The organism is Coprococcus intestinalis, assembly GCF_023656595.1.
Taxonomy (GTDB): domain Bacteria; phylum Bacillota; class Clostridia; order Lachnospirales; family Lachnospiraceae; genus Coprococcus_A; species Coprococcus_A intestinihominis.
In genome coordinates this window covers 57,672-115,342 of the sequence record NZ_JAMOKJ010000012.1, presented here as the reverse complement: position 1 = coordinate 115,342, position 57,671 = coordinate 57,672, and the positions used below count along the sequence as shown (strand labels likewise).

Genomic DNA, 57,671 nt, shown 5'->3' with positions numbered 1-57,671 from the left:
TCATACCTGTTTCTTCAAATACTTCTCTCTTCACCGCTGCCTCAGCATCTTCCCCGCGTGAAATATAACCTGCTACAAGAATGTAATCCGGTCTTCCATACTGCTTGATCAATAAAATCTTCTGATTCTTCACATCTATGCAGATCATACTGACTGCCGTATTGAAAATCGGAAAATGAAACTGGTTACATTGACTGCAGAAAGGGATCTCCCCTTCATTCTCAAGGTGGCGCAATTCAAGCTTTGTACCACACTCCATACAATAATTCATCATTGGTTTATCCTCCAAATAATCTGGAAATTCTTACTGAATTTCTTGATACTAATTATACAAATACTCCGCCAGAAACACAAGAAAAACGTCATAGACATCTTCACTGTCCATATCTTCAAAATCTATTCTAATACCCTGCCTGTGCATATAAAATCATATAAATCCTTGACATTTCTAATGCCAATAACCCGAATACCGGTATTGCTCCTGATGTACTTCATATTACTCTGAGGAATGCAGCATACTTTAAATCCCAGTTTCTCTGCTTCCCGTACTCTTTGTTCTGCCTGACTGACAGCTCTTACCTCTCCTGTCAATCCCACTTCACCAAAAATCATCGTATCCGATTCAACGGCTGCATTGCGATAACTGGAGATAACAGCTGCTACAATCGCCAAATCAATGGCCGGTTCATTCAGACGCATACCGCCGGCCAGATTGATATAGGCATCACAGCCGGCCAGTTTGAGTCCCAAACGTTTCTCCAGCACTGCCAGCAAAAGATTCACTCTGTTATAGTCCGTACCAGCAGCTGTACGCCTCGGAATCTGAAAATTCGTCTGACAGACAAGGGCCTGCACCTCCAGCATCAGCGGTCTTGTACCTTCCATGGCACACGCCACAACAGACCCTGCTGTACCTTCCGGTCGACCGCTGAGCATAAATTCCGACGGATTCTTCACTTCTGTCAATCCCTCACTGCACATCTCAAATACACCAATCTCATTGGTAGAGCCAAATCGATTCTTCACAGCCCGAAGCAGTCGATATGAAGCATGTCGGTCACCTTCAAAATACAGAACCGTATCCACCATATGTTCAAGCACACGCGGTCCGGCAACCACCCCTTCCTTTGTCACATGTCCGACAATAAAAATCGCAATATTCTCCCGCTTAGCCAGCTGCATCAGTACACTGGTAGCTTCTCTGACCTGGCTGACACTTCCGGCTCCGGAACTGATAGCTTCACGATACATTGTCTGAATGGAGTCGATGATCACCACTTCCGGTTTATACTTCAGAATCGTCTCCTGTATCACATCCAGATTCGTCTCACACAGCATCGCCAGATCATTCTTAAACACCCCTAGACGATCTGCACGCAGCCTGATCTGCTGCAGTGATTCCTCTCCCGACACATAAACTGTCCGACAGCTCTGTTCTGACAGACATCTGCTCATCTGAAGCAATAATGTGGATTTGCCGATACCCGGATCACCGCCGACTAACACAAGGGATCCCGGCACAATACCACCACCAAGGACTCTGTCAAATTCCGAAATTCCCGTTGGTCTGCGCTTCTCATCACTTGAATGAACCGATGACAGCAGCACCGGTTCGGAAGCTTTTGCCTGATGTCTAATACCGCCGGAAGCCGTACTCCCCTTTCCAATGGTTGGTTCCTCAACAAAGGTATTCCATGCTTTGCAGGCGGGACACTGTCCCAGCCATTTAGCTGATTCGTATCCGCATTCCTGACAAAAAAATATATTCTTGCTCTTAGCCATTTAACTACTCCCGTTTCCTATAACCCTACTTCTTATCCAAAACTTTCTGTACTCACAACCCATTCTGAGCCTCTATCATCTCAAAAAACGAAAAGATACTGCAAATTCACGCATTGTGTCATCTGCAGTATCTTTTGTTCACTTAATGAATGGTCTATTGCGAAGAATCTTCCTTCTCTCCGCTATCTACACTCTGACAACCTTCACATGCTTCTGTGCAGATCCCAGTTCAACACTCAATACAAGCTTGCCACCAAGATTCGTTGTCATACGTCCGATATTCACATCATCCACAAAAACTTCATATTCCTGTTCAGCTTCCAGTTCCAGTGTAATCTGCGTATCTTCAAAGCCTTCGACTTCAAATTCCGTTCTGACATCCGTTTCTTCGAAATCGAATACAGATGTTCCCGGTACAGATTCATATACAAATAATTCGTTCTTCTCAAGCTTCGTAATGTCACGGTATGTCTTCACCTTGTACATATCACCATGAAACTCGAAATCAGAGACCTTCTTCTTGGCATTCAGTGTATAATCACCAAAGCTTAAGCCATTTTCGTTCTCAACACGAATTAATTCTTCAACAACTGCCATGTCCTTATCCTCCAGTCACATACATCTCTGTGTATGTTTATCACTTGTTCATAATTCAGGTAAAACTGCCTGCCATCCTATTATACATGAAAATAGGCCGCATGACCAGAGTCTTTATTATTTTCTAACAAATTTAATATGATTTTCATCCATTTCAAGTGCAACGGTATCTCCCTGGGCAAACTTTCCATCCAGATATTCTTCTGCCATGGCATCTTCAATCTCATTCTGGATCACTCTTCTGAGCGGACGTGCACCATAATTCTCATCAAACCCTTTTTCTGCCAGATGATCGCGGACAGCTTCAGAAACCACAGTTTCAACTCCCAGCTGCTCCTTAATTCTTTTGCTGATTGTCTTCAGCATAATATCCGCTATATCCTTGACATTCTCCTTCGTCAGCGGATGGAAAACAATCGTCTCATCGATACGATTTAAAAACTCCGGTTTAAAAAGGTGTTTCACTTCATCCATGACACCGGCTTTCATCTTCTGATAATCTGCTTCATGTGTATCACCCACTGAAAATCCCAGTTTCTTCGGTGTGACAATATTGGCTGCTCCGGCATTTGAAGTCATGATGATCACTGTATTCTTGAAATCAATTTTTCTTCCCTGAGAATCTGTAATATGACCGTCATCGAGAACTTGCAGAAGAATATTGAAAATATCCGGGTGTGCCTTCTCAATCTCATCAAACAGTAAAACCGAGTAAGGATTCCGTCTGATCTTCTCACTGAGCTGTCCTCCCTCATCATAGCCGACGTATCCCGGAGGTGATCCAATAAGTTTAGACACACTGTGTTTCTCCATATATTCTGACATATCAACCCGGATCATGGCATCCTCCTTGCCGAACATTGCCTCTGCCAGCGCCTTGGACAATTCCGTTTTGCCGACACCTGTAGGTCCCAGGAACAAGAATGAACCAATCGGGCGCTTCGGATCTTTCAGACCGACTCTGCCACGTCGGATGGCTTTGGCCACTGCACTTACGGCTTCCTCCTGACCGATCACACGTTCATGCAGAATCGATTCAAGTTTTCTCAGGCGTTCTGACTCTTCTTCTTCAAGCTTTCTGACCGGGATTTTGGTCCAACTGGCCACAATGTCTGCTACTTCGTTCTCTCCAACGATCAACTGCTCGCTGCTACGAACCTTTTCCCACTCGCTGTTAAGGCGGATCATCTCATCATTTAATTCCTTTTGCATCTTCTTGATCTCACTGGCCCGTTCATAGGCTTCATCCTTAATAGCCTGCTCTTTCTCTTCCTCAAGTTCCGCTACCTTTTTCTCTAATTCTTTTACTTTTGGGGATGATGTGTAAGAGCTCAGTCTTACCTTGGAGCACGCTTCATCGATCAGATCAATGGCCTTATCCGGAAGAAAACGATCATTGATATACCTTGCAGACAAATGAACAGCTGCCTCCAGAGCCTCATCTGTAATGGTCACGTGATGATGATTCTCATACGCCCCCTTCAGACCAATCAGAATCTCAACGGCTTCCTCCTCAGATGGTTCCTCCACCATTACCGGCTGAAAACGACGTTCAAGGGCCGCATCCTTCTCAATATGCTTCCTATATTCTTCAATGGTCGTGGCACCGATAATCTGCAGTTCACCTCTGGCCAGTGACGGTTTCAGGATATTGGCCGCATCAATGGCACCTTCCGCACCGCCGGCACCGATAATCGTGTGAATTTCATCGATGAAAAGCAAAATATTGCCATCTTCTTTGACTTCATTGATCACGCGTTTAATGCGCTCTTCAAATTCACCCCGGTACTTTGAACCGGCCACCATGCCGGAAATATCCAGTGTCAGAACCCGCTTGTCCTTGATTGTCTCAGGTACATTACCGCTGATAATCTTCTGTGCCAGTCCTTCCGCAACAGCGGTTTTGCCAACACCAGGCTCACCAATCAGGCAAGGATTGTTCTTCGTTCTTCTGGAAAGTATCTGAATCACCCGCTGAATCTCATCATGACGTCCAATCACCGGATCCAGTTTGCCCTCTCTGGCATAGGCCGTCAGATCTCTGCTGTACTGATCAACCATTAAAGGTTCATTCTTTCTCCGCGACTTGCCCTTGGCCGACGACATATCTGCCTTCGCTGCCCTGGCATCCATACCGATACCAAGTACAATATCCTGATAAACCTTCTGGGCCTGCACACCAAGGGAATATAACAACTGTGCCGCAACACAATCTGTTTCTCTTAATATGGCAATCAAAAGATGTTCCGTTCCTATGGCCGAAGCTCTGAACCGCATGGCTTCACGGTTAGCGATCTCCAGAATACGGCGGCTTCGCGGTGTGTATTCTTCCGGCTCTGCCACCATTGTCTGACTGCCCTGAATCAGCTGACTGACCATGTGCAATACCTTCTCCTCTGTCACATCATGATCTTCCAGCACCTGGCATGCCAGTCCCTCTTTTTCTCGCAGCAATCCAATCAGAATATGTTCTGTTCCGATATAACTGTGATTCAGTTCTGCTGCAACCTCCTTTGAATAATGCATCACATTGGCTGCCATTTGTGTAAATCTATATTGCATAAAAATAAAAGCCTCCTGTTGTACATTTTATCTCTCACTAAGAAGAAACTGCTTCTGATGCATCAAGCACCGGCAAATTTCTCCGAATATAATCTGCCCGGGCCCTCCCGCGCTCACTGCTGCTGATATTCTTCTCAGCACTTGCTGACAAAACAGCATCCGCCATATTCAGCATAACAGCAAAAGGGCATATCTCTGCCTGTTCCGGCCAAATATGATACAGATCACCGGCATGGAGCAGCGACAGACAGGCCATGGTCTCATCATATCCAAGCTTTCTGGCATACTTAATCAAACCATAGGCACGATACATGGGATCCACCTGACTCAGACGGTCCTCGTTGAAACACTGTCTGGCAAGTGCCTCCTCCTGCTCCGCCAACTGCCCCGCCAGATGTTCCAGTGCAGAAGTGATCTCGCTTTCAGAAAGGCCCAGAGTCTTTCTGTTGCGCATCCTGTAAACACTGCCCGGTGCCTCTGTCTGCCCGTCAAAATGCGGTCTCAGTGTAAATCCATACTGACTGATCTGTTTCTCTATCTGATGCATCACGGATTTCTTCTCCAGATACGGCAGATGCAGCAGATATGATGCAGACATTCCTGTTCCCATATAAAGTGGACTGGAAGTCAGATAGCCATACTTCTTACTGAAGGCATATTTCAAATACTGATTCAGACAATCATCCACCTGCCCCGCCAGTGCCATGGCTTCCTGTATATGATTGCCTGGACAGGATACCTGTATACAAAGATGTTCCTTGCCATTGACAAGTACCGAAATGGATTCATCCTCTGATATAAGGATTCCCGCTTCATGGCCCTTTTCAAACATCTGCGGCGGAATGGCCAATTTCCCGATCAATGCCTGCTGCTCGTAATCTCTGACCTCAGAAAAGTTAATAAACACAAACTTCTTCTGAAGAACCTCTTCTGATTGACGTACCGCATAACACACGGCTGCCATCAGGGCTTTCTGTTCTTCCTCGTTCATCTTCGCTTCAAAAGGATACCCCATAATATTGCGGACCAGGTATACCTGACCGCCTATAATCGGTCCCTGATTGCACGCTTCCATTTCATACCATTTACGCATGTTCATCCGCCTCTTTTCTGCCGGCTCTGATTATATCACGGATTCTGGCCGCCTCTTCATATTCTTCCTTCGCCACAGCCCGCTTCAATGCCGCCCGGAGTTCTTCCTCTGTTGAACCGGCATCTACTGTAAATGCGATGTCCTGTTCAACATCCTTCATCTCAGCGTGATCAGCATCTGCTGTGATCGACGGGATATGTACCGTCTCCCCGCCATAAAGCGGTTCCTTACCTGTATGTTCACAATTGCCCTGTATCTTCTTCAGATAACCATCCAATACAAAGTTGAATGTCTTATAACAATCCGGACACCCAAAGGTACCATATTTCAAAAATTCATTATATGTCATATGGCAGGACGGACAAACAAGATTCGTCTTCTTCAGATTCTCTTCATCATCTGTCTCCTGGCGCTTTCCAAGGACACTTGCCAGTAAATTCGCCAAAAATGATGTATCCGTCAAAGAAACAAATGAATGATCCATGCCGGTCTCCTTGGCCGCACAGGCCTCACACAAATGGAGTTCCTTCTTCTCGCCATTAATAATCTCTGTATAAAAAACGACCGCCTCGTTCTCATGACATCCATCACAAAGCATACGCTATCCCTCCTCCGGATAATTCGCCGGCTGTTCATAATAATCATAGATCATATCGATCATCTCATGCACTTCATCTCTTGTAATTCCCTTGCACATGGCACCTGCCAGCATCACCTGCAGATCTCTGAGCAATTTATTGCGCGCCGATGCCTTATTGCAGTCTATGGCTATAACAGCACCTTTCCTCCGGTCCAGCTTCACATAGCCTTCCTGTCTCAATACCGTATATGCCTTATTCACTGTATGCATGTTGATACCCACACGGTCAGCCAGTTGTCTCACCGACGGCAGTGAATCCCCCGCCGAAAGCTGAGACGTGGCGATACCGATGACGATCTGATTACGCAGCTGTATATACAAGGCTTCATCACTGTTAAAATCTATCTCCAGTATCATATGCTCACCTTCTCTTATGATTATATTATATTCTGTTCAGGCCTCATCTGTGAGTCCTGAAGGACGGACAGCATCTCCTGCACCTATTATCTGGCATCAAACATTGTCCATCTGTTATACATATTGTAACACAGATATCATAAAAATCAATCTCTTTTTGCACTACTTATTCTTCCCACAATCTGATACAGACGAACCGCGGCGATAACCGTTACTGCTGCATTGGCCCAAAATACGCCTTCAATATAACCATAAATCCCCATTTTGGGCATCATGACAACCACACCGAACAACCGGATACCCGAAGCAATCACATGATGCAGCAATGTTTCGTTCATTTTTCCAAGCCCATTTAGCGCACCTGCTAACAAAGACTGAATGTACATAAGCGGACAGAGAATCGCAAAAGACTGTATGTATCCCCCTGCCTCAATATCGTTAAAAAGCAGACTGCCAATCTGATTACCGCAGCCCCCAAAAACTAACCCTGAAAAAAGCCCCAGAAGCAGACAATATTCCAGGCTTTTCTTAATTGCTCCCGACACTGCCCGGTAATCATGAACTTCCTCTGCCTCCGCTACTGCCGGCAGCAAAAGTGATGCCATTGCATTGGTCACTGTATTTGGAAACAGAATAACCGGCAGCACAATGCCCGTAACAATGCCAAACACAGACAGTGCACTTTCTGTATCTCCATAATATTTTGCCAGCATCACAGGCATCAGAATCATTTCTGTACTTTGCAGTAATGTCACTGATACTCTGTTAGCTGTCAAAAGACCGCCATACTGCCACAATTGTCGGAGGATTTTTCTGATCGGCTCCCCGCTCCCTGATCCCCCATTTTGACTTCGAATACTAAATCGATAACAAATCCAAGTTAAAAAGCAGGAAAATATTTCCCCCGCTGCCAATCCCCAGACCGCAACAGAAGCATCAATTTTTCCCTTTTGGTACATCATTGCACCCAGTAGATAAATGGTCACAACTCTGACAACCTGCTCTAAAAGCTGCGTCACTGCCGGAACTGCAGTATGTCTGATACCATAAAAATAACCGCCGACACAAGTATGTACTGCTGCAAAAGGAAAGGCAATTGCCATAATCACCAGATATCCCCGACAACTGATATCCTTTAAAATCCACCGACTGATAGGCTCAGAAAAAGCAATAACACAGCCGCTGCTCAGTAATGCTACAATCAGCGACATAATCCCAGCCGATTTTATTGTCTGTCTGATTGCCTTTTTCTTGCCTGTGCCGTGATAAGCCGCCACCATTTTCGACACAGCCACCTGTATCCCCGCGCAGCTGACTGCCATACAAAACATAAAAATCGGAAATATCAGCTGATAACGCCCCAGTTCTGCATTGGATATCAAATTTGCCAGATAAACCCTGTTAAAAAAGCCAAGCAGCCGGGCTGCAAACCCGGCTGCTGTTAATATCAGAGTTCCTTTAATCAGTTCTCTTTTTACTGACATGACCGGCACCATCCATTTTTTATCTATTCTATGAATGACGGCCTAAATCATGTCTTGTTATTGTAATTTCCATCCAAAGATATATTCGCTGTTCTGCCCGAAAGCACCTCCTGTCGGATTAAAAATCAATCCTGTATCCTTCAAACTATTTTCATAAGTCAAAAAAGCACAATCAATGTCCTTACATTCCCCAGGTGCCAGACTAAATTCAAAAAATGATTTCTCACGCTCATCTTCTGTTGTATACTGCACATTCGTCATATAAATCATCCATTCTGGTACCCCATTTTTATAATCCGGTATCATATCATAATCTATGGTCACACGATTGCTGAGCTCTTTGATTCCTTTCAATGAAAGCGTATTCATATAATATTCCTGTGTCTCTTCCGTTGTGTTCACAATCTTACAGGACACCTTCACCAATACCACCTGATTTTCTTCAGATCCTTCATGTATGCCATTTTCGTCTTTTATATCCGTCACTCCATTAATGGCCTTTAAATTTCCCGACTCATCTGCAAATGGTGCTATTTTTCCACCATAATCACTGAAATCTTCTTTCGATAAATCTGCTATATTTGTAAGTACCTGAATATTTTTAACTGTTAATTCGCCTTCATCTCCATCACCTGTTGCCCATGCCACTGTATCACCTGTCTGACACATATGATTTGCAGGAATTGATTCTTCCGGCAGTACATTGCCATCTGTCACATCTTCATCACTGATAATTTCCGCATATTCTCCAGTCTCTGTCACAATCATTCCCTCTGCAATTTTCAATAGTTCATCCATGGAAATGTCTTCATCATCCGAATACAATGTATACATAGCACCTTCATTATTATAAAGCACCTGAATCGCTTCTTTTATATTACTTTCCTCTCCCATCTGATAGCAATAGGCCTCTTTGCCGTTAATCGTTGTTTTTGTACGATTCTCAAGATACTCAAAGGTTGTATCAAGACCCTGCCACTGCATGACATAAAACCCTTTGCCACCATACTCACCATTTTTTGAATAATATCTCGGCTGCCATTCCTTATATTCCTCCGGCACATATCCAAATTGATAACTTAGTACCGCAACCTTACTGTCTTTTTCACTTTCTCCATTCAAATTAACAGAAACAACATTTCCCCTCTGTTCTCTATCCACCAGGAAATATCTGCCGGCAGCATAAGTTGTCACCGATACGCCTCCGATCAGCAATATCAAAGCTGCTGCCACTGTGCTTTTACGCCATCCGTGTTTTGCTGATTTTATCTGATTTTTATTTTCTTTTCCGTCCATGTTTTTCTTCTCAATTTCAAACATCATCCGCTCATCATTTTCTTCCGCTGCACAAATACTATCCAACAGCGCTGTTTGTTTTTGTCTGTAGCTGTCTGAAAAACGATGTACCTCTGTATGATTCTTTTCTGCTTTCTCTAATTCATCCAGTGCATTTTCCATCCCAGTAAGATATAACCATTCATCCAAGTTTTTGTTTAACATCCTCGTCCTCTCCTTTCGCTATAATTTCTTTCACACGCTTTCTGGCTCTGGATAGCCGTTTATAAACATTATCCGTACTAATGCCAAGTATCTCTCCGATATCACTCACAGGCATACCATCATAACATCTCATTTCAATAATTTTCCTATCATCACTCGACAATTGTCCAATAATCTTTTTCAACATTTCCCCGGCTGACAATGTCGCCAAATAAACTTCCACAGGATTATGTTTATCTTCTATCCAGTCTTCTTCTGAATCCAGAATATAGGTATTTTCCCTTTTATTTTTACGATAAATATCAATGGCAGCACTCTTAATCACACGCACAATCAAAATCTTTGTCTTTTCATCATTCACATTCTTGCATCTTGACAAATACGGGACCATTCTAACAAAAGCCTCATGGACTGCATCTTCCGCCTGCCAGTCATTATGCAGAATAGCATTTGCAATTCCAAACATCTTCTGCTCATAGGTTTCATATAATTCTGTCATTGTCTGCCGGTCCGCTGCCGCATCAATTGTTTTCTTTCTCTTTTCCGGCATTTTTAACACCTCCTGTCCTTATTAATCATTGAAACATGCTTCTGCCAATAATAACGAAACACTCCCTGTTTTCTGACGGGATAATTCGGTTTTTATCATTATTTTATCGTAACTGTTCAGAGCCAACCGCCAAAATGCTACGCATTTCATACCTGTTTTTTGAAATTTTGCTTGGCTCTGAACAGTTACATTTTATCATTTATATTGAAAAAACTGCCACGCAAACGAAGTGACAGTCTTTTCAATATTGATGATACTAATATTAATAATGCTATTTATGGTAAGGTTCATGATTAATAATTCGATAGCTCCGATAAATCTGCTCCAGCAAAATGACACGCATCATCTGATGCGGAAATGTCATTGGTGAAAAACTAAGTTTTTCATCGGCACGGTTTAAAACTGCCGGAGCCAAACCAAGAGAACCGCCGATGACAAAAGTCAAATGACTTTCACCACCGATTCCAAGCTTCTCAATTCTCGCCGCCAGCTCCTCGGAACTGCGCATTTTCCCTTCAATGGCCAGAGCGATCACATAACTATCGTCTTTAATCGACTTTAAGATACGTTCGCCCTCTTTTTCCTTAATCTGCAGTTCCAGGGCTTCACTGGCTTTGTCCGGCGTCTTCTCATCAGCCACTTCGATGATTTCTAATTTACAATAACGGCTTAACCGCTTACTATATTCTTCAATGGCCTGTACAAAAAATTTTTCTTTAATTTTACCGACTGTTACTAATGTAATTCTCATGCTTTCTCCATTCTGTATGTCATCCAGAGTTCTTCCATTTCCTCTCTCGGCAATGTTTTCAAATCTCCCACCAATGAAAGGCTCATCTGACTCAGATCAAAATGTTTCTGAACAAAGGTCCGTACTTCTTCAGCCGTTACCTGCCCTATCTTTTCTGCCGCTTCTTCCACAGTCTCTATCGTTTCCCCATGAATATAGGATTTGCCGTAATTGCTGATTCTATTGTACGTGCTCTCATCCGATATAATCAGGTCTGTTTTCACGGATTCCTTCACAATATACAGCTCCCGATCAGATACCAGCTCTTTTTTCAACTTCTGAATAATATCCACAACCGCTTTCAATACCGGCCTGACCTGATTCGGATGAACCGCCGCATAAATATGAAAAAGTCCGCCTTTTTCATAGGAACCGCCATAAGAATAAATGGCATAGCTTAATCCCATTTCCTCACGGATTGTCTGAAAAAGTCTTGAGTTCACATTACCGCCCAGCAGACTGTTGACAACACTGAGTATGTATCTCTCAGGATCATAGTAATCCAGAGATTCAAAGGCTATAATCATATGAACCTGTTCCACATCCTTATGCTGCATATAAAGGGATGGATAGTATTTTGCCTTTGCAATCTGCGCATTGGCTTCCAAAAGCGAGACTTTATTCCCCGGCGCAATGCCTCCAAAACAATTCTCCAGTGCTTCAAGGGCTTTTGCTTCCTCAAAATAGCCGGATATAGCGATTGTCATTCGATCAGCAGTATAATATTGCTTCATAAAATCCAGCACATCCTGTCTCTTAAAGCCAAGTACTGTCTGCTTATCCCCTGAAATCAGATACCCAAGCGAATGTTCTCTCCAGATTACTTCCTGCAGCCGTTCATGGACAATATCTTCCGGGGAATCATCATACATATCGATTTCCTCGGCAATAACCCCCAGTTCTTTTTTCAGATCATTCTCGTCTATTTTGGAATTAGATAACATATCCCCAAGAATATCTATGGCATAAAAAAGATGCTCATACAGCGTCTTCGTGTAAAAGCATGTATATTCTTTCGTCGTATAGGCATCCATATTCCCGCCAATTTCTGTCATGGCATCTGCCAATTCTCTGGCAGTTCGCTTCTCCGTTCCTTTAAACAACATATGTTCAATCACATGTGCCATGCCATTGGTCTGTTTATTCTCATTGACCGAGCCAGCTTTCACCCATACCCCCATAGATACAGAACGATACTGTGGCATATATTCCATTGCAACCTTCAGTCCATTACTTAAATAAAAGGTCTTAACCATTTCTTCACTCTTTCCAGTATAATTTCATTTATTTAATATACCGATTATACTATATCCTGCCTTTGCACGTAAAGAATTTATTTTTCATTTTTATGCAATAGAAAATTCCTCGGAATTTCCCATTGCATAAAAAAGGCCCCGGTGCCTAAGCACCGGAGCCTGTATATTCATTGACTCTGAAAAATTATCTAACGATGAATTATTCAGCTGCTTTCTTGATGTAGCCAGCAAGTCTGTCTTTAGCATCTGCTTCTGTCTTAGCGTACAGAGCTTCTGCTGTTTCTGGGAATCCTTTCTTCAGGGATGCATAACGAACTTCGTTCATGATGAATGCTCTGAAGTCGCCCTTAGGTTCTTTAGTAGAATCAAGGATGAATGGATTCTTGCCCTGAGCTTTAAGTTCTGGGTTGAATCTCCAGCATGACCAGTAACCGCACTCTACAGCTTCTTTAATTCTTGTCTGAGCACCCTTCATACCGCCCTTGATACCATGGTTGATACATGGAGCGTAAGCGATGATGAGTGATGGACCATGATAAGCTTCAGCTTCTTTAAGAGCTTTGATGAACTGGTTCATGTTAGCGCCCATAGCAACCTGTGCTACGTATACATAACCGTAAGAAGCAGCCATCATACCAAGGTCTTTCTTCTTTGTCTTCTTACCTGAAGCAGCAAATTTAGCAACTGCACCTACAGGAGTAGACTTAGAAGCCTGACCACCAGTATTGGAGTAAACTTCTGTATCTACAACGAATACGTTAACGTCTTCGTTGGAAGCAAGTACGTGATCAAGACCGCCGTAACCGATATCGTAAGCCCAGCCGTCACCACCGAAGATCCACTGTGACTTCTTAACTAAGAGGTCATAGCCTTCAACGATAGCATCACAGATTGCTTTAGCTTCTGCATTGTCGCCAGCGTAAGCCTTAGCTGCTGCTAACAGAGCTGCAGATGTAGCCTTAGAAGCTTCGCCTTCTTCCTTAGTATCTAACCAAGCCTGTGCTTCTTCAGCAAGAACGCCAAGATCTACAAGACCTTTGATCTTCTTAGCCAATGCTTCTCTACGATGTTTCTGACCCATGAACATACCTAAACCGAATTCAGCATTATCCTCGAACAGTGAGTTACACCATGCAGGACCCTGACCTTTTTCGTTAGTTGTATATGGCATAGATGGAGCAGAACCACCCCAGATAGATGTACAACCTGTTGCATTAGCAACATACATTCTATCACCGAATAACTGAGTTACAAGTTTGATGTAAGGTGTTTCACCACAACCTGCACATGCGCCTGAGAACTCAAGTAATGGTTTTTCAAACTGTGAACCCTTAACTGTGTATTTGTCCATTGGGTTCTCTTTCTGTGGAAGAGCTACTGCATATTCCCAGTTAGGAGCTTCATCGAGCTGTGTTCCGAGAGGAACCATCTCAAGAGCCTTTGTAGGACAGATGTTTACACAGCTGCCACAACCCAGACAGTCAAGAGGAGATACCTGCATCTTGAACTGATATTTGCCTGCAAGGTTAGCCTTACCTGGAACAGCACCGAAGTTAGCTGGAGCTGCAGCTGCTTCTTCATCTGTTAACAGAACAGGTCTGATTGTTGCATGAGGGCAAACATATGAACACTGGTTACACTGGATACACTTAGCAGCATCCCATACAGGTACGCTGACAGCAACACCACGTTTTTCGTATGCAGCTGTTCCCAGAGGGAAGTGACCATCTTCTCTGCCGTTGAAAGCAGATACTGGTAAAGCATCGCCGTCGCAAGCGTTCATTGGCATTACAACGTCTCTTACGAAATCTGGAACATCCTTAACAACAGGAGCGTCATCAGGACATGTAGCCCAGCTTTCTGGAACAGGAACTTCTACGATCTTATCAAGACCAGCATCTACAGCTGCGAAGTTCTTGTTAACAACATCTTCACCCTTCTTACCATAGGACTTAACGATCATTTCCTTCATATACTTAACAGCTGTATCGATAGGAATGATGTTAGCCAGTTTGAAGAATGCAGCCTGAAGAACGGCATTTGTCTTACCATTTAACTTAAGTTCTTTATCAACATCTTCTGCGTTGATGATGTAGAACTTAACGTGTTTCTGAGCTAACTGATGTTTAACCTTGGATGGCAGTTTTTCATCCAGTTCTTCTGGAGACCAAACTGTATTGAAGAGGAATGTACCACCTTCTTTAATATCGCCAAGGATATCATACATATGGATATAAGCCTGGTTATGACATGCGATAAAGTCAGCTGTCTTAACAAGGTATGTAGAACGGATAGGTGTCTTACCGAAACGAAGATGTGACTGTGTAACACCACCGGACTTCTTGGAATCATAGTGGAAATATGCCTGAGCATACATATCTGTATGGTCACCGATGATCTTGATAGAGTTCTTGTTAGCACCTACAGTACCATCAGAACCAAGACCCCAGAACTTACAGCTTGTTGTACCAGCTGGAGCAACGTCAACTTCAGGGATGATTGGTAAGGAATGACCTGTAACATCATCAACGATACCGATTGTGAAGTTGTTCTTTGGCTGATCTGCTTTCAGGTTCTCATAGATAGAGATGATGGAACCTGGAGTAACGTCCTTAGAACCAAGGCCGTAACGACCGCCAACGATATCATATGTCTTGCCTTCTTTGAATGCTGCTGCACAGACATCAACATATAATGGTTCGCCGTAACCTGTAACTTCCTTAACTCTATCCATAACAGCAATCTTCTTAACTGTTGCAGGAATAGCTTCGAACAGTTTGTCTGCTCTGAAAGGTCTGTACAGATGTACTTTAACGATACCAACTTTTTCGCCTTTAGCTGTCAGGTAATCGATAACTTCTTCAGCTGCTTCACACATAGAACCCATAGCGATGATAACACGATCAGCATCTGGAGCACCATAGTAGTTGAACAGCTTGTATTCACGACCTGTCATCTCGCTGACTTTAGCCATGTATTCTTCTACGATTTCTGGAAGTGCATCGTAGAACTTGTTGCTTGCTTCACGACCCTGGAAGTAAACATCTGGGTTCTGAGCTGTACCTCTCATAACTGGATGTTCTGGGTTCAGAGCGGATTTTCTGAACTCTGCCAGTGCATCGTAATCTACTAATTTAGCTAATTCATCATAATCTGTACATTCAACTTTCTGAATCTCATGAGATGTTCTGAAGCCATCAAAGAAATGAAGGAATGGAACTCTGCCTTTGATTGTAGAAAGATGAGCAACTGCAGCCAGATCCATAACTTCCTGAACGGAGTTAGAACAGAGCATTGCGAAACCTGTCTGACGACATGCCATAACGTCAGAGTGATCGCCGAAAATGTTTAATGCATGATAAGCTAATGCTCTGGCACTTACATGGAATACACAAGGCAATAATTCACCTGCGATCTTATACATGTTAGGGATCATAAGTAATAAGCCCTGGGAAGCTGTATAAGTAGTTGTTAATGCACCTGAAGAAATAGAACCATGAACTGTACCTGAAGCACCTGCCTCAGATTCCATTTCTACTACATCAACAGTCTGACCGAAGATGTTCTTTCTGCCGTTGGCTGCCCAATCGTCAGTTACTTCTGCCATAGGTGAGGATGGTGTGATCGGGAAGATACCAGCAACTTCTGTGAACGCATAAGAAGTCCAAGCAGCAGCTGTGTTACCATCCATAGTTTTCATAACTTTTGCCATGATATTTTTCTCCTTTCTATATATGACCATATCAATAAACACTTTATTGACAGGTAGTCATTCTTCACCATCTATTTTAATACAAGTTGTATAAATCGTCAAGATTATAACCTGCCTATGTTGTTTATTTTTTCACACAATCGCTTAAAAATCCGTACAACCTATACTTAGCCATATCTCACCATCACTGTATTTCGAACCATTGATCACCATGTTGTCGATATCCACGCTGCCATCCCCACTGTCCATCTGTTTAAGAAAATTGTCACACTGCCGCTCCAGTTCTTTTCCGCTCCAATCCGCCTTCGAATCGAGTTTCTGAACCACCATTTTGAGAAATGATTTTATCCTTTCTGTATCTTCCATAGATGCTGTCACCGAATGAATTTTACCGGTTGCACTGTCACTGTAAATTATCACATAGTCATTATATTCCCCGTCAACATTATAATAAGTTGTTTTCTGTAGATAAGACGTTGTCTCCCCATCATATGTATAAATATAGTTATCTTCCGATGACGAATCATCTCCTGATATATCTCTTCCATATTCTGTTCTGGTCCAGGCTTCAATCAATGCCCCCATGTCTTCATCTGTCACATCAAAATGTCCATAGCCATTGCATCCATCCGGATACGCAGAAACTTCCTGTTCTGAAAGTTCTCTGTAATATTCCTCTGACGATGTATCAGAACCAATAATTTCGTCTGCATCGTCAACCCCCCAATTCATCCATCAAATCTTCAATCACATATTGAAAATCACCGTTTGTAAAATAATGAATAAGGCGACTTCCGACAGCACCTAACAATGCATTCAAAATAATGATTGCCAATACAACCTTCCCCAGACAGCCTCCGGCCTTGCGCCGTTTAGCTTCCATGTCCGTGCCTGACCTGTCGGTTCTATAAGATCTGCCGGCCTTTTTCTGTATACTGCTGCCATAGACTTCCTCATGGGATGTAGCCTTCTTCCGATTTTTCTGCTTCTTGTCTTCTTTCTTCAGCGCATCCGAAAACCTTCCATAGATGTCATTCCTGTGATCCTTCTGATCATGGCTCACACCATAAGCACAATCTTCCTCTCCCATTCCTCTCTGCTGCGCATTGTAATGAACATCCAGGATCTCCGGACGCCATATAAAAGAATGACAGGTATCGCAGTAATGGGCTTTCTTCATCTCACTATCACATAATGGGCATATCTTTACTTTCATATCTTATTTCTCTCCCCCACTTCCTAACTTGGCTGTTGCATTTTTTATTGCTTTATTGACCGCACTGCCTGTAAAAGTCCTGTTCTTTCATAGTCATCAGGCATTCAGCATGCATAGCATACTGTTAATTATATCTTACCACACCCTGCACCCTTAAAACAACAAAAGGATACCATTCTGTGGATTTTTATCTCCGCAAAATGATATCCTCTATTTATTGATCATTTATATGCTTTTATAAACATCTGTATCTGCTGATTATTCTGCATCTTTCTTACTGAAGCTGATACGTCCCATCTTGTCTTTGCCCATGCATTTAACTTTGATGACATCACCAAGTGTCAGTACATCTTCTACGTGATTTACGCGCTTTTTGTCAAGCTTGGAGATATGAACCATACCCTCTTTGCCAGGTGCAAATTCAAGGAATGCACCGAATTCCTTGATGCTGACAACCTTACCTGTGTAGATACGGCCTTCTTCGAAATCAGATACGATCATTGTGATCATATCGATTGCTTTCTGAATGCCGACTTTGTCTACGCCGCAGATAGATACAGCACCATCATCTGTTATATCGATCTTCACACCTGTTTCGTCGATGATCTGGTTGATGACTTTACCCTTCTGGCCAACAACATCACCGATCTTGGAAGGATCAATCTTGATCTGCTGGATCTTCGGAGCAAATTCGCCGACTTCCTTACGCGGTTCAGCAATGCAAGGTTCGATAATCTCAGTAAGGATGTACTCTCTTGCCTGCTTTGTTCTTCTGATCGCTTCTTCAACAATCGGACGTGTCAGACCATGAATCTTGATATCCATCTGGATTGCTGTGATGCCATCGTGTGTACCGGCTACTTTGAAGTCCATATCACCGAAGAAATCTTCAAGCCCCTGAATATCTGTCAGTACAAGATAATCATCATCTGTATCGCCAGTTACAAGACCACAGGAGATACCTGCAACAGGTTTCTTAATCGGAACACCGGCAGCCATCAGAGACATAGTGGATGCACAGATGGAAGCCTGTGATGTAGAACCATTGGATTCAAATGTCTCAGATACTGTACGAATAGCATATGGGAACTCTTCTTCTGAAGGAAGAACAGGCACTAATGCTCTCTCAGCCAATGCACCATGACCGATCTCGCGACGGCCCGGACCTCTTGAAGGCTTTGTCTCACCAACTGAGTATGATGGGAAATTATAATGATGCATATAACGTTTGCTTGTCACAAATTCATTCAGGCCATCTACCTTCTGGGCATCTGATAATGGTGCCAGTGTTGTGATAGTACAAATCTGTGTCTGACCTCTTGTGAACATTGCAGAACCGTGTGTTCTTGCAAACAGGTCGATCTCTGCTGCAAGCGGACGGATCTGATCAATAGCACGGCCATCAGGACGCTTGTGATCCTTGAGAATCATCTTACGTACTGTCTTCTTCTGATACTGATAAACAGCATCGTCAATCAGAGGCAGCCACTCTTCCTTATCTGCAAATGCTTCTGCAAGCTTGTCTTTAATAACACGGATGTTGGCATCTCTTGTCTGCTTCTCATCTGCAAATACAGCTTCTTCCATTGCTTCTGGCGGAAAGAGTTCCTTCATAGCTGCATTTAATTCTTCAGGAATAGCATAATGTTCATAATCCTTCTTCTCTTTGCCGCATTCTGCAACAATCTGATCGATGAATTTGATGATCTCCTGGTTAACATCATGAGCTGCATAAATAGCCTCGATCATCTTGTCTTCAGGTACTTCATTGGCACCTGCCTCAATCATAATTACTTTCTCACGAGTAGAAGCGACTGTCAGTGCAAGATCGGATACGGATTTCTGCTCATTGGATGGGTTAATAATAAACTCACCATTGATCATGCCAACCTGTGTCATGGCACACGGGCCATCAAATGGAATATCAGAAATACATGTTGCAATGGCAGAACCAAGCATTGCTGTCAGCTCAGGGCTGCATGTCTGATCTACACACAAAACAAGATTGTTCAGTGTCACATCATTTCTATAATCCTTAGGGAAGAGCGGACGCATCGGTCTGTCGATAACTCTCGCTGTAAGGACCGCATTCTCGCTTGCCTTTCCTTCACGCTTGTTGAAACCACCCGGAATCTTGCCTACCGAGTACATCTTCTCTTCAAATTCAACACTTAACGGGAAGAAATCAATACCATCTCTCGGTTTCTCTGAAGCTGTTGCTGTTGATAACACACATGTGTCACCATAATACATAAGGGCAGCGCCATTTGCCTGAGCAGCAACATGTCCTACTTCTACACGAAGTGTTCTGCCGGCAAGTTCCATGGAAAAACTTTTGTATTCTTTTGCCATTTTCAATCTCCTTTTATAAATTATAAATTTCTCAGGAGCCTTCCGAAACTACTGAATAATCAACCAATGCCTCGCTCTGATTAACTTTTCAGTGGTCTCGGACATTAACAATTCTGGAATTTCCAGATGCTCCTGATAGTTCGTGCAACGCAAACAGGGCTGCCGCATAATACCTTTACCGACAGCCCCATGATAGATAATAATTATCTTCTTAAACCTAACTTTTCAACGATAGCTCTGTATCTCTCGATATCTGTCTTCTTCAGGTAATCAAGTAAGCCACGTCTCTGACCAACCATCTTAAGCATACCACGTCTTGAATGATGGTCTTTCTTGTGTGTCTTCAGATGCTCTGTAAGGTCAGCGATTCTTGCTGATAAAAGTGCGATCTGAACTTCTGGTGAACCTGTATCTTCAGGTGTCTTACCATATTTAGCTACGATTTCTTTTTTCTGTTCTGCTGTAATCATTAATAAATCCTCCTAAATCTTAATAAATGCCTTATGCCAGGATCCGGTTGGAGATTCCTTGATCTGGGCACAGGTTAAAACTCATACTTAATCATTGTAGCATAGTATTATCAAGTTGTAAACAACTTTTTGTATTGAATTTGTACTGTTTTTCTTGCAATCCCCCTGAAAACACGATAAGATATAAACCAGTGAAAACTTTGTCTGCAAAGCAGACCCGAATGACACGCCGGGACTCGCAATTGAGTCCTGAATAGTATAATAAAGGAAAGGATGAATTAACCGATGAAACTCTGGGGCGGACGCTTTACCAAAGAAGAAAACCAGCTTGTACATAACTTTAATGCTTCGATCACTTTCGATCAGAAGTTCTATCATCAGGATATTCAGGGCAGTATCGCCCATGTCACAATGCTTGCCAAACAGGCAATCATCACAGATGCTGAACGTGATATCATTATCTCAGCACTGAAAGAAATCTGCAGCGATATCGAATCCGGCAAATTACAGATTACAGAGGAATATGAAGATATCCACAGCTTCGTGGAATCTATCCTGATTGAACGCACCGGTGATACCGGCAAGAAGCTCCATACAGGACGCAGCCGTAATGACCAGGTAGCCCTTGATATGAAACTCTACACCCGCGATGAAGTTCTGGCAACAGACGAACTGGTCAAGGAACTGATGACCACACTGCTTGATCTGATGAAAGAACACATCGATACTTATATGCCGGGCTTTACACATCTGCAGAAAGCACAGCCTGTTACACTGGCTCACCACATCGGTGCTTACTTCGAAATGTTCAAGCGTGACCGTTCAAGACTCCATGACATTCATGAGCGTATGAACTACTGCCCGTTGGGTGCAGGTGCGCTGGCAGGCACAACTTATCCCCTGGATCGTGAATATACAGCCAGCCTTCTCGGTTTCACAGGCCCAACCCTCAACAGTATGGATTCTGTATCCGACAGAGACTACCTCATCGAATACCTTAGTGCCCTGTCCACGATCATGATGCATCTGAGCCGTTTCTGTGAAGAGATCATCCTCTGGAACAGCAATGAATACCGCTTCATCGAACTGGATGATGCCTATTCTACCGGCAGTTCCATCATGCCTCAGAAGAAGAATCCTGATATTGCTGAACTGATCCGAGGCAAAACAGGCCGTGTCTATGGCGCATTGACATCTCTTCTCACAACCATGAAAGGCCTTCCTCTTGCTTATAACAAAGATATGCAGGAAGACAAAGAACTGACCTTCGATGCTATTGATACAGTCAAAGGCTGCCTGGCTCTGTTCAACGGCATGATCAAAACCATGCATGTCAACAAAGAAACCATGGCTGCCAGTAGCAAAAATGGTTTCACCAACGCTACTGATGCTGCCGATTATCTTGTAAAACATGGTGTACCATTCCGTGATGCCCACGGCATCATCGGACAGCTTGTTCTGATCTGTATCGACAAAGGTATCGCCCTGGATGACCTGCCTCTGGAAGAATACAAGAAAATCAGTCCGGTCTTCGAAGAAGACGTCTATGAAGCCATCAGCATGAAGACCTGTGTCAGCCTGCGTCAGACCATCGGTGCTCCGGGCCATGAAGCCATGCAGAAAGTCATTGATATCAACAGCCGTTATCTTGAAGAAAACTAATCTGCCGTTTATTCAATAACGCTGCGCATCCTGTGGGATGCAGCCTTTCAAAGCCGTGTATTTCAACTTCCAACCACAGTTTCGAATACACGGCTTATTCTGTTCCTTCCGTAACACTTCATCCAATCTGATTCAATCCATCTATAAAAAGTTCTACAGCCCGCTGCTGCTTCTCCGTCAGCAAATTCCATCTGTCCAAATGACGCTTCTGCTCTGCATTCAGGTGAATCAGATCATCCTGCCCATAAAGGAATTCAGCCAATGTGATTCCGTAAGCTTCACATACATTCTCAATGGTTGTCAATGATGGACAAGTCCCTCGATGCATCATATTCGTCAATGTCGAAGGAGAAAGATTCGCCTCTTTTGCCAGGCGATACACCGTCCATCCCCGCTTCTCATTCTCCTTCCTGATACGCCCTACAATATCAAGATTCATCTTGTCCGCCTCCTCCCTATCATTTTGTTTACACATCATATCACAATTTACGACAAATGGACGATTTTTCGACAAACAACTTTTAATTTATTTTTTTAACGAATATGGTATAATAGATGCAGTTTCAATCAGAGGAAGAAAACGCCCATCTATTATCATTTTTTCAAAAAAGGAGGCTTCTTATGCATATTTTAGTCTCAACAACTACAGCCAGTGATCTGGCCGAGACAGCTGAACAGTCCATTGATTATCTCCAGAAGATTGTCGACTATATGATCAGTAAAGCACACATTCTGGTCAGTGCACTGATCATCCTGATCGTTGGCTGGTATCTGACCAAGTTTATCTGCAAACTGGTGCGCCATTCTCTGGACAAAACACGACTGGATGCCAGTGTCACAAGTTTTATCAATTCACTGACCAAATTCGGATTACGCGCATTGCTCGCCATCATTGTGATCAATAAGTTAGGAGTCGATACCACTTCTCTGATCGCGCTGCTGACTTCTGCCAGTTTAGCCATCGGTCTCGCTGTTCAGGGAAGCCTTGCAAATTTTGCAGGCGGTGTGCTTTTGCTGATCATGAAACCATTTGTGGTGGGAGACTATATAGACGATGGAAACGGCCATGAAGGAACTGTCATGTCCATTGAGATTATCTACACCCGACTGCTGACGGCCAACAATGAGATGGTCTGTATTCCCAATGGCAAACTGGCTGATTCTTCGGTGACCAACCTGACACATCAGGAAAACCGCCGCCTTGATTTTCCTGTCAGCATCAGTTACGACGAGAATATTGACCGGGTTCGTACCGTTCTTTTAAAAGTAGCTGCCGGATGCCCAACGCTTTCCAAGTCCAAAGAACCCTTTGTGTTTGTGGACGACTTTGACAGCAGCTCCGTCCGCGTTGTCTTAAGAGTCTGGGCGCTCACCGACAAATACTGGGATACCCGCTTTGAAATCCGAGAGGCCATCAAAAAAGCCTTTGACGCGGAAGGCATAGAAATTCCATATGACCATATGGACGTAAACCTTGTTAATTCCGAGAAATAGGATAGTGCGGCCCATAAGCTTTAAAGAAAAAGATTTTCAACGAATTGGTTCATCACAGGCACGCTCCCGCTTCCCGCCACTGACAGCGGTACATAAGGCAGTACAAAACACTGCCTAAGTACCGGTCGTGTCAGAAGCACCTGTGATTGAACAAATTCATTGAAAATCCTTTCTCGAAGTTTATTGAGGCCGCACTTTTTTATTTTTTTGGAATTAACTACCAAACATATATAACTCTACAAATATCAGCATATATCCATATTCTCTGCATATTCTGCGTTCTCATGGACCGACATAAGCGCGCTCAATAATTATTAAACAGGGCTTTCGAAGAAAACAATTCAAGTACAAGCGCTTCGATGGCTGCCGGTACTTAGACATTGTTTTTTAATGTCTTATGTACCGCTGCTGCCATCGGCAGTGCAAACGTGCTTGTATTGATTTTTTTCTTCGAAAGCCCTTTCTAAATACTTGAAGCGCGCTCTCTGCTATTTTTCGATTTGATGAATGAACAGGCCAGACCGAAGTTTTGGTTCGAACCATGTGGATTTTGGCGGCATGAGCCGTCCTGCGTCAGCCACGGCCAACAGTTCCCGGATAGATGTCGGATACATTGAAAAAGCCACCACCATGTCTTCATGACACCGTTTTTCAAGTTCTCCCAGTCCGCGGATACCTCCGACGAATTCAATGTTCTCATCTGTTCTCGGATCTTCAATACCAAGTACAGGATCCAGCAGATTCATCTGAAGAATAGACACATCCAGCCCGTCCACCGGGTCTTCGGATGTTTTATCCGGATGGACATTCAGTCGATACCAATCATGATCCAGATACATGCCGAATTCACCTTTTTTCGATGGTGAAACCGCCTCTTTTCCCACGTGTTCCACTGTAAAATCCCGTCGGATCCTCTCCAGAAAATCTTCTTTTGACCAGCCATTCAGATTTTTCACCAAACGATTATAATCCATGATCTTCAATTCTTCCTCAGGAAATAAAACCGCAAGGAAGTAATTGAATTCTTCTGTTCCATTATAAGCCGGATGGGTTCTTCGCCGCTTCATGCCCACTTTAAAGGCACTGGCTGCACGATGATGACCATCAGCAATATACAACGCATCAACAGCCGCAAAGGCCTTTTCAATGGCAGCTACCGCAAGGTCATCATCAACAATCCACACTCTGTGTCGTATGCCATCTTCCGCCTCAAAATCATACACAGGTGATTCTTCCTTCACATGACAGACGATATAAGAAAGGATCGGATTGGTTCTGTATGTCAGAAAAATCGGTCCGGTCTGCGCACTGCAGACATCGACATGCCGAATACGGTCCTGTTCTTTCTCCGCTCTCGTATCTTCATGTTTTTTGACTACCTGATGCAGATAATCATCAATAGATACACAAGCAGTAATGCCCGTCTGTGTTCGGCCGTTCATGGTCAGTTCGTACAGATAATAACATTTTTGTTCATCCTGAACAAAAATGCCCTCGGCAATCTCCCTATCCAGCATTTCTTTTGCTTTTTCATAAACACAGTCCGCATACATATCCATAGATGGGTCAAACTGTGTCTCCGGGCGGTCAATATTGAGAAAAGACAAAGGATGCCCTTTCACTTTCTCCGCTGCTTCTTCTCTGTTATAGACATCATAAGGCAAAGCCGCCACCTGCGCGGCCAGCGCAGATGACGGCCTGATTGCCTTAAAAGGTTTGACATTTGCCATAAAGCTTATTTCACCTTTCGTACTTTTACAACTCCGTTAATAGCTGCCAGTTTTTCAACAAGAGCTTCTGAAACTTCTGAACCGATATCCATCATTGTGTATGCCCAGTCACCTTTTGACTTGTTGGTCATATCTTCAATATTGATTCCCTCAGCCGCACAGGCACCTGTCAGCTGTCCCAGCATGTTCGGAATATTCTTATGGCAGATTGTAATACGGCCGGCAGCTTTGCAGATACCCATATCACAGGCAGGATAGTTGACAGAATGTGTGATATTACCATTCTCAAGATAATTCCTCAATTCTTTCACTGCCATCACTGCGCAGTTATCTTCTGATTCTTCTGTAGAAGCACCCAGATGAGGGATGGCCACAACGCCATTCATCTGAGCTGTCTTTGCATTCGGGAAATCTGTGATATACTTTCTGACCTTACCCGCTGCAATGGCTGCTTCAAGGGCATCATCATCTACCAACAGGTCACGTGCAAAGTTCAGCACAATGACGCCATCTTTCATCTTCGCAAATGCATCCGCATTGATCATTTTCTTTGTGCTGTCCATTAATGGTACATGTACAGTAATATAGTCACAGTTTTCATAGATATCCTCTACATTGGCAATATGTTTGATATCCTTTGACAGATTCCATGCAGCGTCAACAGAAATGAACGGGTCATAACCATAAACTTCCATGCCAAGTGCCACACAGGCATTGGCTACCAGAACACCAATGGCACCCAGACCGATCACGCCGATCTTCTTTCCCATAATCTCTGTGCCGGCAAACTGTTTCTTGCCTTTTTCTACAAGTTTGGCCACATTCGGATCTTCTTTTACTGTCTGAACCCAGTTTACGCCGCCGACAATGTCTCTTGCGCCAAGGAAAAGACCTGCAAGAACAGCTTCCTTTACACCATTGGCATTCGCACCCGGTGTATTAAAGACAACAATACCTTTTTCTGCACATTTGTCCAATGGAATATTATTGACACCGGCACCTGCTCTGGCAATCGCCAACAGCTGATCCGGCAGTTCCAGTTCATGGACACTTGCACTTCTTACAAGTGCTGCATCAGATGTAGCAAAATCATCAACCTTCTCATAGGCATCTGTAAAAAGCTGCATGCCTACAGCAGCAATTGGATTTAAGCAACTAATTTTCATGATCATTACCTCCGGGGAACTCGGCTTATTTTGTATTCTCTGCCTCAAACTTCTTCATAAAATCAACAAGGGCAACAACACCTTCTGTCGGCATTGCATTGTAAATGCTGGCTCTCATACCGCCGACGGTACGATGACCTTTCAGATTCTCAAAACCAGCTGCCTTTGCTTCTGCAACAAACTTAGCATCCAGATCTTTATCGCCTGTTACAAAAGGTACGTTCATAATAGAACGGCTTTCTTTCTCAACAGTACCTTTGAACATCTTGCTCTGATCAAGAAAATCATAAAGGATCTTCGCTTTTGCTTCGTTGATCTTCTTTCTTTCTTCAAGACCGCCTGTCTTCAACAGCCATTTGAAGACTTTGCCGCAGATATAAATGCCGTAGCAAGGCGGTGTATTATACAGAGAATCATTGTCTGCCTGTGTCTTATACTTCAGCATAGTTGGTGTGCCCGGAAGAACATCATCTGTGATCAGATCTTCTCTGATGATGGCAATAACAGTACCAGCAGGGCCTACGTTTTTCTGTACACCAGCATAAATCATACCGTATTTCGTCACATCAACAGGTTCTGATAAGAAACATGAAGACTGATCAGCAATCAGTAATTTACCTTTGGTATTCGGCAAAGTATGGTATTTGGTACCATAAATTGTGTTGTTTTCGCAAATATACACATAATCCATATCATCCGTAATCGGCAGGTCACTGCAGTCCGGAATATATGTAAATGTTTTGTCTGCTGATGAGGCTAATTCGACAGCTTCGCCGAAAATCTTAGCTTCTGAAAACGCTTTCTTAGCCCACTGACCAGTCAGGATATATCCCGCTTTTCTATTTTTCATGAAGTTCATAGGAATCATGGCAAACTGCTGTGAAGCACCACCCTGAAGGAACAACACCTTATAGTTGTCTGGAATATTCATGAGCTTTCTTAAAGCAGCTTCTGCTTCTTTAATAATATTGTCGAAAGCTTTAGATCGATGGCTCATCTCCATTACTGACATGCCAGTGCCTCTGTAGTCAAGCATTTCATCTGCTGCTTCCTGCAATACTTCAACAGGCAACACAGCTGGTCCTGCTGAAAAGTTATAAACTCTGCTCATTTTTCTTCTCTCCTTTTTAGATGAATTATAATATATTTAAACCAAAAGGTGGTTTACGGATATTAATTGTCGAGGTCTTCCTCGGAAAATGCATCTGCAATGGATGCTCCGGGAGCAACCATCGGCCATACCTTATCATCCGGATCAATCATACAATCGATGAGAACCGGCTTCTTTAAATTGATTGCCCACTGAATGGCTTCATCAAATTCTTTCTGTGTTGTCACGCGTCGGCCGTCCACGCCCATGGCTTCGGCAACCTTTACATAATCAACACTATCATTTAAAACAGTGGCTGAATAGCGTTCGCCATAAAACAATGTCTGCCACTGTCTGACCATACCAAGTACATGGTTGTTGACAACCACTTCAATAACCGGAATCTGATATCTGGAAGCTGTTGCCAGCTCATTCATGTTCATTCGGAAACAACCGTCTCCGGCAACATTGATCACGATTCTGTCCGGACAGCCAAGCTTGGCACCAAGTGCTGCCCCAAGGCCATAGCCCATGGTTCCGAGACCGCCGGAAGAAATAAACTGTCTTGGTTCCTTATATTTATAAAATTGTGCAGCCCACATCTGGTTCTGCCCAACTTCTGTGCAAATGATCGCATCACCGTCTGTTGCCTTATAAATACTCTCGACAACCCCCGGTCCGGTCAGTACCTCATGATTGTAAGTCATCGGATAACGAGACTTCATCTCACGAATATGCCGCATCCACGGCTCATGATCCTGCTGCGTCAGTTTCTCATTCAATCTCTGAAGAACAACTTTGGCATCGCCTTCAATTGAATACTTGCACATAACATTCTTATTAACTTCTGCAGCATCCACATCAATATGGACAAGATCTGCATGTCTGGCAAATGCCTTGACATTGCCCAGGACACGATCCGAAAAACGTGTACCAATGGCAATCAGAAGATCAGATTCTGTGATACCGTAATTGGATGTCTTGGTACCATGCATGCCTACCATACCTGTATAGGCATCTTCCCTGCCGTCAAAAGCACCTTTACCCATCAGCGTATCTGTCACAGGTGCCTGTACTTTCCTTACAAACTCTCTGAGCTCATCTGCCGCATCTGCACGGATGACACCGCCGCCCACAAGAATAAATGGTCTGACAGAATGTTCGATCAGTCCGATAACTTCCTGCATCGTCTCTTCATTGATCTGATCAGACTTGCGTTTGATCGGTGCCGGCACCTTATATTCATACTCAGCTTCTGCACCGGTGACATCCTTTGGAATATCCACAAGAACCGGTCCCGGACGCCCTGTCTGAGCAATCGCGAATGCACGGCGGATGGTATCCGCCAGCTTATTCACATCTTTGACAATAAAATTATGTTTTGTCACCGGCATTGTAATACCGGCGATATCGATTTCCTGAAAACTATCTTTGCCAAGAAGATTGACATTGACATTACAGGTGATTGCCACCACTGGAACTGAGTCCATATAAGCCGTTGCAATGCCTGTAACGATATTGGTTGCTCCCGGTCCTGATGTTGCCAGACAGACACCGACTTTGCCGGTTGTGCGGGCATAGCCGTCTGCCGCATGGGAAGCGCCCTGTTCATGTGAAGTTAATACATGTCTGATCTCATCGCTGTGCTTGTAAAGTGCATCATACACATTGAGAATTGCACCGCCGGGATAACCAAAAACTGTATCCACACCTTGCTCTTTCAGACACTCAACTACAATTTCTGCTCCTGTTAATAACATTCTATTCTTCCCTTTCGAATCTATACTGTCGGAGCCTGAAGGATCGCACCCTTGCTGCTATCTGTAACAAGTGCAGCGTAACGTGCCAAATAACCTGTTGTAACCTTCGGCTCTCTTGGCTGCCATTTTGCTCTTCTCTCGGCAAGCACTTCATCAGAAACATCGACATTTAATGTATTTTCAGGAATATTGATCTTGATAATATCCCCCTCTTCAACAAGCGCGATATTGCCGCCCAATGCTGCTTCAGGAGATACATGTCCGATAGAAGCCCCTCTGGACGCGCCAGAGAAACGTCCGTCCGTGATCAGTGCCACACTGGAGCCCAGACCCATACCTGCGATGGCAGATGTCGGATTCAGCATTTCTCTCATACCAGGACCGCCCTTTGGTCCTTCATAGCGAATAACCACAACATCTCCAGGTACAATCTTGCCGCCCTTGATCGCTGCAATGGCATCCTCTTCGCAATCAAAGACACGTGCAGGTCCTTCGTGTACCATCATCTCAGGAACAACTGCAGAACGTTTAACAACACTGCCGTTCACTGCCAGGTTGCCCTTCAGTACCGCAATACCGCCTGTCTGACTGTATGGATTGTCGATTGGGCGGATTACCTCAGGATTCTTATTCTCGCATCCTTTAATATTCTCACCAACCGTCTTGCCTGTTGCAGTGATCAGGTCTGTGTAAAGCAGTCCCTTTTTATTCAGCTCATTCATAACAGCATAAATGCCGCCTGCTTCATTGAGCTCTTCCATATATGTATGTCCGGCCGGTGCCAGATGACACAGGTTCGGTGTCTTTGCACTCAATTCATTGGCAATATCAAGGTTGATCTCAACCCCTGCTTCATGTGCAATTGCCGGAAGATGAAGCATTGTATTTGTCGAACATCCCAGGGCCATATCCACAGTCAATGCATTCATAAATGCCTTCTCTGTCAGGATATCTCTTGGACGAATATTCTTCTCCAGAAGTTCCATAACTTTCATACCGGCATGTTTTGCCAGTTTGATACGTTCAGAATAAACAGCCGGAATTGTGCCGTTGCCCTGAAGCCCCATACCAATAGCTTCTGTCAGACAATTCATACTGTTGGCTGTATACATACCGGAACAGGAACCGCAGGTCGGACAAGCATGCTGTTCATAGTCAAGCACATCTTCCTCAGACATCTTGCCTGCTGCATAGGAACCGACTGCTTCAAACATACTGGAAAGACTCGTCTTCTGTCCTTTTACATGACCGGCTAACATCGGACCGCCGCTGACAAATACAGTCGGCACATTCACTCTTGCTGCTGCCATCAGAAGTCCCGGAACATTCTTATCACAGTTCGGCACCATAACCAATGCATCAAACTGATGGGCAATAGCCATTGCCTCTGTGGAATCTGCGATCAGATCACGTGTTACAAGGGAATACTTCATACCGATATGCCCCATAGCAATACCGTCACAGACAGCAATTGCCGGGAAAACGACCGGTGTACCGCCTGCCATGGCAACACCAAGTTTAACTGCATTGACAATCTTGTCCAGGTTCATATGACCCGGTACGATCTCATTGTAGGAACTTACGATACCTACAAGTGGTTTCTTCATTTCTTCCTGAGTCATTCCCAGTGCATTAAAAAGGGAACGATGCGGTGCCTGCTGCATACCGCTTTTAACATTATCACTCTTCATCCTATTAATTCCTTCCTAAAAACCCTAAAAGCATCTATTACTGAATCTCAGCTGCAATGGCATCACCCATCTCTTTGCAGCCAAGCTGTGTGCATCCTTCAGACATAATGTCAACCGTTCTGAGGCCTTTCTTCAAAACAGCCTTAACCGCTGCCTCAATGGCATCTGCTTCTTTATCCAGATTCAATGAATATCTGAGCATCATAGCTGCTGAAAGAATGGTTGCAATCGGATTTGCCTGATTCGTTCCTGCAATATCCGGTGCGGAACCATGGCTTGGTTCATACAGGCCGAGGCTTGTCTCGCTGAGACTTGCTGATGATAACATACCGATGGAACCTGTAATCTCACTGGCCTCATCAGAAAGGATATCACCAAACATATTCTCTGTCAGGATAACATCAAACTGTCCCGGATTCTTCACAAGCTGCATTGCACAGTTATCAACCAGCATATGAGAATAGGTTACTTCCGGATAATCCTTCGCTACTTCTTCAACAACCTTTCTCCATAAGCGTGAGGAATCAAGTACATTTGCCTTATCAACACTGATCACATTCTTACGTCTCTTCATAGCGATCTCAAAACCTTTAATGGCAATTCTTCTGATCTCGTTCTCATCATAGGTCAGTGAATCATAGGCTTTCAAAACACCGTTCTCCTCAACTGTCTTTCTCTCTCCAAAGTAAAGACCGCCTGTCAGTTCTCGCATGATAACCATATCAAATCCCTGATCTCCGATAATCTCATCCTTGATCGGGCAGGCTGCCTTTAATTCATCATACAGATATGCCGGACGGATATTGGCAAATAAGCCAAGTGACTTACGAAGCTTCAGCAGACCGGCCTCCGGACGAAGGGATGGTTCCAGTTTGTACCATGGTGATGTAGTCGTATTGCCGCCGATGGAACCCATCAATACAGAATCACTGGCTTTACACTGTGCAATGGCCTCATCTGTCAATGGCACACCGCAGGCATCAATGGATTCTCCGCCCATCAGTACTCTCGTATAGTCAAATGTATGACCATACTTCACACCGACCCGATCCAGCACCTTTACAGCCTCATCTACAATTTCAGGACCAATACCGTCACCTTTTATTAATGCAATCTTATAATTCATGATAATCTCCCTTTCCCCGACAAACGGCCTTGCATTTGCGTTAAAATCTATAATAAACTATTTTTTTTAGAATTTCAACTGTATTTGCGTAAAAATTTAACTTGCTAACGTATAAAATCAAATAATGCCTGTTAAAATGGCATTCTTGGTTTGTTTTTCTATTGAAATTCCAGTGTTGTTATTGTACCACACTTAGATGTATAATAGAAATATATATTACATATAAGCGTTATAAATCATAGTTATAGGAGAAGATTTATGGATACAACACTTTCTTTATATCGCATTTTTTACACTGTCGCTCAATGTGGTTCGATCTCTGCCGCAGCGAGGCACCTTTATATCAGCCAGCCTGCTATCAGCAAGTCCATCAGCAATCTTGAAAACGAACTTCAGACCCACCTCTTCGAACGTACCTCCCGCGGTGTTTCTCTGACAGAAGAAGGGCAGTTGCTTTTTCATCATGTATCGGACGCTTTCCATTCTCTGGAAGCAGGGGAAGCGGAACTCTCCCGCATTCGCGATATGGGTCTTGGACACCTTACCATCGGCGTCAGCACAACACTCTGCAGGTACCGTCTGCTGCCTTATCTGAAAACATTTATTGCGCAATATCCGCATATCAGTATCAATATTTCCTGCCAGTCCACCAATCATACACTGGATATGCTCAGAGACGGCTCTATTGATCTCGGCCTGGTGGCCAAACCGGAAGACACCGGACATATTTCCTTTGTTTCACAGGGAAGAATCGAGGATGTTTTCGTCTGTACACCCAACTATCTCAACAATCTTCAGATGCGTACACAAGTCTCCGGCCTGGATCTGCTCAATGCCGGCACACTGATGCTTCTTGACAAAGCCAATGCATCCCGGCAATTTATTGATTATTTTCTTGAGGAAAATCACATTCATGCCTCCAATCTGATTGAGATTACAACAATGGATCTTCTGATTGAATTCGCCAGAACCGGGCTTGGCATTGCCTGTGTCATCAGGGATTTTGTCGCTGACGACTTGAAAAGCGGCCTTCTCGTCGAAATCCCCACCCCACAGGCCATTCACCCGAGAGAGATTGTCTTTGCCTGGAAAAAAGGCCGATCATCCCACCGTTTTCTCAACGCTTTCATTGATTTTGTCTCTTAGTATCTGAAAAACAGCATTGCGAAATCCTCTTTCACAATGCTGTTTTTTTACGGCTCATTTAAAATTAAACATCCATTTTTTATTGTCTTTCACTATTATTTTTCAGGATAAAAGCCTGACGGTGCTTCAGAAAGATTGATCATAATATTCTTCATCTGTGTATAATGTTCAAGAATCACTTTATGTGTCTCTCTTCCAATGCCAGACTGCTTGTAGCCACCAAACGGTGCACCTGCCGGAATCGCATTGTAAGTATTGACCCACATTCTACCTGTTTCAATCGCTCTTGATACACGGATCGCACGATTGATATCTCTTGTCCATACGGCCCCACCAAGACCGTATTTGCTGTCATTGGCCATCTCAATCACTTCGTCCTCTGTCTTGAACTTGATCACACATGCAACCGGTCCGAAAATCTCTTCCTGAGCCACGCGCATATCATTTGTAACATTCGTGATCAGTGTCGGTTTCATAAATGCACCTTTTGCAAGTTCACCTTCCGTACATCTCTCACCGCCACAAGCAATAGTTGCACCTTCTGATTTTGCGATATCTATATAGGAAAGAATCTTCTTAAGCTGCCCTTCATTAATCTGTGAACCCATCTGTGTATCCTGTTCCCACGGAAGACCGACTTTCACATGATTAAATGCTTTCACAGCAGCTTCTACAAACTTGTCATAAATACCTTCTTGGACAAATACTCTTGAACCAGCGCAGCAGACCTGACCCTGATTGAACAAAATACCAAGCTGCAGACCATCTAATGCCATATCCCACTTACAGTCATCAAAGAAAATATTTGCTGATTTACCGCCAAGTTCCAGTGTGGACGGAATCAGTTTCTCTGCCGCTGCCAGTGCGACATCTCTGCCGACCTCTGTAGAACCTGTAAATGCCAGTTTTCTGAAACCTTTATGTTTTAACATTGAATTGCCAACGCCAGAACCGGAACCTGTGATTACATTAAAGACACCTGCCGGAAGAACATCCTGAATCAGTCTCGCAAACTCAAGCACACTCAAAGATGTTGTGCTAGAAGGTTTAAAGACGGTACAGCATCCGCTTGCAAGAACTGGTGCCAACTTCCATGCAGCCATCAAAAATGGGAAATTCCAAGGTACAATCTGACCAACAACACCAATCGGCTCTCTGAGAATCAGACTCATTGTATTGCCATCCAGCATAGAAGCCGTTCCTTCTTCAGCCAGAACAGCACCTGCAAAATATCTGAAATGTTCAGCCGAATAAGGAATATCAATTGCCATTGTCTCACGAATCGGTTTGCCATTATCTAATGTCTCTACCATTGCAAGATGCTCTGCATTCTCATCGATAATGTCCGCAATTCTATTCAGAATCTTCGCTCTCTCTGCAGGTGTTGTCTGTTTCCATGAATCCCATGCTTTCCATGCACTATCTACAGCAAGATCAAGATCTGCATCTGTCGCCTGTGCACACTCTGCCAGTAGTTCGCCATTGGCCGGATTGTAGCTCTTAAATGTCTTTCCGTCAGAAGCCGGCTGCCACTGACCATTAATAAATAAACCGTATTTTTCCTGTAAACAAGTCTTCATATGTTGTCCCCCCTTCATTGTGTAAAAAATGACTTGATGCTCAAGCCTTCAGTTCCTTTGATGTCTTCATCTTAGCACCAAATTGTTTGATAGTCAACAATAATTTATTGTTTAACGCTCTTATTGTCAGACTTCGATGTTTATTTAACATTATTTTCAGTTTATATTTTAATTATTTTAGCATTTATTCACAAATATTTATTTGATTTGTGAGCAGACTAGCCAAATTTAATTGTATTTATTTAAATACAATTTGTCTTTTAACAAACGGTATCCTTTCCGTTTGGAAAGTGTTTTTTCCGAATGAAACGTTTCCATCGTTAATTTCTTTTCAAAAAAATGTGTTTAAACGTATCGCTTGTCACAAAAAAAAGAGGCCATCCCTCTTTCGAGTGATGACCTCTCTTATCGTTATTCTCTTGAAAAACAGAAGAATTAGTTGTTGATCAGTTTGTCTTCGCCATTCCAGCTGTAAAGTTTTCTGATTTCTTCACCAACTTTTTCTGATGGATGTTCTGCAGCTTTCTTTCTCATTGCTTTGAAGTGTACCTGCTTGCCTGCATCAGACATATCCAGTAAGAATTCTTTTGCAAATGTACCATCCTGGATATCGGACAGAATCTGTTTCATTGCTTTCTTTGTATCTTCTGTAACAATCTTAGGACCTGTGATGTAATCACCGTACTCTGCTGTGTTGGAGATAGAGTATCTCATGCCAGCAAAGCCTGACTGATAGATCAGGTCTACGATCAGTTTCATTTCATGGATACATTCGAAGTATGCATTTCTTGGGTCGTAGCCAGCTTCAACCAGTGTTTCGAAACCAGCCTGCATCAGTGCACAAACACCACCGCAAAGGACTGCCTGTTCGCCGAAAAGGTCAGTTTCTGTTTCGATTCTGAATGTTGTTTCCAGAACACCTGCTCTTGCACCGCCGATACCAAGTGCATAAGCTAAAGCCAGTTCCTGAGCTTTGCCTGTTGCATCCTGTTCTACAGCGATCAGACAAGGTGTACCTTTACCTGCTACATACTCACTTCTTACTGTATGCCCAGGTGCCTTAGGTGCAATCATTGTAACATCGACATCCTTAGGAGGTACGATTGTTCCGAAATGGATATTGAAACCATGAGCAAACATCAGCATGTTGCCTGCTTCCAGGTTTGGTTCGATCTCATCTTTGTAAAGTGCAGCCTGTTTTTCATCATTGATCAGAATCATGATGATATCAGCCTTCTTAGCTGCTTCTGCAGATGTATAAACTTCAAAACCTTCTGATTCAGCTTTAGCCCAGGACTTGCTGCCTTTGTAAAGACCAATGATGACATGGCATCCTGAATCCTTTAAATTCTTTGCATGGGCATGTCCCTGGCTGCCGTAACCGATAATGGCGATTGTTTTGCCCTCTAATAATGAGAGATTACAGTCCTGTTCATAAAAAATCTTAGCCATTGTTATGAAACCTCCTGATAGTATAAAAATAAATGTATTAATAATGGATAATAAATACCTATTATTCTGTTATCAATTCTGCCTCCTAAAGGCTCTTTCCTTTCAAAGGCACAACACACTCTGAGCCACGCTCCAGACCTGTCAGACCTGTACTGGCAACTTCAAGTATCTCATAGCCGTCCAGCAGATTAATAAATGCATCCAGTTTCTCCTGCTTGCCTGTCAGCTCGATGATCATAGAATCTCTTGTCACGTCCACCACTTTACCATGGAAAATGCTGCTGACTGCCATTATGGACTGGCGATTCTCCGGAAGTACCCGGACTTTCACAAGCATCAGTTCACGACAAACTGAATCCACCGCTGTCAGATCTGTCACATAAATGACATCTTCCAACTTTCTGACCTGCTTCTCAATCTGTTCCAGTACCTGCTCATCACCATGAACAACTACTGTAATCCTGGAAAACCTTGGATCCAATGTATCACATCCTGTAAAACTGTCCAGGTTGAAGCCTCGTCTGCTGAACATACCGGAAACACGACTGGTAACACCATAATTATTCTCTACCAGCATTGTTAATATCTTCTTGCGTTCTTTCATGTTCAATTACATCCTTTCCCCAAAGCGACCTGCATGCATTCCCGGCAAACCTGCCTTTTTCGGTATGACTGTCAACGCTTATTTTAGCAATATGTCCTCTGTTTGTCAATAGATTTCACTGAATTGCAGTAATATTTTATCTGTTTAAAGTTAGAAAATTTTGTTTTACTGCAAAAGGCTTTTTCTCAATGCCAACATCCTGTATACATTCCGTATATTCTCTTCAGCCATTGTCGTAAACTTTAAAATATGATACACTCCTATCAAAATATAATGTAGGAGGCGTGTATCATGATTAAAAATGTTGGTTTTATCGGTGCCGGTGTCATGGGCAAGTCCATGATCCGCAATCTGATGAAAAAAGGGTTTCAGGTAACAGTTTATTCAAGAACAAAGTCAAAAGCTGAAGACATTATCGCAGAAGGTGCCATCTGGCGTGATTCTGCCGCTGAGTGTGCTAAAGGTCAGGACGTCATCATCACCATTGTCGGTTTTCCAAAGGATGTGGAAGAAACTTATTTTGGCGAAAAGGGTATCATTGCCAATTCCGAAGACAATGCCATTCTCATTGACATGACCACTTCCATCCCGAAACTGGCTGCTAAGATTTATGATGAAGCCAAAGCAGTCGGCAAACACGCATTAGATGCACCTGTCTCCGGCGGTGACTCCGGTGCCAAAGCAGGTACATTAAGTATTATGGTAGGCGGCGACAAAGAATTTTTCGAAAAAGCCATGCCTGTTTTTGAAGCTATGGGCACCAATATTATTTATGAAGGTGCTGCCGGATGCGGACAGCACACGAAAATGGCCAACCAGATTGCCCTGACAGGCTGTATTGCCGGTGTCTGCGAAGCTATCACCTATGCCAAAAAAACAGGTCTTGATATTCAGACAATGCTTGACAGTATCAGTGCCGGCGCTGCAGGCAGCTGGCAGATGAGCAATATGGCTCCGCGTATGCTCAAAGGTGACTTTGACCCTGGATTCTTCATCAAGCATTACATCAAGGACATGAATATTGCCACAGAAGAAGGCCGTGAAGCCGGTGCTGACCTTTCTATTTCAGAAGCTGTTCTGGCTATTTACAAAGATCTTGAAGCCAAAGGCCTCGGCGATCTGGGCACACAGGCTTTGCTGAAACATTATCTAGATGTATAGAGAATTATCCGGATGCCGAATCACTGCCCCATCTTTTTGATGATGTACTGAACTAATTGAATTTGTAACTGTTCAGAGCCAAGCAAAATTTCAAAAAACAAGTTAAAATGCTTGCATTTTTAAGACTGTTTTTGAAATTTTATTTGGCGGATACGCCACACCGACGAAATGCGCAGCATTTTGGAGGTTAGCTCTGAACAGTTACTTGAATTTAATAAAATAGCAAAAGCACGTATATTTCATAATCTCCTTCAATGAATGAAATCATCTGAAACAATACGTGCTTTTGTTATATGCAAGACTTCTCGGCAACTCCTGATACAAAACTCAATTCTGACCAAATGAATTGTTGCCTATTTGAATTTCTACATTCTATTATAACTCTCTTTTCATATAAAACTGCTCCGAAAGTTTCATAGACCCCAGAAATAACACTGCAGCAATAACAGCCAACACAACCATATAAATCGGATTTTCCGCAAATACCGCAAATGCTCCGGATAATTGTGAAACCTCTGAGAAATCATATCCGCCAAAATTGACAAATGCTACACAAAATACGACAACAACAGCAATATACATCACCCTGCCTTTTTCTGAACCGTATTTAAAAATCATCGGCAGACAAATCGCAGAAAATGCATGTCCTACACTCCATATAAGGCAAAAAATATTCAATACCCATACTGGATTAAAAATACCTCTTACCGCACCCACCAGACTATGTGCAGCTGCTAACACAACCGACAGCCCAGCAATAAGTAAAAATGACATCAGATACTTTGAATCCACTACCTGTTTTCTCGTATAAGGCATTGTCTCACAATATTGCTGCCACCTGCTTTTTTCATCATAGGCCACTAAAGATACTGAATTGATACCGCATAACACCGCAGGATAGGCCAGCATAAACAAATTACCTCCATCAGCCAGAGAGCACACGCCAAATATCAATACAATCAAAGCATATGGCCGACAATATTTCAAAAGCATATAATAATCCTTCAACAATAATCCCTTCATTATGCTCTCCCCCTTACCATCATCACAAATAATTCTTCAATATCAATCGGACTGACTTCCCAGCCTGCTGGCAGCTCCGCTCTTCTTACAACAGCTTCAACTCCATATGGTGACTCCCTTTTTCCAATCACAGCCTGCGGATTCAGTTCCTTAAGCTGCTCGGCACTGCATCGAATCAAACCATACAACTCTGTCAGCCTATCTTTTTCCTCGCACAGCACCAACTGACCCTGATGCATAAATGCAATATAGTCACAGATCTTCTCAAGATCACTGACAATATGAGACGAAACAAGCACTGCATGATTTTCATCTCTTGTAAAATCATTCAGAAGATCAAGTACATCATCTCTCACAACCGGATCCAACCCACTTGTGGCTTCATCCAGAATAAGCAGTTTCGGATGATGAGACATAGCAACTGCAATGCCGATCTTCATCTTCATACCCTTGGAATACTCACCAAATTTCTTCTGATCCGGAACTCCCAGTTTCACACAAAGCGCTTCAAAATAGTCTGAATCCCAGTTTTTAAAAGTGAGGGCCATAATATTGCCAACCTGCCTCCTGTTCAGACACTCCGGCAAGCCGACTTCATCCAACACAACGCCGATATCTTCCTTCAATGACTGCATCTCTGTCACATTGTCTCTTCCTAATATAGAAATACTTCCACAATCCCGGTGGATCATATTCAGAATCAGCTTGATAGTCGTACTCTTTCCTGCGCCATTCTCACCAACTAAGCCCATAATGCAGCCGCCGGGCAATGTCAGATTCAGATGCTCCAGATTGAAATCCTTATAGCTTTTACTTAAATCCCTGATCTCTATTGCATTCATTTACTCATCCTCCTCCAGGATACGAAACATCTCAATGATATCCTCCAGACTCAATCCACATGGCATCGCCAGCTTTCGTATCTCCTGTATATAGCCTTCAATCTTCTTCAAGTTCTCCTCACGCAGTAATTCCACATTCTTCGGTGCCACAAAACTGCCTTTGCCTGCAACTGTATAGATAAATCCTTCCTTCTCCAATTCCTCATAGGCACGCTTCGTTGTAATCACACTGATTCTCAGATCCTTCGCCAGACTCCTGATAGAAGGAAGAGACTCATCTTCCTGCATGTCACCGCCGATAATCTGCGCCTTGATCTGTGAATAAATCTGATCATAAATCGGGGCACCGCTTTTATTATCTATAAAAATATTCACGCCCTTGCCTCCTTGCCTACTGTATATATACAGTATATACAGTAAGTTCAGTTTTGTCAAGACACACCTCACGACTTTCTTATTTTATTTTTAATTCATAATTTTCCTGGATTTTATAAACTTTTCATTTAATCGACAACGACTTTTTACAGAATCTGCTTCCATGCCGATTTATAATAGTTGAACACTCGCAAAAAATAGATTATAATAAAAGGAGGATACACAATGACTACATTCTTTCAGGGAGGTACTGCTATGCAGATGCTTACAGGAAATGACTTTATTGATGAAGGTCCTTTCACTATTGATGATATTTTTGCACTTCCGGAGGGACAACGTGCAGAACTCATCGATGGACAGATTTATGATATGGCCACGCCAAACCGTATGCATCAGACAATCAGCTTTTCCATCGCTAGAACTATTGCCGATCATATAGATGCCAAAAACGGCGGATGTGAAGTGTATATGGCTCCATTTGCCGTCATTATACAAAACGATATCAAAAATTATGTGGAACCGGACATCTGTGTCATCTGTGACAAGGATAAACTCAGTGACAGAGGCTGTGAGGGTGCTCCTGATTGGATCATTGAAATCGTTTCACCTTCAAGCCGTAAAACAGATTACATCATTAAGAACACCGCCTACTCCCGCGCCGGAGTCCGTGAATATTGGATCGTAGATCCGGCCAAAGCATGCACAACCGTCTATGACTATGACAAAGATGCCGCCCCGACAATTATCCCATTTGACCAGTCTGTGCAATGCGGTATTTTCCCGGATTTATCCATAACAGTATCTGACTATCTCAAATAAAAAATGAAACCTCTGCTTTTTCATTACCTACACATATCCACCCTCTCGAAAAACATAAAAAGCCCCGGTCTTTATAGTGCTTACAGTAACAAAACTCTCTGAAAACGCTTGGCGCTGAGCCTGTTTTCAGAGAGTTTTTTATGCAAGTACCATAAAAACCGGAACTCTTTATATCTCAATCTTTATTCATTTTAACGCTGCATTTCCTGCTTTGCCAGCTGTCTTCCCATATAGAGGCCCACACCAATCTGCATCAACGACGTTGCAGCAGTCAGGAAGAAAACATATTCTGCACCGAACTTCTCCCAGATGACCCCCAGTACAGCTGAAACAGTGATAGCCAGAATATGGTCAAGACTCAGTCCCACTGACAGACTGGCTGTGACTTCCGACGGATCAATAGCCAATTTTCTCATCATGAAGGCATGTACCATATTAAACTGCTCCAGCAGAAAGGCCAGTATGTACAGGCAATAAACAAGGAAAACCCAGATACCGTGACTGCCGAGACCGCCTCTTTCTAGAGCACCCGCCGCTGCGCCAAGGGCTGCAATCACAACAAGCAGATATCCTCCCTCGAAGATCATCGTATACTTCAAACCTTTTTCATCCAGCATTTTTCCGAGATATTTGCTGAAAAATGCACCGATAAAAGAGGTCACAATTCCAAGCAGTGCCACAGTATCTGCACCTTTTCCCATCAATTCGATGATAATCCACGGTCCGAACACAAGCTTGATTCGCTTCTGACAGCCATAGGCAACCAGCGTCAGATAATACGGCATGTACTTCTTTCTCATGACGAACTTGCTCTTTGTCTTTGCCTGAATCTGCGTCCTTGGCATAATTTTCTTCATGTAAAACAACAGTCCGGCTGCAATCAGCGACAAAATTGCTGCAATGACAAAAGGTTTCAAAATCTTATCCTCAAAACTGAAGAATCCCCAACGATAGCCTGCAAAAATAACAAAAGCCGTCACCATCGTACACATATTTGCTTTGCTTTTGAAATTTCCCAGCGTCTTTCCGACTTCACCTTCTCTGGCCAGATCCATACTGATGGCATCGTTGAGAGGCATAAACAGATGCATACCCAAAGACTGGATAAACAGAAAAATCATCATCATGCCGTAGGACGGACTAAATGCCCCCATCACCATCAGACCAACCATCACCAACACCTGGGAAACAGCCGCAATGCCGATATCGCTGAATCCTGCCAGTGCTGAAATAATCAATGCACACAAAACCCCCGGCGATTCTCTCGGTATTTCCAGGAACCCTCTCTGGGCACTGTCCACATGGTAGACCTCTTTAAAATAGTTGGAAAATGTCGCCGAGCCAAGGCCTCCGGCAATAGCCGACAAACATACAACCAGCGTAAAAACAAAAACGGCTCTCTGAAGCTGTCTTTTTTTATTATTCTCTTCCATTATCCCTTATCTCCTCAGTCTATTCTTAATCCAGTAACTTTCTGACCATTGGCCCATCAAAAGTTACACTCTGCTTATGATCCACTTCAATCTGATACAGGGCGTTGGCTGCAATATGTTCTGCCGCCTGCTCCAGATCGCGGATACCTGTTGTATCTGCATAACGTGCCACAATAGCATCCAATGCCTCATCTGCTACAATACATTCCTCCGGTTTCAGCTGCATCCTGCCAAGTACCTTCGGCAATGCAAATTTTGAGAAAATAATCTTCTTCTCTTCCGGCGTATAATCAGGAATGTCAATCACTGCAAAACGTGACATCAGCGGTGCACTGATCTGGCTCTTGTCATTGGCTGTGGCAATCGGATAAACCCCCACCGTCGGCACCATACATTCTATGTAATTATCTGTAAATCCAAGATTATCCAAAAGGGTCAGCAATACATCAGATGGATTGCCGTTGCCCTTGCCGGAAGCAGCTTTGTCCAACTCATTGATAATAAAGACAAGATTGGATGCCCCCGCCATAGAAAAAGCTTCCAAAATAATGCCCGGTTTGGCATTGGCATAAATACGGGAGCTTCCGGTCAACTGCTCAGGGTCATTGATGGAACTCATGTCCAGAGTTGTCCAAGGCAGTTTCAGGATTCTTGCCACCGCATAGGCGATCTGAGACTTACCGGTACCTGCAGGTCCCACAAGCAAAAGGCCGTAGGCCGGCAATGTATGGGTTCTGTTGATCTGAATAATGGTCTCGATAATACGCTGTTTCACCCGCTCCATGCCATAAAGTTCCTCATCAAGGATCCTGCGGGCCTCCTTTGGATCAATGGCCTCGAAATAATTATTCTTCCACTGAATATTCATCATAATGGACAGGGCACGCTGGGCATGTCTGCGCTCTTCCGGTGACACCTCATGAGACCTTGCAACCGCAAGATTTCTTCTGGCCCAAAGTCTGATATTGTCCGGAAGCGTTCTTCCCGCACAATTCATAAAATCCGTAATACTCTGCAGGCTGGTGAGCTTCATATCATCGCCCATTTCTTCCAATTCTTCATCCACCTGTTCTTCTGCCGGTGCATTGCTGGCCAGCAGTCGTTCGATCATGAACTGCAAAAAGCCGTCTTCAGCAGAAAGCTTTGTTCCTCCGCCGAAACCAATCTCACGGATCTTGTAAACAGCATAGCCATCCACTCTGTTCTGACCCGACAGTCGGACATTGATATGATTCTCTCCCAACCACTTCAGCAGACTGACAAATCTGGAATCAATCTTCAGGATATCCGCTGAAAATGCCCCATCTTCCTCCTGAAATTCAAAGGACGTCCGCTTCACCGGATTCGTAAACATACCGCATACGTGATGCTGCCATTGACGCTTTGTATTATCCAGGATCATAATCGGCTTCTCCGGTGTAGCTGTCTCCTCATTCGATTGAAATGTTGTATACGTGCACTCCGGCTGCCTGCTATCCTCCGGTGCTGCACTGAAATCAAAAACTGGCATTATTATCACTCCTCTTCTTTGTCTGCTCTAAAACACATTTATCTCCAAAAACATATAAACTCATTGTACCATATGATTGGCCGTGACTTCAATTGCTTCTGCATAATTATGCATTGTAATTCCAGAAAGCTAAAAAATCTATGAAATCATCTTTTATTTCTTCAAAAAAAGCCAACCGACACTCCACGAATATCGGTTAGCTTAATTTTTACACGGACTTACACACCATACGCCGCACTGGCGCCCAGCATATCTTCTATCCTCAACAGCTGATTGTATTTCACCACTCTGTCGCTTCGGCATGGTGCACCGGTTTTGATCTGGCCGGCATTGACACCCACTGCCAGATCTGCAATGAAACTATCCTCCGTTTCTCCGGAACGATGAGAAACAATCACTTTATAACCAGCCCTTTTTGCTGTCTCAATTGCTTTCATCGCTTCTGATACGGTGCCAATCTGATTGACTTTGATAAGAATGGCATTGGCTGCCCCCATCTGTATCCCCCGCTGCAGTCTGGCACTATTCGTTACAAACAGGTCATCACCCACTAACTGAACTCGATTCCCCAGTTCCCTGGTCATATGCACCCATCCTTCCCAGTCTTCCTCATCCAGTCCATCCTCAATAGAACGCAGCGGATACTTCTCCGTCAGTTTTTTATAATACGCAATCATTTCATCTGCTGAACGCACAACGGGACTGCCTTTCAGGCGGCTTTCCCCCTCGAAAATATATTTGCCTGTCTCGTCGTTGTAGAGTTCACTGGCGGCAGCATCCATCGCAAATGTCACATCTTCTCCCGGTTGATAGCCGGCCCTTTCAACAGCCCGCATCAGATAATCCAACGCTTCCTCTGCATTTTTCAAATTCGGTGCAAATCCGCCCTCATCCCCAACAGCTGTCACATGGCCATCATCCAACAGTAGTTTCCGTAAAACATGATACACTTCTGTTCCCATTCGTAAAGCTTCCCTGAAGCAGCATGCTCCCACAGGCATAATCATAAATTCCTGAAAATCCAGCGCTGAGGTTGTATGTGCACCGCCATTGATGATGTTCATCATCGGTACCGGCAATATATGGGCATAGGTTCCTCCCAAATACTGGAATAACGGCAGCCCCGACATCTCTGCGCCGGCTCTTGCCGATGCCATGGAAACACTGAGCATCGCGTTAGCTCCCAGTCTCGATTTATTCTCTGTGCCGTCATAGGCAATCATCATACGATCCAGATGCATCTGCTCCGTGACAGAATGGCCTGCGACAATATCTTTGATATCCACATTCACATTGGCAACTGCTTTATTCACACCTTTTCCATCATAGCGATCCTTCTCATCCCGGTCCCGCAGCTCCAGGGCTTCAAACTTTCCTGTAGAAGCACCGGAAGGCACAGAAGCACGCCCCGCAATGCCTGCTTCACAGATAACCTCCGCCTCCACCGTAGGATTTCCTCTGGAATCCAGAATTTCTCTTGCCTTTACATCTAAAATCGGACAAAAAATACGTATCATGATACAGCCTCCTTCTAGCCGCGGCGTCTTCTAAGTCTTATGCAAGTTGTAAAATTCATTGATTCTAAGCAGGCACGCTCTCGCTGCACAACGCTGGCAGCGGTACTAAAACGGTACAAAACACCGTTTAAGGACCGGCCGCGTTGAAAGCACCTGCTTATGAATCAATGAATTTTACAACTTTTTCATATATTTTCTAAAGACGCCGCTGTCTATAAATAATCTGTATCAGTATGCGTATTTTTATTTATATTATTCGTCTATAAGTTATATAGTATTTTAACGCTAATAAAGGTTCTCTTATCTTCTCCGCATTTCCCAAAACGCTACAGCACTTGCAGCTGCCACATTCAAAGAATCCACACCGTGATACATCGGAATTTTAACGGTGTAATCACAGTCTGCTATAGTATTGGCTGCCAGCCCGTCTCCCTCTGTACCAAGAACAATGGCCAGTTTTTCTTCATGAACAAGCTGTGGATCATCGATGCTGACGGAGTTATCATCAAGGGCCATGGCAGCTATTTTGAATCCCATTTCATGCAGCCGTCCCACAGCCGGCTCCGGCCATGACATCTGACTATCCATAAACGTCCAGGGAATCTGAAAAACGGTTCCCATACTCACACGGATGGCCCGACGATAGAGAGGATTGCTTGAAGCTGATGTCAGAAGAATGCCATCCATTCCCAGAGCCGCTGCTGAGCGGAAAATTGCTCCCACATTCGTCGGATTCATAACATCCTCCAGAATTGCAATTCTTCGGGCATTTTTGCAGACATCTTCCACTGACGGCAAACCTTTTCTTCGCATGACACAGAGCATACCTCTCGTCAACCCAAACCCTGTCAGCTGGGTCAGCACATCAAATTCAGCTGTATACACCGGAATATCCCCGCACTGAGCCAGTATGAGAGCAGCCTGTCCCTCCACATGTTTCTTCTCAACAAGGCAGGATATCGGCTCATATCCTGCATCCAAAGCCGTCTGAATCACCTTTGGGCTTTCAGCAATAAACATGGCATTTGCCGGATCTTTGCGGTTCAACAACTGATTCTCCGTCCAACGGGCATAAATATCCAACTCCGGTGCTGAAAAATCATGGATTTCTATGATATTGACCATTTCCTTTTCCTTTCCAAACAGCAACTCTCAACTGCTTCCTGTCAAAATGACTCATCTAAAGCAAGGAGCCTATTTATTCAATAATCGTTCCACAAGATGCACGGCTTCCGCAGCATCCCGCGAATATCCATCGGCACCAATCTCATCTGCGAAACTCTGAGTTGTAACGGCACCGCCAATAATGATCTTGCTGCTGCAATGCTTTGCCTGTGCAAGTTCTACCACGTCACGCATTCTCATCATCGTCGTTGTCATCAGAGCAGAAAGGCCGATGATGGCCGCATGTTCTTTAACAGCCGTCTCAATAATGCATTCTGCCGATACATCTTTGCCGAGATCAATCACTCTGTAACCATAATTCTTCAGCATCAGCACCACAAGATTTTTGCCGATGTCATGAATATCGCCTTCCACCGTCGCCATAATGATGGTGGCTTTTTCCTCCTCATCATCCTTGATCAGCATTGGCTCCAGATAATTAATCGCCTTCTCCATGGTTTCCGCACTGGCAATCAGCTGGGGCAGGTAATATTTCTTCTCCTCAAACAGCACGCCTACCTTCTGGATAGCGGTGATCAAATGTTTTTGGATCATATCATCCGGCATAATACCGGCATCCAGACCTTCTTTTACAAGGTTAATAATACTGCCCTGGCTACCCTTCATCACAGCCTCAAAGATTTTCTCTCCCGGAGTCAGAACCACTGCTGCTGCCGCCGTGCTTTCTCCGCTCTGCTGTTCTTTGACTGCGTTCATGCGGTTGATATATCGGATATCTGCACCAGGATGATTCATCAACAGATCAGATGCAAAAGCAGCGTGCATCAAAAGGTCCTGGGACGGATTTGCAATGGCCATGGTAAGGCCTCTGCTAATAGCCATGGTCAAAAAGGCTGTATTAACATAGGAGCGTTCTGGCAGGCCAAAGGAAATATTAGACAAACCGCAGATGGTTGCCAATTCAAGCTGATCATGACAATAAGAAATCGTATCCAGTGTTTCAATGGCTGCATTTTTGTTGGCACCAATGGTTGCCACCAGGCCATCCACCACAATGTCCTCTTTATGGAAGCCCAACTCCAATGCACGATCCATAATTGTATGAATAATCTGAATCTTTTCATCTATATTCTTCGGCAGCCCCTCATCCGACAACGGCAACAAAATAAACATAGCACCGTATTTTCTCGCAATCGGAAGCAAATGTTCAAACTTTTCCTTCTCAAGGGAAATAGAATTGATCAACGCACGCCCCGGATAAACACGCAGTGCCGCCTCAATAATATCTACATGACTTGAATCAATGCAAAGCGGCAGATTCACTACTTGGGTAACAATCTCAATGGACTTCAGCATCATGGCTTTCTCATCGATACCATTCATACCCATATTGACATCCAGAATCGATGCGCCTTTCTCTTCCTGAGCCAACGCCATATCCATGACCATATCCATCTGGCCTTCCCGAAGGGCTGCCTGCAGTTTCTTCTTGCCGGTTGGATTGATACGCTCACCCACAACCTTAAAACCGGCATCCAGTCCGATTTCCAGTGTCTGACGTTCCGAAGCCAGTACACGTTTGTATGTTTGGCTGACTGCCGGTACAGGATATGCCTTGGCTGCCTCCTTAAATGCCCGGATATGCTCCGGTGTTGTACCGCAGCATCCGCCCACAATGCCGGCCCCTGCCTCCAGAATCAATCTGGCCTCCGCAGCAAATTCTTCCGGTGTCATACGATAAACAGTCTCACCGTCAATCACTTCCGGCATGCCGTCATTTGGCTTGGCTATAACCGGAATATTGGCGTATGCCTTCATCTCACGGACAAGTTCTGCCATCTGTTCCGGACCGGTTGAACAATTGACGCCCACCGCATCAGCCCCCAAAGACTGCAAAACTACCATGGCTGTACAAGCGTCTGTTCCAAAAAGTGTTCTTCCGTCTTCATTAAAAGAAAGCGTCACACACACCGGCAGGTCTGTCACTTCGCGAATGGCAATCAGCGCCGCACGGCACTCATTCAGACTCATCATTGTCTCAACAACAAAAAGATCAACTCCCGCATCCACCAGATAACCGGCCTGTTCTTTGTAAATATCAATCAGTTCTTCAAATCCCATATCACCCATAGGTGCCAGCTGACGACCGGTCATAGTCATATCCCCGGCCACCAAACCTCTGTCCCCGGCTGCCGCCTTTGAAATGGCTACAAGCTGATGATTCATCTCTTCAATCTTATCTACCAGCCCGTACTCATCCAGTTTGATTCTGTTGGCTGTAAAAGTCGGAGCCAACACGATATCACTGCCTGCCTCAAAATAAGCTTTCTGCAGCTGCATCATTGTATCCGGATGTTCCAAAATCCAGGCCTCCGGACACACACCCGTAGGCATGCCTGCCTTCTGCAGATTCGTTCCGGTGGCACCATCCAGAAAAACGATTCTTTCTCTGCACAATCGCTGAAATTCTTCTCTTGTCATCTATCTTAACTCCTTCTTCGCCTGTAAAATAATCCGTTTGATCAATGCTGCCCTGTTAAAAGGTGTCATCATATAATAACCGTCGCACACATCTTCCAGACGTTTCATCAAATCCACACTGATGGTTTCCGCCACATCTTCATAAGCCTCACGGCTCATACCGGCCTCATACCGCTCCAGCACCTGATCCGGCACATGAATTCCCGGCATCTCATTCTTGATAAAAAGCGCATTCTTCCTACTGACCAAAGGCATAATACCTGCTATAATCCTGCCGCCGGACTTTTCCTTCAGTTCCTTCAACCTGTCAATATCTTCCTGTCCGTAAACCGGTTGTGTCAGAAACCATTGTGCACCGGCTTCCATCTTCTGACACATTCTGGCTGCTATATTGTCTATGGAACCATTATTATGGTTCAGGGCACCGCCATAATAAATTGGGCGGCTGCCAAATACTTCCTGATTCATCGTCTGTATATACTTCATCAGCTTGATGGAATTGAAATTAAAAACGCTCTTAATACTCTCCCGGTCACCTCTGGCAATCGGATCCCCTGTTACGATCAGTGCATGCCGCAGCCCGTTCATCTGCATTCCCAGAAGCTGGGACCGATGGGCAATCATGTTCTTGTCACGACAGCAGATATGTGGCATTGCCTCCATCTGTCTTGTATAACGCATCTTGATGGCGGAAGCAATCGAATCGGCTCTTGGTCTGGCCAGCGGAGAATCGGCCAGCGTGATCATATCTACATTAATATCCCGGAGTAAAGCTGCCCCTTCCATGAGTTTTGTATCATTGACATCAAAAGGCGGATCCAGTTCTACCACGAAAACCTTCTCCCCGCGTTCAAGTTTCTGTATAAAATCTGTTTTCTCCTCAACGGCTTCTTCCGCACAATTTTCCTTTCCATCTGCACTATATACAGCAGGCATCAGCTTTTTGGGCGGTCTCACATCATTCACCAGCAGATCATGCAATCCCCTGATATGCTCCGGTGTTGTACCGCAGCAGCCGCCGATGATATCAAAACCAAGGGCTGCGATTCTTCCCATCATGTCTACATAATAAGGTACATTTTCAGAATAAAATGTTCTTCCCCTAAGTTCCGTCGGATAACCGGCATTCGGCAGCACTGTCATGTACTTGCCCTCAGGAAAACTCTGATTCTTCAGAAGTTCATACAAATGAAGAGGGCCCACCCCGCAATTAAAACCAACTGCATCCAGTTCCTTCATCGCTGCTGCTTCTAACAGAAGTGCCCGCACACTCAAACCTGATCGGGTATAGCCATTCCTGTTAAAACTGAACTGCGTCACAATGAATGCATCCGGACACTCCGCTTTAATATAAGCAATTGCCTTTTTCACACTGCGAAGCTCGGATAAAGTTTCAAATACAAAAATCTTTGCTCCCAACCCCAAAAAACAATCCGCCAGATGGATGTATTCATTCTCAACATCCGCAGCAGATTTCGTCTCATTCTCATCAATAGGCCCCATATCCGCAGCAATCCATACATCTCTGCCGCTGTCTGATACAGCCTGACACGCATTCTCCCAGGCCGCTTTTAACACTGCCTCAATCTCATCTGCCGAAAAAAACATACTGTTCACCGCAAATGTATTGGTACGAATCAACCGTGCCCCGGCCTCTATATACGCACGGTGAATGTCTCTGATCTGCTGCAGATCATCCAAATTTGCACGCTCTGCTAACTTTCCTTTGTATCCTGTCAAACGGTCGTACCAGGTTCCCATGGCGCCGTCCGTAATCAATCTGTTATTTGCCAAATATTCTCTGATATCCATAACTGTATCTTAATCCCCCCGGTTCTCTGTAATTTCCCATATGTAATGAATAACGGTTCGGACAGTCCTCACGCCCGCAATCCCTGCAGATCGTGCTGCAGCGCTTGTCTTTATCTGTTGTCAGAATACCGATAAACACAACCGATTTCATCGGTCTCAGCGCGCCGTCACGCGTCAGCCGGATGGCTTCACTGCATTGAATCTGCTTCAAAATATCTGCCATACTTCCATCTCCTCCTTCATCCGGATCAGGAAACTGATATTTTTCAATATAGACATTCTTCTTCACCAATTCATCTTCCAACAGTCCATATAAACATTGAAGAGCCTCCATTGCCAGACAATCTGCGGCATAACTGTCAAGAATCTGTCCCTTGTCAGACCATTTTTCCAAAAGCTGATCAATGCCTTCTCCAAGCGTCGCTGCCGCAAGAACTTCCTTTCCATGTACCTCATACCAAATCTCCGGTTCCAGTGCTCGCTGCATTCTGTACCAGACCATCTGTACATGAACCGATGACATCACAGTCTGCAGTTTGTACTTCTTCAATAGTTCTGTCCAGTCCTCACTATTCAGTTCAACCACCGGTTTTAGATTCTGTACCATTTATTGTCACTCATTTCATACAAGTATAGTAGAGTTATTATAGCAGAATCCAATATTTTTCGCAACAAAATAAGCCGCCTGCTGCCCTGGTGATGACATATTCTATATCTAAACAGAATTTTCATCATTGGCAGTAAACGGCTTATTCTTAATTTCTTTTATCTTTTTATCAATCTACATCCATTTAAAGCGCATCTATTTGCTCTCAAGAATCTTCTCAACACTGACAAGCTTGACACAAAGTGCAAAAAGCTTGGCCGCAACAGCCAGTTCTTCAACTGTCGGATAAGATGGTGCAATACGGATATTGCTGTCCTTAGGATCCTTTCCGTATGGGAATGTAGCACCTGCACCTGTCATCACAACGCCTGCCTCTTTTGCCTTGGCAACAATCGCTTTCGCACAGCCCTCCAAAGCATCAAAAGAAATGAAATATCCACCAAGAGGCTTTGTCCATGTACCGATTTCAAGACCGCCAAGTTCATCCTCCAGTGTCTGCTCAACCATTTCAAACTTCGGTCTCAGAATATCGGCATGACGACGCATCTGTGCTTCCACACCATATCGATCTCTGAAGAAACGAACATGTCTCAGCTGATTCAGCTTGTCGTGACCGATTGTCTGAACAACCATGTATTTGCGGATATCTGCCATGTTGGCATCGGATGTCGCAATAGCTGCAACGCCGGAACCAGGGAAGCTGATCTTAGACGTTGATGTAAACTTGAAAACCATATCCGGATGACCGGCCTTAGCACATTCTTCAAGGATCTCCAGGATTTCATCCCTCTTATCTTCATACAGATGATGGACACTGTAAGCATTATCCCAGAAAATTCTGAAATCTTCTGCTGCCGGTGTCAATGCCGCAAAACGTCTGACAACTTCATCAGAATAGGAATAACCCTGTGGGTTGGAATACTTCGGTACACACCAGATTCCCTTGACTGCCGGATCATTATTGACATATTCTTCTACCATGTCCATATCCGGTCCATCCTCATGCATCGGGATTGTGATCAGATCAAAACCAAAAGTCTCTGTAATCTTGAAATGACGGTCATAGCCCGGTGCCGGACAAAGGAATTTCACCTTGTCAAGCTTGCACCATGGTGTATGTCCAAGAAGGCCGAACATATAAGCTCTCGCTACTGTATCATACATCACATTCAGACTGGAGTTACCAAAAATCATAATGTTATTCGGATTCACTTCAGCAATAGAGGCCAACAGTCTCTTTGCTTCCGGAATACCATCCAGTACACCATAATTACGGCAGTCTGTGCCATCTTCACATTTCAGATCAGACTCACTGTGAAAAACATCCATCATTCCCATGGAAAGATTCAGCTGTGCGATAGAAGGCTTGCCTCTGGACATATCCAGCTTCAGCCCTTTCTCCTTGTATCCCTGAAATTCCTTATCAAGTTCTTCCTTCAAAGAGAGCAGTTCTTCTCTGCTCATTGATGCATACGCCTTACTCATCATTGTTGACATTCCCTTCTGATCACAGAGTGCAGACTGCGCTCTATGTATACCCTTTTATTCATAATACAAATTGCGCTCTTATTATAACGCTAAGCGATGAATGAATCAACAATCTTTTGCATTTTTTTGCAAGTTAATTAATATAATCCTGCAATTTCAGCATTTTTCGTGAATATTACCAGTGGTTTTTGCATTAAATCGGTTTCTTTTGTCCATTATTTAAAATTACGATAACTGTCCCAGACAGTAAGGATCACTCAGCAAACCCTTCTCAACTTCTCTTTCTGCATGTCCATACCATCCGATATACCCTGCATATAGGTTGCCTGAAGTTCAGCCTCCTTCATCAGATACCATGCCTCTTCAATCCGATCCAATATCGCACACAACTCCGGTGAAAGCTCTTTCAGCATCTCTTCATATTCTTCACGTACCTCTTCTGATGCTTCCAGTTCTTCCTGATACTGATCTGATGTCTCCCACCATGCCATGTTCTGCAATCTCTGAATCTCTAACAACTGTTCTAATTCGACGATTTCCTTCCTCATTTTCTCCACCTCATCTTCTATTCTCAATGTTATCCTGCAACTCACATGTAAGCATTACAAACTATAACACAAAAATACCAGAATGGGTGTCGAAAGCCGTCGAACAGGCACCCCAAAGATTTCGACAAAAATCGGCATCCATGCGCAATCAATATCGCTGTTTCGAAAACAATATAGATTATCTCTCACTGATGCTTCCTTTTTTGATGCCGCAGTCTGCTGAGAGATTCTGAGCGAATGCCAAGAAAAGAAGCAATCTGCTGATTACTTGCGATCTGATCGACTTCCGGCCACTTTTTGCAGAACCATTCATAACGCTTATTGCCCGGCAAATAAAGCCGCTTGATATTGATCTCATTCTGAAATTCCAGCGCCTGATGCAGACATCTGACATAGAGCTTGGCCATTCTCGGATATTGATGCATAAGGTCAAAAACTGCCTGCACCGGTATCTCCAAAACAGTGGTTTCATTCAGCACTTCTACACCGACAACCGACGGCGTTTCTTTTCCAACAAAAATTTCTACAGAATTCGCGACCATTCCCTTCTCTGTCATGAAAGAATCTGTCATTTCTGTCTGTGATTCATCAATAAAATAACATCGGAGCATCCCTTCAATAAGAACATAAACCTTCTTTTGAATATCACCAATATCGTAAATACAATCACCTTTTTTATAATGTACAATCTCCGATAATCTTCCCAACTGCCCCGTCAACTCTGGATTATTTAATGGAATACATGCATTGATTGCTTCCACTGTTGTCATAACATCTCTACCCCTGTCCATTCTGTCTTTTCTCTATCATTTCCTTGATATCCATATAATCCCACTGCAGATCCTTTGTCACCAGAATATTTTCCAATGTTTTTGCCTCTTTTTCACTTTGCTTCATCTGTGCTTTCAGACGACTCAATGATTCCGGACGCATTCTTAAAAAGGATGCAATCTGCTTATTACTTGCACTGGCCTCAACCTCCGGCCATTTTTCACAAAACCACTGATATCGTTCTTCAGCCGTCAGGTTCATTCTCCGATTATTAATGACGCAGAGATACATCATGGTCTTCTGCAGATATCCTGCATACACCCAGATCAATGTTGGTATTTCATCGGAAAGCTGAAGTATTTCTTTAATCGGAACCCGAAAAACCTCTGTCTCTGTCAATGCTGTCATCCCAACCGTTGACTGTTTATTGAAATTTTCTACATTCATGAAATCATTCTTCTCCGAAAAAAAGCACAGAACAACCGGATGCTGATGCTCATCATAAAAATATGTATAAACTGCCCCTCTCAGCAACATATAAAAATGTGTATAGGTCTCTCCTGCTTTATGGATTTCCTGCCTTTTCTTGTAAATGACTGTCTCTGAAATCTCACTCAGTCTTCTGATCACCGCTTGATCCTGTGTACGGAAAAGTTGCCTGATCAATTCTTCTGACACCATATATCATTACCCCTTATATTCATTTTTAAGTCATGATTCCATAATAGTAACATTTTAAACATAGAATTTCATTAACATTTGTTAATATAATTTTTGTTCTAAAAAAAATAAACAGGTTATAAAGCATGTTTTCTTTTCGCTCTATAACCTGTATTGTCCGTCCATTTCTTTTCTCACATCAGCAGACCATCAATTTTTTATTATACCCAGCGCTTTGTTTCTACTTTTTCAAAACGGTATTTCTGCTGCACATCCGGGTATTTGGTTCTATCTACCTCACTCATAAACATCCCGTATGGTCTGGCACATGTTTTATACGGCGGATAAAGCGCTTCATAAATCACCAGTTTCTCACCTGTTTCCGTATGCTGTGCAAATGCCAGAACTTTGTATAAGTATTCCGCACTTTCCTCTGATACCCATTCCCGTTTGAAATGTCGAACAATATCTCCCACTTCAATGTCCCTTTCAAGAACATCCTCTGCAGCTGCTTCATCTCCCTTAGATTCGGAATGACCATTCTGTTCATCCATCCGGACATTCTCTGCTGCCGCCTGCTCAGGCTTTCCCTGCGCATCCAGTTCAATATATTCCTCTCTGTCAATGGATACAGGAATACCTGTCTTTCCCTCAATGTGAACACCACCATACCAGGTACCTGTTACTTTACAGATATCTCCTACTTCGTATTCCATTGTATAATCATCTTTTTTCTTTATGATCTTTACTTGTTTCATGTTCTTCTCCACTTCTTCTGATTCATTACAATTCCCGCTTTTTCCGCACCGCTTCATTCGCTTTCCGTTTCACCGGATTCATCCGGACACCTGATTCACCCTCGACACCAATACATCCAGAATCTCCTTTGCAACTGCCAGTTTGTAAGTCAGTCTTGTAGGCTGCACTGCCAGTTCAATATAATAGGACTTCATGTCTCCGTTAATCACAATTGCAAAATACACCTGCCCAGGAACGGATGCATCCGGATTGGCCGGATCTATATTTCCCATGGTTCCTGTCACACCGATACCGATATCCGCTTGATAAGTTTTCGCACAGGCTGCTGCCATTGCCTCTGCTGTTTCCTTGGAATAGACCGTATACCTGTCAAGTATGTCGGCCGGCACCCCCTGCATAACTTTTGCCTCATTGCAATAAGTCACAAAAGCCCCCTTGAATACCGCCGAAGAACCCTCTGTATCAGTGATCAACGAAGCAATCTGACCGGAAGTCGCACTCTCCATGGTCGTGATCGTCATTTTCTTCTCTATCAGAAGTTTCGTCAACTGCCTGTATCCTTCCCTGACCGCTGCCTCCTCGTATTTTGCTCTATTATTCTCGGAGATTGCCTTTGCATTCACCAAACCGCCGCATTTATCACCCATGTCCGGCTTCTTCAAATTCTCTGTATATTTTTCAACCATACCTTTAAATTCTTCTTCAACATCCCTGTAAGGCCTTTCTCTGAAATCCGGTTCCGACATCAATATAGGCGTCTGTCTGCGCTCTTCTCCCGGCATCATTATTCTAAGTTCATGCTCCATCATCTCATCATCTATCTGCTTGCAGAACTTTTTCTCTTCGGGTGTCAGATCCGCCAATTCAAAATAATCATAAATGACATCCATGATCTGTGCCTCGATGTCCAGATAATTCGTCAGATAAGGTTTCACCGGCCGGATAATATCCGCAATATAAGCCTCACTGGCGTCATGCAGCAAACATGCCAGAACAATTCGCCCCGACCATCCTCTGGCAGCTGCTTCACTGGCACAATTCATCGAATGCTGCGCCACCGAAAAAAAATAGCGGATATGCCCACCGCCCCTGCAAACCAGGCTTAGTGCATGGGCAATATCCTCCACACAAACATCCTGTTTCATCATCTTCAGCGGATCAAAAATCCGCCCGGTAAAAGTATTCATTGCACTCATCTCATTTTACTCCTAAACACTTCTTCTGTCATATTCATTCGTTTAGCAGCTCCTTGAATAGTCAGAATACTGTCTTTAATCAAATTTGTTAAAATCTGAAGCTTTCCTTCTTCATGCTCTATACATGCCCGCTCTTTTATTATATCTTCTATAGCTGTACGCATATCTATCCTCTCCCTCAGGAATTTCTATAGACATATTTTTCTCTGTATCCACCATACTATCATCAGTCATTTGATTAATCAAGTCCATTTCCCGTTCAATTCTCTTCTCATTCTGCCCCCATTCGACACCCTTCGACAGATTCTGATATTCTTCGCCAGCAATAATCCAAATTCATAAACTTCATTCACGCCAATCGAACATACAAAATTAAAAGCCCGATCGATGAATCTTCCTTCGACCGGGCTTTTAATGAATTTCCTGTAATTTCATTTAATACACCTTCAACTTTCATAGAATTCGATTGGATAAATTATGTTCCTTTTGGACTATACCTCCTATTCATAAATTTGCATGTCCACTATGGGCCTCTGCCTTTCTTCATAATCATCATCTCCTCTGTTACATGTATAGCTGTTAACGACATCTATGTAAACTCGTGAGAGATTATTATTCGATTTGATCAAGACTTCTTATGCCATTGGACCGTCCTCCTGTTCTAAGACTCGACTACTTCTAA

49 protein-coding genes (1 of these 49 only partly in view) are annotated in these 57,671 nt (G+C 43.7%); 5 read left to right on the top strand and 44 right to left on the bottom strand.

Features of this window, described 5'->3' with window-relative positions; translation table 11 throughout:
* The 17 genes from NBH03_RS10225 to rpsO form a co-directional block, all read right to left on the bottom strand.
* Positions 1-274, bottom strand: partial view of an NAD(+) diphosphatase gene (locus tag NBH03_RS10225; protein ID WP_250799516.1) — the 5' portion only. The gene continues 221 nt to the left of window position 1, outside the view; the window shows 274 of its 495 coding nt (coding positions 1-274); it begins with the start codon at positions 272-274; the stop codon falls past the left edge of the window.
* A 122-nt stretch (positions 275-396) separates the two neighbouring features.
* Positions 397-1,782 carry a DNA repair protein RadA gene (gene radA, locus NBH03_RS10220; RefSeq protein ID WP_215690951.1) on the bottom strand — a complete coding sequence of 462 codons (1,386 nt, stop codon included), beginning with the start codon at positions 1,780-1,782 and terminating at the stop codon, positions 397-399.
* Between the two features lie 186 nt (positions 1,783-1,968).
* Positions 1,969-2,379 (bottom strand): endosialidase, encoded by a 411-nt coding sequence (locus NBH03_RS10215; protein WP_117527470.1) that lies wholly within the window; start codon positions 2,377-2,379, stop codon positions 1,969-1,971.
* A gap of 117 nt (positions 2,380-2,496) precedes the next feature.
* Positions 2,497-4,941 (bottom strand): ATP-dependent Clp protease ATP-binding subunit, encoded by a 2,445-nt coding sequence (locus NBH03_RS10210; RefSeq protein ID WP_250799515.1) that lies wholly within the window; start codon positions 4,939-4,941, stop codon positions 2,497-2,499.
* A 37-nt stretch (positions 4,942-4,978) separates the two neighbouring features.
* Positions 4,979-6,034, bottom strand: coding sequence for a hypothetical protein (locus NBH03_RS10205; protein ID WP_250799514.1), 1,056 nt, complete (start codon positions 6,032-6,034; stop codon positions 4,979-4,981).
* A complete protein-coding gene (locus NBH03_RS10200; protein WP_117527476.1) occupies positions 6,027-6,632 on the bottom strand; it encodes a UvrB/UvrC motif-containing protein in 606 nt (201 codons plus the stop codon). The genes NBH03_RS10205 and NBH03_RS10200 overlap by 8 nt, the downstream gene beginning before the upstream one ends.
* A gap of 3 nt (positions 6,633-6,635) precedes the next feature.
* A complete protein-coding gene (locus tag NBH03_RS10195) occupies positions 6,636-7,031 on the bottom strand; it encodes a GntR family transcriptional regulator (protein ID WP_015515486.1) in 396 nt (131 codons plus the stop codon).
* Between the two features lie 146 nt (positions 7,032-7,177).
* On the bottom strand, positions 7,178-8,515 hold the full coding sequence (locus tag NBH03_RS10190; protein ID WP_250799513.1) for a polysaccharide biosynthesis protein: 1,338 nt from the start codon (positions 8,513-8,515) through the stop codon (positions 7,178-7,180).
* Positions 8,516-8,572: 57 nt separating this feature from the next.
* Positions 8,573-10,015 carry a DUF4367 domain-containing protein gene (locus tag NBH03_RS10185; protein WP_250799512.1) on the bottom strand — a complete coding sequence of 481 codons (1,443 nt, stop codon included), beginning with the start codon at positions 10,013-10,015 and terminating at the stop codon, positions 8,573-8,575.
* A complete protein-coding gene (locus NBH03_RS10180) occupies positions 9,993-10,565 on the bottom strand; it encodes an RNA polymerase sigma factor (RefSeq protein WP_250799511.1) in 573 nt (190 codons plus the stop codon). The genes NBH03_RS10185 and NBH03_RS10180 overlap by 23 nt, the downstream gene beginning before the upstream one ends.
* Positions 10,566-10,836: 271 nt before the next feature.
* Positions 10,837-11,316, bottom strand: coding sequence for a 23S rRNA (pseudouridine(1915)-N(3))-methyltransferase RlmH (gene rlmH, locus NBH03_RS10175; RefSeq protein ID WP_250799510.1), 480 nt, complete (start codon positions 11,314-11,316; stop codon positions 10,837-10,839).
* Entirely contained in the window at positions 11,313-12,611 is a 1,299-nt protein-coding gene (locus tag NBH03_RS10170; RefSeq protein ID WP_250799509.1) for a M16 family metallopeptidase, read from the bottom strand. Before NBH03_RS10170 ends, rlmH begins: the two co-directional genes overlap by 4 nt.
* 199 nt (positions 12,612-12,810) lie before the next feature.
* Positions 12,811-16,323, bottom strand: coding sequence for a pyruvate:ferredoxin (flavodoxin) oxidoreductase (gene nifJ / locus NBH03_RS10165; protein ID WP_221718738.1), 3,513 nt, complete (start codon positions 16,321-16,323; stop codon positions 12,811-12,813).
* Between the two features lie 144 nt (positions 16,324-16,467).
* Positions 16,468-17,055 (bottom strand): hypothetical protein, encoded by a 588-nt coding sequence (locus tag NBH03_RS10160; RefSeq protein ID WP_250799508.1) that lies wholly within the window; start codon positions 17,053-17,055, stop codon positions 16,468-16,470.
* Positions 17,039-17,539 (bottom strand): hypothetical protein, encoded by a 501-nt coding sequence (locus NBH03_RS10155; RefSeq protein ID WP_250799507.1) that lies wholly within the window; start codon positions 17,537-17,539, stop codon positions 17,039-17,041. The genes NBH03_RS10160 and NBH03_RS10155 overlap by 17 nt, the downstream gene beginning before the upstream one ends.
* Positions 17,540-17,797: 258 nt before the next feature.
* The gene (locus tag NBH03_RS10150) at positions 17,798-19,891 is read right to left on the bottom strand and encodes a polyribonucleotide nucleotidyltransferase (protein ID WP_250799506.1); all 2,094 of its coding nucleotides are present in this window, start codon (positions 19,889-19,891) and stop codon (positions 17,798-17,800) included.
* Between the two features lie 203 nt (positions 19,892-20,094).
* On the bottom strand, positions 20,095-20,361 hold the full coding sequence (rpsO, locus tag NBH03_RS10145) for a 30S ribosomal protein S15 (RefSeq protein WP_015515477.1): 267 nt from the start codon (positions 20,359-20,361) through the stop codon (positions 20,095-20,097).
* A 285-nt stretch (positions 20,362-20,646) separates the two neighbouring features.
* Here rpsO and argH point away from each other — a divergent pair, with 285 nt between their 5' ends.
* Positions 20,647-22,023: an argininosuccinate lyase gene (argH, locus tag NBH03_RS10140; RefSeq protein WP_250799505.1), complete on the top strand. Its 1,377-nt coding sequence runs from the start codon at positions 20,647-20,649 to the stop codon at positions 22,021-22,023.
* Positions 22,024-22,141: 118 nt separating this feature from the next.
* On the opposite strand, the gene NBH03_RS10135 is transcribed toward argH, so the two are convergent.
* A complete protein-coding gene (locus tag NBH03_RS10135; RefSeq protein ID WP_015515475.1) occupies positions 22,142-22,462 on the bottom strand; it encodes a helix-turn-helix domain-containing protein in 321 nt (106 codons plus the stop codon).
* Positions 22,463-22,644: 182 nt separating this feature from the next.
* Here NBH03_RS10135 and NBH03_RS10130 point away from each other — a divergent pair, with 182 nt between their 5' ends.
* On the top strand, positions 22,645-23,517 hold the full coding sequence (locus NBH03_RS10130) for a mechanosensitive ion channel family protein (protein WP_250799504.1): 873 nt from the start codon (positions 22,645-22,647) through the stop codon (positions 23,515-23,517).
* Between the two features lie 488 nt (positions 23,518-24,005).
* Here NBH03_RS10130 and NBH03_RS10125 read toward each other — a convergent pair whose 3' ends face one another.
* From NBH03_RS10125 to leuB, 6 genes are all read right to left on the bottom strand, one after another.
* Positions 24,006-25,247 (bottom strand): DUF1015 domain-containing protein, encoded by a 1,242-nt coding sequence (locus tag NBH03_RS10125; RefSeq protein ID WP_250799503.1) that lies wholly within the window; start codon positions 25,245-25,247, stop codon positions 24,006-24,008.
* 5 nt (positions 25,248-25,252) lie between these two features.
* The gene (locus NBH03_RS10120; protein ID WP_227082478.1) at positions 25,253-26,416 is read right to left on the bottom strand and encodes a phosphoglycerate dehydrogenase; all 1,164 of its coding nucleotides are present in this window, start codon (positions 26,414-26,416) and stop codon (positions 25,253-25,255) included.
* Positions 26,417-26,438: 22 nt separating this feature from the next.
* A complete protein-coding gene (gene serC / locus NBH03_RS10115) occupies positions 26,439-27,524 on the bottom strand; it encodes a 3-phosphoserine/phosphohydroxythreonine transaminase (RefSeq protein WP_250799502.1) in 1,086 nt (361 codons plus the stop codon).
* Positions 27,525-27,586: 62 nt separating this feature from the next.
* Positions 27,587-29,263 carry a biosynthetic-type acetolactate synthase large subunit gene (gene ilvB / locus NBH03_RS10110; protein ID WP_250799501.1) on the bottom strand — a complete coding sequence of 559 codons (1,677 nt, stop codon included), beginning with the start codon at positions 29,261-29,263 and terminating at the stop codon, positions 27,587-27,589.
* A 20-nt stretch (positions 29,264-29,283) separates the two neighbouring features.
* A complete protein-coding gene (gene ilvD / locus NBH03_RS10105; protein WP_015515469.1) occupies positions 29,284-30,954 on the bottom strand; it encodes a dihydroxy-acid dehydratase in 1,671 nt (556 codons plus the stop codon).
* Between the two features lie 37 nt (positions 30,955-30,991).
* Positions 30,992-32,080, bottom strand: a complete 1,089-nt coding sequence (gene leuB / locus NBH03_RS10100; RefSeq protein WP_250799500.1) for a 3-isopropylmalate dehydrogenase — start codon at positions 32,078-32,080, stop codon at positions 30,992-30,994.
* A gap of 258 nt (positions 32,081-32,338) precedes the next feature.
* On the opposite strand from leuB, the gene NBH03_RS10095 reads away from it, so the two are divergent.
* Complete coding sequence (locus tag NBH03_RS10095; RefSeq protein WP_117538549.1) at positions 32,339-33,226, top strand: LysR family transcriptional regulator; 888 nt, start codon at positions 32,339-32,341, stop codon at positions 33,224-33,226.
* A gap of 95 nt (positions 33,227-33,321) precedes the next feature.
* On the opposite strand, the gene NBH03_RS10090 is transcribed toward NBH03_RS10095, so the two are convergent.
* The 3 genes from NBH03_RS10090 to ilvN all read right to left on the bottom strand — a co-directional run bounded on the left by NBH03_RS10090 (position 33,322) and on the right by ilvN (position 36,862).
* On the bottom strand, positions 33,322-34,806 hold the full coding sequence (locus NBH03_RS10090) for an aldehyde dehydrogenase family protein (RefSeq protein ID WP_215690971.1): 1,485 nt from the start codon (positions 34,804-34,806) through the stop codon (positions 33,322-33,324).
* Positions 34,807-35,241: 435 nt separating this feature from the next.
* Positions 35,242-36,258 (bottom strand): ketol-acid reductoisomerase, encoded by a 1,017-nt coding sequence (gene ilvC, locus NBH03_RS10085; protein WP_015515465.1) that lies wholly within the window; start codon positions 36,256-36,258, stop codon positions 35,242-35,244.
* An 85-nt stretch (positions 36,259-36,343) separates the two neighbouring features.
* Positions 36,344-36,862, bottom strand: a complete 519-nt coding sequence (gene ilvN / locus NBH03_RS10080; RefSeq protein WP_015515464.1) for an acetolactate synthase small subunit — start codon at positions 36,860-36,862, stop codon at positions 36,344-36,346.
* A 294-nt stretch (positions 36,863-37,156) separates the two neighbouring features.
* Between ilvN and NBH03_RS10075 the strand changes: the two genes are divergently transcribed.
* On the top strand, positions 37,157-38,023 hold the full coding sequence (locus NBH03_RS10075; RefSeq protein WP_250799520.1) for an NAD(P)-dependent oxidoreductase: 867 nt from the start codon (positions 37,157-37,159) through the stop codon (positions 38,021-38,023).
* Positions 38,024-38,398: 375 nt separating this feature from the next.
* Here the strand turns inward: NBH03_RS10075 and NBH03_RS10070 are convergent, their stop codons facing one another.
* The 3 genes from NBH03_RS10070 to NBH03_RS10060 are packed head-to-tail and all read right to left on the bottom strand — an operon-like array spanning position 38,399 to position 40,263.
* The gene (locus NBH03_RS10070) at positions 38,399-39,046 is read right to left on the bottom strand and encodes an ABC-2 transporter permease (protein WP_215632935.1); all 648 of its coding nucleotides are present in this window, start codon (positions 39,044-39,046) and stop codon (positions 38,399-38,401) included.
* The gene (locus NBH03_RS10065) at positions 39,046-39,888 is read right to left on the bottom strand and encodes an ABC transporter ATP-binding protein (RefSeq protein WP_215632936.1); all 843 of its coding nucleotides are present in this window, start codon (positions 39,886-39,888) and stop codon (positions 39,046-39,048) included. The genes NBH03_RS10070 and NBH03_RS10065 overlap by 1 nt, the downstream gene beginning before the upstream one ends.
* Positions 39,889-40,263, bottom strand: a complete 375-nt coding sequence (locus tag NBH03_RS10060) for a GntR family transcriptional regulator (protein ID WP_215632937.1) — start codon at positions 40,261-40,263, stop codon at positions 39,889-39,891.
* A gap of 225 nt (positions 40,264-40,488) precedes the next feature.
* Here NBH03_RS10060 and NBH03_RS10055 point away from each other — a divergent pair, with 225 nt between their 5' ends.
* Positions 40,489-41,082, top strand: coding sequence for a Uma2 family endonuclease (locus tag NBH03_RS10055; RefSeq protein ID WP_215632938.1), 594 nt, complete (start codon positions 40,489-40,491; stop codon positions 41,080-41,082).
* Positions 41,083-41,273: 191 nt separating this feature from the next.
* Here NBH03_RS10055 and NBH03_RS10050 read toward each other — a convergent pair whose 3' ends face one another.
* The 14 genes from NBH03_RS10050 to NBH03_RS09985 all read right to left on the bottom strand — a co-directional run bounded on the left by NBH03_RS10050 (position 41,274) and on the right by NBH03_RS09985 (position 57,153).
* A complete protein-coding gene (locus NBH03_RS10050; protein WP_215690977.1) occupies positions 41,274-42,515 on the bottom strand; it encodes an MFS transporter in 1,242 nt (413 codons plus the stop codon).
* 25 nt (positions 42,516-42,540) lie between these two features.
* A complete protein-coding gene (locus NBH03_RS10045; RefSeq protein WP_250799499.1) occupies positions 42,541-44,025 on the bottom strand; it encodes an AAA family ATPase in 1,485 nt (494 codons plus the stop codon).
* Between the two features lie 218 nt (positions 44,026-44,243).
* Positions 44,244-45,542, bottom strand: a complete 1,299-nt coding sequence (gene eno, locus NBH03_RS10040) for a phosphopyruvate hydratase (protein ID WP_250799498.1) — start codon at positions 45,540-45,542, stop codon at positions 44,244-44,246.
* 300 nt (positions 45,543-45,842) lie between these two features.
* A complete protein-coding gene (locus tag NBH03_RS10035; RefSeq protein ID WP_250799519.1) occupies positions 45,843-46,667 on the bottom strand; it encodes a TrmH family RNA methyltransferase in 825 nt (274 codons plus the stop codon).
* Between the two features lie 69 nt (positions 46,668-46,736).
* Complete coding sequence (locus tag NBH03_RS10030; RefSeq protein ID WP_250799497.1) at positions 46,737-49,148, bottom strand: homocysteine S-methyltransferase family protein; 2,412 nt, start codon at positions 49,146-49,148, stop codon at positions 46,737-46,739.
* Positions 49,149-50,960 (bottom strand): bifunctional homocysteine S-methyltransferase/methylenetetrahydrofolate reductase, encoded by a 1,812-nt coding sequence (locus tag NBH03_RS10025; RefSeq protein WP_250799496.1) that lies wholly within the window; start codon positions 50,958-50,960, stop codon positions 49,149-49,151.
* Positions 50,932-51,567 carry a hypothetical protein gene (locus tag NBH03_RS10020; RefSeq protein ID WP_215690983.1) on the bottom strand — a complete coding sequence of 212 codons (636 nt, stop codon included), beginning with the start codon at positions 51,565-51,567 and terminating at the stop codon, positions 50,932-50,934. The genes NBH03_RS10025 and NBH03_RS10020 overlap by 29 nt, the downstream gene beginning before the upstream one ends.
* Positions 51,568-51,762: 195 nt before the next feature.
* The gene (locus NBH03_RS10015; protein ID WP_215690984.1) at positions 51,763-53,055 is read right to left on the bottom strand and encodes an aspartate aminotransferase type Ic; all 1,293 of its coding nucleotides are present in this window, start codon (positions 53,053-53,055) and stop codon (positions 51,763-51,765) included.
* A 257-nt stretch (positions 53,056-53,312) separates the two neighbouring features.
* A complete protein-coding gene (locus tag NBH03_RS10010) occupies positions 53,313-53,603 on the bottom strand; it encodes a hypothetical protein (RefSeq protein WP_117538562.1) in 291 nt (96 codons plus the stop codon).
* 185 nt (positions 53,604-53,788) lie between these two features.
* Positions 53,789-54,394 (bottom strand): Crp/Fnr family transcriptional regulator, encoded by a 606-nt coding sequence (locus NBH03_RS10005; protein ID WP_250799495.1) that lies wholly within the window; start codon positions 54,392-54,394, stop codon positions 53,789-53,791.
* Complete coding sequence (locus tag NBH03_RS10000) at positions 54,381-55,055, bottom strand: Crp/Fnr family transcriptional regulator (protein WP_250799494.1); 675 nt, start codon at positions 55,053-55,055, stop codon at positions 54,381-54,383. The genes NBH03_RS10005 and NBH03_RS10000 overlap by 14 nt, the downstream gene beginning before the upstream one ends.
* A gap of 200 nt (positions 55,056-55,255) precedes the next feature.
* A complete protein-coding gene (locus tag NBH03_RS09995) occupies positions 55,256-55,792 on the bottom strand; it encodes a DUF1653 domain-containing protein (protein WP_250799493.1) in 537 nt (178 codons plus the stop codon).
* Positions 55,793-55,870: 78 nt separating this feature from the next.
* Positions 55,871-56,989: a nicotinamide-nucleotide amidohydrolase family protein gene (locus NBH03_RS09990; protein WP_250799492.1), complete on the bottom strand. Its 1,119-nt coding sequence runs from the start codon at positions 56,987-56,989 to the stop codon at positions 55,871-55,873.
* Positions 56,986-57,153, bottom strand: a complete 168-nt coding sequence (locus NBH03_RS09985; protein ID WP_215690992.1) for a hypothetical protein — start codon at positions 57,151-57,153, stop codon at positions 56,986-56,988. The genes NBH03_RS09990 and NBH03_RS09985 overlap by 4 nt, the downstream gene beginning before the upstream one ends.
* Between the last annotated feature and the right edge of the window lie 518 nt (positions 57,154-57,671).

Bases quoted from the DNA above. Each gene is read 5' to 3' on its own strand.
- radA (WP_215690951.1), bottom strand. From the start codon at position 1,782: ATGGCTAAGAGCAAGAATATATTTTTTTGTCAGGAATGCGGATACGAA.
- NBH03_RS10215 (WP_117527470.1), bottom strand. From the start codon at position 2,379: ATGGCAGTTGTTGAAGAATTAATTCGTGTTGAGAACGAAAATGGCTTA.
- NBH03_RS10210 (WP_250799515.1), bottom strand. From the start codon at position 4,941: ATGCAATATAGATTTACACAAATGGCAGCCAATGTGATGCATTATTCA.
- NBH03_RS10205 (WP_250799514.1), bottom strand. From the start codon at position 6,034: ATGCGTAAATGGTATGAAATGGAAGCGTGCAATCAGGGACCGATTATA.
- NBH03_RS10200 (WP_117527476.1), bottom strand. From the start codon at position 6,632: ATGCTTTGTGATGGATGTCATGAGAACGAGGCGGTCGTTTTTTATACA.
- NBH03_RS10195 (WP_015515486.1), bottom strand. From the start codon at position 7,031: ATGATACTGGAGATAGATTTTAACAGTGATGAAGCCTTGTATATACAG.
- NBH03_RS10190 (WP_250799513.1), bottom strand. From the start codon at position 8,515: ATGTCAGTAAAAAGAGAACTGATTAAAGGAACTCTGATATTAACAGCA.
- NBH03_RS10185 (WP_250799512.1), bottom strand. From the start codon at position 10,015: ATGTTAAACAAAAACTTGGATGAATGGTTATATCTTACTGGGATGGAA.
- NBH03_RS10180 (WP_250799511.1), bottom strand. From the start codon at position 10,565: ATGCCGGAAAAGAGAAAGAAAACAATTGATGCGGCAGCGGACCGGCAG.
- rlmH (WP_250799510.1), bottom strand. From the start codon at position 11,316: ATGAGAATTACATTAGTAACAGTCGGTAAAATTAAAGAAAAATTTTTT.
- NBH03_RS10170 (WP_250799509.1), bottom strand. From the start codon at position 12,611: ATGGTTAAGACCTTTTATTTAAGTAATGGACTGAAGGTTGCAATGGAA.
- nifJ (WP_221718738.1), bottom strand. From the start codon at position 16,323: ATGGCAAAAGTTATGAAAACTATGGATGGTAACACAGCTGCTGCTTGG.
- NBH03_RS10160 (WP_250799508.1), bottom strand. From the start codon at position 17,055: ATGAATTGGGGGGTTGACGATGCAGACGAAATTATTGGTTCTGATACA.
- NBH03_RS10155 (WP_250799507.1), bottom strand. From the start codon at position 17,539: ATGAAAGTAAAGATATGCCCATTATGTGATAGTGAGATGAAGAAAGCC.
- NBH03_RS10150 (WP_250799506.1), bottom strand. From the start codon at position 19,891: ATGGCAAAAGAATACAAAAGTTTTTCCATGGAACTTGCCGGCAGAACA.
- rpsO (WP_015515477.1), bottom strand. From the start codon at position 20,361: ATGATTACAGCAGAACAGAAAAAAGAAATCGTAGCTAAATATGGTAAG.
- argH (WP_250799505.1), top strand. From the start codon at position 20,647: ATGAAACTCTGGGGCGGACGCTTTACCAAAGAAGAAAACCAGCTTGTA.
- NBH03_RS10135 (WP_015515475.1), bottom strand. From the start codon at position 22,462: ATGAATCTTGATATTGTAGGGCGTATCAGGAAGGAGAATGAGAAGCGG.
- NBH03_RS10130 (WP_250799504.1), top strand. From the start codon at position 22,645: ATGCATATTTTAGTCTCAACAACTACAGCCAGTGATCTGGCCGAGACA.
- NBH03_RS10125 (WP_250799503.1), bottom strand. From the start codon at position 25,247: ATGGCAAATGTCAAACCTTTTAAGGCAATCAGGCCGTCATCTGCGCTG.
- serC (WP_250799502.1), bottom strand. From the start codon at position 27,524: ATGAGCAGAGTTTATAACTTTTCAGCAGGACCAGCTGTGTTGCCTGTT.
- ilvB (WP_250799501.1), bottom strand. From the start codon at position 29,263: ATGTTATTAACAGGAGCAGAAATTGTAGTTGAGTGTCTGAAAGAGCAA.
- ilvD (WP_015515469.1), bottom strand. From the start codon at position 30,954: ATGAAGAGTGATAATGTTAAAAGCGGTATGCAGCAGGCACCGCATCGT.
- leuB (WP_250799500.1), bottom strand. From the start codon at position 32,080: ATGAATTATAAGATTGCATTAATAAAAGGTGACGGTATTGGTCCTGAA.
- NBH03_RS10095 (WP_117538549.1), top strand. From the start codon at position 32,339: ATGGATACAACACTTTCTTTATATCGCATTTTTTACACTGTCGCTCAA.
- NBH03_RS10090 (WP_215690971.1), bottom strand. From the start codon at position 34,806: ATGAAGACTTGTTTACAGGAAAAATACGGTTTATTTATTAATGGTCAG.
- ilvC (WP_015515465.1), bottom strand. From the start codon at position 36,258: ATGGCTAAGATTTTTTATGAACAGGACTGTAATCTCTCATTATTAGAG.
- ilvN (WP_015515464.1), bottom strand. From the start codon at position 36,862: ATGAAAGAACGCAAGAAGATATTAACAATGCTGGTAGAGAATAATTAT.
- NBH03_RS10070 (WP_215632935.1), bottom strand. From the start codon at position 39,046: ATGAAGGGATTATTGTTGAAGGATTATTATATGCTTTTGAAATATTGT.
- NBH03_RS10065 (WP_215632936.1), bottom strand. From the start codon at position 39,888: ATGAATGCAATAGAGATCAGGGATTTAAGTAAAAGCTATAAGGATTTC.
- NBH03_RS10055 (WP_215632938.1), top strand. From the start codon at position 40,489: ATGACTACATTCTTTCAGGGAGGTACTGCTATGCAGATGCTTACAGGA.
- NBH03_RS10050 (WP_215690977.1), bottom strand. From the start codon at position 42,515: ATGGAAGAGAATAATAAAAAAAGACAGCTTCAGAGAGCCGTTTTTGTT.
- NBH03_RS10045 (WP_250799499.1), bottom strand. From the start codon at position 44,025: ATGCCAGTTTTTGATTTCAGTGCAGCACCGGAGGATAGCAGGCAGCCG.
- eno (WP_250799498.1), bottom strand. From the start codon at position 45,542: ATGATACGTATTTTTTGTCCGATTTTAGATGTAAAGGCAAGAGAAATT.
- NBH03_RS10035 (WP_250799519.1), bottom strand. From the start codon at position 46,667: ATGGTCAATATCATAGAAATCCATGATTTTTCAGCACCGGAGTTGGAT.
- NBH03_RS10030 (WP_250799497.1), bottom strand. From the start codon at position 49,148: ATGACAAGAGAAGAATTTCAGCGATTGTGCAGAGAAAGAATCGTTTTT.
- NBH03_RS10025 (WP_250799496.1), bottom strand. From the start codon at position 50,960: ATGGATATCAGAGAATATTTGGCAAATAACAGATTGATTACGGACGGC.
- NBH03_RS10020 (WP_215690983.1), bottom strand. From the start codon at position 51,567: ATGGTACAGAATCTAAAACCGGTGGTTGAACTGAATAGTGAGGACTGG.
- NBH03_RS10015 (WP_215690984.1), bottom strand. From the start codon at position 53,055: ATGATGAGTAAGGCGTATGCATCAATGAGCAGAGAAGAACTGCTCTCT.
- NBH03_RS10010 (WP_117538562.1), bottom strand. From the start codon at position 53,603: ATGAGGAAGGAAATCGTCGAATTAGAACAGTTGTTAGAGATTCAGAGA.
- NBH03_RS10005 (WP_250799495.1), bottom strand. From the start codon at position 54,394: ATGGACAGGGGTAGAGATGTTATGACAACAGTGGAAGCAATCAATGCA.
- NBH03_RS10000 (WP_250799494.1), bottom strand. From the start codon at position 55,055: ATGGTGTCAGAAGAATTGATCAGGCAACTTTTCCGTACACAGGATCAA.
- NBH03_RS09995 (WP_250799493.1), bottom strand. From the start codon at position 55,792: ATGAAACAAGTAAAGATCATAAAGAAAAAAGATGATTATACAATGGAA.
- NBH03_RS09990 (WP_250799492.1), bottom strand. From the start codon at position 56,989: ATGAGTGCAATGAATACTTTTACCGGGCGGATTTTTGATCCGCTGAAG.
- NBH03_RS09985 (WP_215690992.1), bottom strand. From the start codon at position 57,153: ATGCGTACAGCTATAGAAGATATAATAAAAGAGCGGGCATGTATAGAG.